Source organism: Streptomyces sp. NPDC051578, from assembly GCF_044454045.1.
In the GTDB taxonomy this organism is placed as follows: domain Bacteria; phylum Actinomycetota; class Actinomycetes; order Streptomycetales; family Streptomycetaceae; genus Streptomyces.
This window is the reverse complement of the sequence record NZ_JBITDH010000001.1, coordinates 2097614-2154244: the sequence shown is the minus strand read 5'-3', so window position 1 is coordinate 2154244 and position 56631 is coordinate 2097614. Positions and strand designations below refer to the sequence as shown.

Genomic DNA, 56631 nt, shown 5'->3' with positions numbered 1-56631 from the left:
GGCTCTCCCTCTCGATCTTCATGTACTGGGGCTGGGACACCTGCCTCACCGCCAACGAGGAGACGATCGGCTCGGCCAAGACCCCCGGCCGCGCCTCGCTGATCGCCATGGTCGTCCTCGTCGGCTCCTACCTGGCCACCGGCATCGCCGCCCAGATGGCCGTCGGCTCCGGCACCTCCGGCCTCGGCCTCGGCAACCCGGAGACCTCCGGCAACGTGTTCGCCGCCCTCGCCGGACCCGTGATGGGGCCGCTGCTGGGCATCCTGCTCTTCGTCGCCGTGCTCGCCTCCGCCGCCGCCTCCCTCCAGACCACCTTCATCCCGGTGGCCCGCACGGTCCTGGCCATGGCGACGTACGAGGCGCTGCCCGCCTCCTACGCCAAGGTCCACCCGCGCTTCAAGACCCCGGGCCGCGCCACCGTCACGGCGGGCGTCGCGACCGGCGTCTTCTACACCGTGATGTCGCTGGTCAGCGAGAACGTCCTGACCGACACGATCTTCGCTCTCGGTCTGATGATCTGCTTCTACTACTCGCTGACCGCGTTCGCCTGCGCCTGGTACTTCCGGCGCGAGCTGCGCGACTCCGTCCGCGACCTGTTCTTCAAGGGCGTCTTCCCGGTCCTGGGCGGCCTGCTGCTGGCCTGCGTCTTCTGCAAGACCCTGACCGACATGTGGAACCCGTCCTACGGATCCGGTTCCACCGTCTTCGGGGTCGGCAGCGTCTTCGTCATCGGCGTCGGCCTGCTCGCCCTCGGCCTGGTCGTCATGCTGGTCACCGAACGCCGCAGCCCCGCCTTCTTCCGGGGCGAGGTCCTGACGAAGTCGACGCCGGCGCTGGTGGTCGAGGACTGAGGGGACCGGGGACCCCGGAAGCCCCGGAAGCCCCGGAGGCCCCGGAAACCTCGGGTACCTCGGGGACCGCGGCGACGCAGGGAAGGCGGCTCGGTCCGCCCGGGGGTGACCACGGGCGCGGTGGGGTCGTTGGGCCGGGCATGAATCCCATCAAGCGCAGCCTCGCCACCCTCATCCTCACCGGCGGTGCGGCCCTCGCCCTCACCCCCGCCCTCGCCCACGCCGACGAGCCCGCCGTCCAGGGGCCCCCGATCACCGAGCGCGTCGGCGACATCGTGGACCACCCCGCGCACGCCGTGCAGGACACGAAGACGGCGGTGGGCATCACCGCCTCGGCGGCCGGCAGCGCGGCCAAGGCGGCCGACGGATCCGTCAAGAGCACCGGCGCGGCACTGTCGGGCGGGCTGCCGAAGGCGCCCAAGGTCGGCTGAGGCGCACGGACGGCGGTCCTGCCCGCGGCGGCCGTCGCCGCGGGTGGCCGCACTCGTTGGGCCGGGCATGATCCTCTGGTTACTCAACAACCTCAGCACGTTCACCCTGGGCGTCCTCCTGGTCGGCGGCCTCACGGCCCTCGCGGTGGCCGGCAGCCTCGCCGCACGCCGCCGCTTCCCTCACCTGGCGGCCGGTGAACACAACGAGATGGTCGGGGTCGCCCTCGGCATGTTCGGCGCGATCTACGGGATCATCCTCGCGTTCGTGGTCGTCACGCTCTGGACGCAGTTGGAGAACACCCAGAACGTCGTCGCCAACGAGGCCACCGACCTCGCCCTGGTCGTCCGCAGCGCGGACGCGTTCCCCCCGGCCGCCCGCGCCGGCATCGACCGGGCGGTGGGCTCGTACGTCCACGCCGTGGTCGAGGTCCAGTGGCCGCTGATGCACGAGGGCAGGCCCAGCTTCGACGCGACCGCCGAACAGACGCGCGCCCTCTACGCGGCGCTCCAGGCGTACGAACCCCAGGGGCCGCGCAGCGAGACCTTCTACGAGGAGGCCGCGAACCGCCTCAACGACGTCGCGGCGCAGCGCCGGGCGCGGGTCACGATGGCGGAGACCTCACTGCCGACTCTGCTCCAGGTACTCGTGTACGGGGGAGCGCTGGTGATCCTGCCGCTCACGTTCCTGTTCGGGCTGCGGAGCTTGAAGATGCAGCTGCTGTTCGTGTCGGCGGTGGCGGCGCTCATCGGATTCAGCCTGCTGCTGGTGCTCGTCCTGGACCGCCCGTTCGCGGGGGAACTGAGCGTCAGCCCGGCCCCGTACAAGGAGGCGGCGCTGGCGCAGTTCTGGCCGGCGGGTGGCTAGCGCTGGGCCGGGGGCGGGAAAAGCAGGTGCGGCCCGCATGGCGGCCGCCTAGCTTGAGGCCGTGAGCAGCGACTATCCATTCGCCGATGGGCACAACCTCGTCTGGGACCTGACCGGGTTCGGCGCCGACGAGGAGATGGTCGAGTCCGTCACCCTGACCCGGGAGCAGTTCCTGGCGATACGGCACCTGTTCGGGCTGGGGGACGATCCCTGGATGGTGGCCGGTGAGTACCGCGTCGTGCCGGGCATCTGGGGCCACCTGCGTCAGGCCGTCCCGGGGCTCGGCTTCCACCGTGACGCGGACTACTACCTCGGCGCCCGTCAGGCCTTGCCTGACGGGCGCTTTTGGCGTCCGGCGGTGGGGGTGAGGGCCCCGGGGCCGATCCCGCCGCCCTGAGAGCCGTGGCGGGATGTGACAGAACCGCGTCATTGCGGCCGCCCCGGAGCGGGGACGACGATGGGCGCATGTCCGCCACCCGCCGTGTCGTCATCGCGGTCTTCCCCGATGTCGACCTCCTCGACGTCACCGGCCCGGCCGAGGTGTTCGCGCTCGCCAACCGGGAGACCGGGGGCCGGGCCGGGTACCGGGTGGAACTCGCCGGCCCGACGGCGGGTGCGGTGACCACGTCGGCGGGGGTGCGCCTGGTCGCGGACCTCGCGTTCGGCGACGTGGACGGGGTGCTGGACACGCTCCTGGTGCCCGGCGCCGTGGACCCGCACCCGGACGGGCCGGTCGCCCGGATCGACCGGGACGTGGTGGCGTGGCTGGAGAGGGTCGCGCCCCTGGCCCGGCGGGTGGCCTCGGTGTGCGTGGGCGCGCACCTCCTGGCCGCGGCCGGTCTGCTGGACGGGAAGACGGCCACCACCCACTGGTCGACCGCGGCCCAGCTGGCGGCCGACCACCCGGCGGTGACGGTCGACCCGGACCCCATCTTCGTACGGTGCGGGAACGTCTGGACCGGCGCCGGGATCAGCGCCTGCATGGATCTCGCGCTGGCGCTGGTGGCCGACGACCTGGGGGAGGAGGTGGCGCTGGCGGTGGCGCGGCAGCTGGTCATGTACCTCAAGCGGCAGGGCGGCCAGAGCCAGTTCTCCGTCCCGTTGAGCCGCCCGCCCGCCTCCCGCCGCGACATCGACGAGCTGCGGATGCACATCGCCGACCACCTGGACGGCGACCTGTCCGCCGCGGCCCTCGCGGCGCGGATGTGTCTGAGCGAGCGGCACTTCGCGCGGGTGTTCCGCCAGGAGACCGGCACGACCGCCGCCGCGTACGTCGAGGCCGCCCGGGTGGAGGCGGCGCGTCGTCTGCTGGAGAGCACCGACCGGCCGCTGGAGCAGATCGCCGCCGCCTGCGGGCTGGGCTCGGTGGAGACGCTCCACCGGGCGCTGCGCAAGCAGATCGGCACCACCCCGGCGGCCTACCGCCGTCGCTTCCGTACGACTCTCTGAATCCATTCCATCGACTGTTCGAGGAGCTTTGCCATGCCTTCTTCCACGAGCCTGCGCGACGTGATCGGTCTCGACAACGGGTTGCCGCGCCTCGCCGACACCACCCTCGTGATGATCGACTACCAGAACACCTACCGCAGCGGCGTCATGGCCCTCGAAGGTGCCGAGCGGGCCGTCACGGCCGGGGCCCGGCTGCTGTCGGCGGCGCGCGAGGCCGGGATTCCGGTGATTCACGTCGTCAACGACGGCGGCGAGGGCACCCCGTACGACATCCGCGCCGAGACCGGTGCGATCAGCGCGGAAGTCGCCCCGGTCGCCGGTGAGCCGGTGGTGGTCAAGCAGTTCCCCAACGCCTTCCACGAGACCGGACTGGAGAAGGTGCTGCACGAGGCCGGCGCGGGCAAGGAGCTGGTGCTGGCGGGGTTCATGACCCACATGTGCGTCACCTTCACCGCCGAGGGCGCCTTCCACCGCGGCTTCCGTCCCACGGTCGTCGCCGAGGCGACCGCCACGCGTGCGCTGACCGCCCCCGACGGCACCGTCCTGCCGGCCGCCGCGCTGCAGACGGCCGCACTGACGACGATCGCGGACCTGTTCGGCGTCGTCGCGCCCACGGTCGGGGACCTCACGGAGTAGCGGTGCCGTCCTGCTGCTTGCGGGCCCGCCGGGAGCGGAGCACCTCGATGGCGAGGGGCAGCAGGGACACGGCGACGACCAGGGCGACGATCGGCAAGAGGTACCGGTCCACGTTCGGGATCGAGGAGCCGAGCGCGTACCCCGCGAGGACCAGGCCGACCGTCCAGACGAGGCCGCCGATGACCTGCCACAGGGTGAAGACGCGGGCCGGGACGTTCAGGGCCCCGGCCAGCGGGTTGAGGACCGTACGGACGATGGGGACGAAGCGGGCCAGCACGATCGCCTTGGCGTGTCCGTACTTCGCGAGGAACTCCTCGGCACGTTCGGCGCCTTCGTGCAGCTTCCTGGACCGGCTGCGTTCCAGGAGGGCGCCGCCCGCGCGCCGCCCGATGAGGTAGCCGGTCTGGGCGCCCACCAGTGCGCCGGCCGCGGAGGCGGCCAGTACCAGCGGGAGCGAGAGCCTCGCGTCCCCGCCCGCGGTCCCGGCCGCGCACAGCAGGCCGGCGGTGAACAGCAGGGAGTCACCGGGCAGGAAGAACCCGACCAGCAGGCCGGTCTCCGCGAACATCACCACCGCGATGCCCGCGACACCGAAGGCGGCGAGGAGTGAATGCGCGTCGAGCAGGTTGACCGCGAGGTCGCTCGCGACGGGGACGCTCATGGGGGGACCTCTCGATGCGCGCGGCCGGCGGACCCGGCCGTTGGGGGACATCCGGTCGACTGCCATCCCGTAGACGGTGCACCGCACTGTAGGGGATCGCCACGGACGGCCGCCCGGGTTCGGCACGGGTGTCGGTCAGAGGTACCGGGCGAAGTCGTCCAGTACGCGCAGCACGTCCGGCTCCGCCGCGGGCGGCAGTTGCAGGACGACCTCCTCGATGCCGAGGTCCGCGTAGTGCGACAGCTTGCCCGGGGTGGGGCGGACCGCGTACGGGACCACCTGGAGGGCCTTCGGGTCGCGGCCCGCGTCCTCCCAGGCCCGGCGCAGCACCGGCAGGGACTCGGTGAGACCGCCGCCGCCGATGGGGAGCCAGCCGTCGGCGTGGTCGGCGACGGCCGCGAAGAGCTTCGGGCCGGCGGCGCCCCCGATGAGGGTGCGGGGGCCGTGCAGCGGGACGCCGGGGCGCAGTTCGCGGGAGGGGCGGGCCGGCTTGGGGTGGGCCTGGCTGGCCCGGACGGAGCCGAAGGCGCCCTCGTAGGGGGTGGGTTCGGGTGCCCACAGGGCGCGCATCAGGGCCAGGCGGTCCCGGACCAGTTCGCGCCGGGTGCGCCACTCGACGCCGTGGTCGGCGGCCTCCTCGACGTTCCAACCGTAGCCGACACCGAGGGTGAGGCGGCCGCCGGAGAGGTGGTCCAGCGTGGCGGCCTGCTTCGCGAGGACGATCGGGTCGTGCTGGGCGACCAGGGTGATGCCGGTACCGAGGGCGAGCCGCTCGGTGACGGCGGCGGCCTGGCCGAGCGCGACGAACGGGTCGAGGGTGCGGCCGTACTCCTCGGGGAGTTCGCCGCCCATGGGCGCGGCCGTGTCGCGGGTGACGGGGATGTGGGTGTGCTCGGGGAGGTAGAGGCCGAAGAAGCCGCGCTCCTCCAGGATGGGGGCGAGGCGGGTGGGGGTGATGGTGCGGTCGGTGAGGAAGATGGTCGTGGCGATCCGCATGGGTGATGGCACCTCCGAGACGTCGAACGCCCAACGTACGGCCCCCACGCCCCCGGGCGACACCCCGTCGGCGTCAGCCGCGCGGGTAGCGCGACAGCCAGCCCGGCGCGGAGGCGGAGGGGCCGTGCAGGGCCGGGCCCTGCGTCATCTCCAGCGCGAAGTCGTCGGCCAGCTCCAGGATCGTGGCGCGGCCCTCCAGGTCGGCCAGCCAGGCGGCCGGCAGGGCCGTCTCCCCGTGCAGGGCCCCGAGCAGCGCCCCGCACATGGCACCGGTGACCGTGGAGTCGCCGCCGTGGTTGACGGCGAGCCGCAGCCCGTGCGGGACGTCCTCGGCGACCAGGGCGCAGTACACGGCGACGGCCAGCGCGTCCTCGGCGTCGCGGCCGTCCCCCGGGGACAGCGATTCGACCGCCTTCGGGCTCGGTTCCCCCTGCGCGGCGGCCGACAGAGCGCGCTGGAGGGCGTCGGTGACCGGCTGGTGCGAGGCGCGCGCGCCGAGCAGGCCGAGGGCGCGCTGGACGGAGCCGTCCAGGGAGTCACCCCGGGTCAGGCCGTGGACGATGACGGCGAAGGCCCCCGCGGAGAGGAAGGCGGTGGGGTGCCCGTGGCTCTGCGTGGCGCACTCGACGGCGAGTTGCAGGACGAGGGCCGGTTCCCAGCCGACCAGCAGGCCGAAGGGCGCCGAGCGGACGGTCGCGGCGGCGTCCCGCGCGGTGGGGTTCTTCGGCTGGTCCGGGGTGCCGAGCATGTCGTCGGCGAAGCCGGTCATGCAGGCGCGGTCCGGGCCGCGGCGGGCGTAGAGCCACTCCTGCTGCGCGAGCCAGCCGTTGTCCTTGCGGCGCTCGTCGGGCCCCCAGTCGCGCTGGGTCGCGGCCCAGCGCAGGTAGGCCCGGTGGAGGTCGGTCGGCGGGTGCCAGCCGCCCGTGTCCCGGCGCACGTGGGCCCGGATCAGCCCGTCGACGGTGAAGAGCACGAGCTGCGTGGAGGCGGTGACGCTGCCCCGGCGTCCGTAGGCGGGGGCCGGCCCGGTCAGGCCGGCCAGGCCGTGGGTCTCGCGGATGCCGTCGAGGGACAGGCCGGCGACGGGTGCGCCGAGGGCGTCCCCGATCGCGGAGCCGAGCAGGGTGCCGCGGACCCGGCTGCGGAAGTCCTGCTGCTCGGCCCGGCCCCAGAGCGCGGTGGAGGTGGCGCCCGATGTGACGGCGGGTGCGGCCGGGCGTGCGCCGGTGCCCGCGGGAGCCGCCGCGTCCGGAAGGGCCGTAGGCGTCGCCGTGCTCGTGTCCATGCTGTTTCCCCCCAGGCTTTGGCGCGCACTGTAGTGGACAGGTTCGGTCGAACCCGGAGGGTATGAGTCACGTCGGGCAGAAGTGGTCGGAGAACGGCCGGAATCCGAACAGTTCAGGCCGTCCTTGCCCCCCGACCGGTCGACGACCGGTCGAGGGGCGTCCGTGTGCCGGAGTGCGGTGCGGCACGGGCGAGCGGCGTCAGCAGGCGAAGTCGACCCGGCGGAACGAGGCGTAGTGGTCCGCCGTGTAGTAGTCCTCGGCGGTCTGCTGCCCGGTGATGATGCGCCGGGCGCCACGGGTCGGGGAGCCCGGGGTGATGACCGTGTACTCGTGGTAGTACCCGGTGGTGCGGCCGGGCAGCAGGCCCTCGCGGTTCTGGAAGACGACGCCGTCCTGGGAGTACGGGAACGGGCCGCCCTGGTCGATGAGGTCGAGGGTGTCGTCCGCCTGCGAGGGCAGCGCGGAGTAACAGATCCGGCCGACCGAGGCGACGGAGGCGGACACGGAGGTGACGGAGGTGACGGGGGCGATGGGCGCGGCGGATGCGGCCGGGCCAGCGAGGAGGGCGGCGGCGAAGGCGGTGGCCGCGCCGAGGGCTGCGATGCGTGGGGAGATCCTCATGCCGGCCATGCTGACGCGCGTAGACCGGCGGCCGGAATGCCAACCGGCGTGTGTTCCCCACCTGTTCACCCACCTCGTGGCCGGCGGAACCGGGCCGCCGCCCGGCCGTAAGCCGTCGGCAACCCGGCGCCGCCCGCAGTCCCCCGGGGGAGCCCTCAGTCCACCAGCGGCAGCAGCTCCGGCAGGTGCCCGTCCGAGGCCTGCGCCGCGAGCCGGCGCTCCTGCGGCACCTCGCCGTACAGGGTCGTACGGGGCTTCGCCGGCCGCCCGGCGGCCGCCGCGACCGCGACCAGGTCCCGGACGGACTTGTACGAGCCGTAGGAGGAGCCCGCCATCCGCGAGATGGTCTCCTCCATCAGCGTGCCGCCCAGGTCGTTGGCGCCCGAGCGGAGCATCTCCGCCGCGCCCTCCGCGCCCAGCTTCACCCAGCTCGTCTGGATGTTGGTGATGTGCGGGTGCAGCAGGATCCGGGCCATCGCCGTCACCGCCCGGTTGTCGCGCACCGTCGGCCCGGGCCGGGCGATGCCCGCCAGGTACACGGGCGCGTTGGTGTGGATGAACGGCAGCGTCACGAACTCCGTGAAGCCGCCGGTCCGCTGCTGGATCCGGGCCAGTGTGCGCAGGTGCCCGAGCCAGTGGCGGGGCTGGTCCACGTGCCCGTACATCATCGTGGACGACGAGCGGATGCCCAGCTCGTGCGCCGTCGTGATCACGTCGATCCAGTCGGCCGTCGGCAGCTTCCCCTTGGTCAGCACCCAGCGGACCTCGTCGTCCAGGATCTCCGCCGCCGTACCCGGTATCGAGTCCAGCCCGGCCTCCTTGGCGGCCGTCAGCCACTCCCGTACGGACATCCCCGTCCGCGTGGCGCCGTTGACCACCTCCATCGGCGAGAACGCGTGGACGTGCATGCCCGGCACCCGCTCCTTCACCGCCCGCGCGATGTCGAAGTACGCCGTCCCGGGCAGGTCGGGGTGGATGCCGCCCTGCATGCACACCTCGACCGCGCCGACGTCCCACGCCTGCGCTGCCCTGTCCGCGACCTGGCCCAGCGAGAGCGTGTACGCGTCCGCGTCGGTGCGGCGCTGCGCGAACGCGCAGAACCGACAGCCGGTGTAGCAGACGTTGGTGAAGTTGATGTTCCGCGTGACGATGTACGTGACGTCGTCGCCCACCACCGACCTGCGCAGGTCGTCCGCGATCCGGCACAGCGCGTCCAGCGCGGGCCCGTCGGCGTGCAGCAGTGCCAGCGCCTGCCCGTCGGTCAGCTTCGTCGGGTCGTCGGCCGCCTGCGCGAGCGCCGCCCGCACGTCCGTGTCGATCCGCTCGGGCACCATGCCGGGCGCGGCGGCCTCGCGCAGGGCCTCCCAGTCGCCGTAGACGAGGTCGAAGTCCTCGCGCCGGTCGCCCGTACGCCCCTCGGTGTCGATGGTGGCGTGCAGGTCGGTGCGCCCGTAGGAGGCGAAGCTCTCGTCCGGTTCCTGCCACGGGTGGCCCGTCACCTCGGCGGCTTCGTCCGCGAGCCCGGTCCGGGGATCGGCGAGCGCCCGTACGTGCGGCAGCAGGCGCGGGTCCAGCCACGGCTCGCCGCGCTGCACGAACTCCGGGTACACGCACAGCCGTTCGCGGAGCTCGAAGCCTGCGGCCGCCGACTGCTCGGCCAGCAGGTCGATCTGGGGCCAGGGCCGCTCGGGGTTGACGTGGTCGGGCGTCAGCGGCGAGACGCCGCCCCAGTCGTCGATGCCGGCGCCGATCAGCCGCGCGTACTCCCCGTCGACCAGGTTGGGCGGAGCCTGGAGGCAGGCCGAGGGGCCCATGATGTGCCGGGCGACGGCGACCGTCGCCACGAGGTCGTCCAGCTCCGCATCCGGCATGCCGCGCATCGCCGTGTCCGGCTTGGCGCGGAAGTTCTGGATGATCAGTTCCTGGATGCCGTGGTAGGCGCGCGAGACGCGGCGCAGCGCGAACAGCGACTCCGCGCGCTCCTCGTACGTCTCGCCGATGCCGATGAGCAGGCCGGAGGTGAAGGGGACGGAGGAGCGCCCGGCGTCCTCCAGGACGCGCAGCCGGACCGCCGGCTCCTTGTCGGGCGAACCGTGGTGCGGGCCGCCCGGCTCGGACCACAGGCGGGTGGCGGTGGTCTCCAGCATCATCCCCATCGACGGGGCGACCGGCTTGAGGCGCTGGAAGTCGGCCCAGGACATGACGCCCGGGTTGAGGTGGGGGAGGAGACCCGTCTCCTCCAGGATGCGGATCGAGATGGCCCGTACGTAAGAGATGGTGTCGTCGTAGCCGTGCGCCTCCAGCCACTCGCGCGCCTCGGGCCAGCGGTCCTCGGGCTTGTCGCCGAGGGTGATGAGCGCTTCCTTGCAGCCGAGCGCGGCGCCGCGGCGGGCGATGTCGAGGACCTCGTCCGGCGACATGTACATCCCGTGACCGGCCCGGCGGAGCTTGCCGGGGACCGTCGCGAAGGTGCAGTAGTGGCACTTGTCGCGGCACAGGCGGGTGAGGGGGATGAACACGCTCTTCGAGTAGGTGATCACGCCCGGCCGGCCGGCCGCGGCGAGACCGGCGTCGCGGACCCGGGCGGCGGAGGCGGCGAGGTCCGCCAGGGCCTCACCGCGTGCCTGGAGGAGCACGGCCGCCTCGGTCGCGTCGAGCGCGACGCCGTCCCGGGCCCGCCGGAGCGCGCGGCGCATCGCGTTGTCGGTCGGGGCGTCACTCGCAGTGGTCATGCGCCGAGCATACGATCCGGTCGGCCGGGCCGGGGGAGCGTCATCGCATCAGCTCCCCGGCGTTGACCAGCAGCGACTGGCCGGTTATGGCCCGCGCGCGGTCGGAGGCGAAGAAGACGGCGGCGTCCGCGACGTCCCGGTCCGTGGCGAGGTCCGGCAGCGCCATGCGGTCGGTGAGCCGGGCCCGAACGTCGGCCTCCGGCACGCCCTCGGAGTGCGCGGTGAACGTCACGAAGGCCTGCACGGGCGGCCCCCACATCCACCCCGGCAGCACGGTGTTGACGCGGATCCGGTGGGGGCCGAGCTCCCGCGCCATGGAGTACATGGCGGAGGTCAGCGCCCCTTTGGACGCGGCATACGCGGCCTGTTGCACCTGGGTGGGGGAGGCCACGGCGGACTGGGTGCCGATGATGACGACGGACCCGCCGGCCCGCTTGAGCGCGGGCAGGCAGGCCCGGGTCATGCGCAGGGTGCCGAGGAGGTTGACGTCGATGACCTGCTGCCAGGTGCCGAAGTCGGCGTCTTCGAGGCCGCCGAAGTACGAGTCCCAGGCGGCGACGTGCACGACGGCGTCGATGCCGCCGAACCGCTCCACGGCGAGGGCGGCGAGGGCCTCGCACTGCGCCTCGTCGGTGATGTCGGTGGGGCGGTGGGCGGTGTGCGCGCCGTCGGGGTCGATCTCGGCGGCGGCCTTGACGAGGTTCGCCTCCGTCCGTGCCCCGAGCACGGCGTTGCCCCCGTCCCGCACGACGGCGGCCCCCACCTGATGCCCGAGCCCGGCCCCGACCCCGGAGACGACGACGGTCTTCCCGCGAAGCAGCATGACCCCTCCTCTGCCTATCTGACGGCTCGTCAGACTAGGCCTGCCGCCCCCGTATGGGAAGGCGCAGGCGTGGGCTTCCGGACGGAGCGCCGGAGCGCCGGTCAGGCCAGGAAGCGCTCGACGGCCTCGCGAGCCCGGGCGTTCGATGCCGCGGCCTCGGCCAGCGCCCGCGCGAGGGCGCCGATCCACTCCTCAAGGGTCACCGGCCGCCGCGACAGCACGACGCCCCGCACCTCGTGGCAGACCTCCCCCACCACTCGGCCCCGGTCCACCCGCAAGGACAGCCGCTGCTCCCCGAGCGCGACGTCCAGTTCGGCGACCGAACCCCCTCGCCCGGCCATCCGTTCCACGACGGAGCGCCTGCGCTTGACCCGTACGGCCCCGGCCGGCAACGAGTCCGCCAGGGTCGCCGACAGTACCTCGGCGTAGAGGTTCAGGTCCGCGCTGTCCCGCCGCAGCGCGGCGGCCAGCAGTTCCACGTCCATCTCAGGCATCGAGCCCCAGCACCATGGTCGGTCGCTCGATGACGTGGTCGTCGCGAAGCGGGCGCACCGCCGTGCCGATCGCGAAGAACTCCGTGGTGTGCGCGCCCCAGGTGTGCGAGTGCTGCCTCAACCGGACCGCCACGATCCCCTCGGCCTCCAGGGCCTGCCCTTCCGCTTGCATGCGGCTCATCGCCAGCTCGCGTGCGTCGTAGAGGGCCTGGGTGAACTGCTCGATCTCGACGTTGCGGCCCGTGGTGCTGAGCACCTGGGCGAAGCGCTGGTGCGCCACGTGGTAGACGCAGGACCCCATGACCATGTCCAGCGGCGCGTATCCGGCCCGTATCAGCGTCCAGAAATCCTGGCCGGACAGGTCCGACGTGAACGGCTTGCCCTTGTTGTTGAGCCAGGTCCCGCCCGGCCCCGGGTCCGCCCCGTCCGCCTTCACCGCCGTGCCGACCGCGATGAACTCGGCGATGTCCGAGCCGAACTCCTTGAACTGGATGTCCAGCCGCACCCCGACGACCCCGTCGGCGCCAAGCGCGCCCGCCTCCGCCTCCATCCGGCTCATCGCCAGGTCGCGCGCGTGGTACATGGCCTGTGACAGCTTGGTCAGTTCCTGGTTCTTCGACCACCGGCCGAGCTGGATCCCCACGTGGTAGACGGAGGAGCCGAGGACCAGGCCGAGCGGGCGGAATCCGGCCTCCCGTACCAGCAGGAACTCATTCACCGTCAGGTCCGAGGTGAAGAGCGAACCCTTCTTCCCCGGCCGGAGCTGCGCGAGCCGCCGCATCGCGTCCTCGGACACCGTTCGCTCGGTCATGTCAGCGCTCGCGCTCCAGTCTCATGATGGTCAGTGGTCCGGGACCGGCGGGCCGCTCCGAGCGGCCGAACCGGGCGATGGCGGTTCCGAGGAGGACGGCCTCGGCCGTGAGGTCGCGCGAGTACCCGTACGTGGGGCACTCGTTCTCGCTCACGCGCAACCGCACCTCGTCCGCCACCACCCCGTCGCCGCCGTGCTTGGCCGCCTCGACGGCCAGTTGGTCCCGGGCCTCCCGGCGGACTTGGTTGATCAGCAGGGTATGGCCGTCGACCTCCTGGTTGCCGGCGGTCCAGCGGACCCGGCGGGAAGTGCGCCAGTCGTCGTGCCGGGTGTCGAGGGCGATGCCGAAGGCGAGACCGGTGGGAACCCATCCGGCGTCCAGGAGCTTGGCGAAGTCCTGGCCGCTCAGGTGCGAGGTGAAGGGCTGGGGCGGCCGGACGCGGGAACGGGCGCGGACCGCGGTACCGAGCGCGGTGAACTCCACACTCTCCGCCTGGAACCCGGCGACGTGCAGCCGCACGCCGACGATCCCGTCGCCACCGAGGGCGCGGCACTCGGTCACCGCGCGGGCCAGCGCCAGCTTGCGGGCCGCGTACATCGCGCTCACCAGCGGCGATAAGGATGACGTCCACTTCGAGGCGGGCACCTTGGCGCCGCCGGTGACCGACCACGCGCCCGGGCAGCCCCAGAGACCGCTGTACCCGATGTTGTAGACGGCCGTGCCGAGCACCAGCCCGACCGGATCGAACCCGACGGCCTTGACCGCCGTGAACTCCTCCGCCGACAGCGCCGAGTCCCAGGTACCGCCGATCTGCTGTGTCATCGACCCCTCGGCTCGCCCTCGAACTGTCGTGCGGCAGCGTATGTCATCGCGGGGCTCGACGAAACGGAGATCAACCGACCTCGGGCGGAACGGGGGTCGCCTGGTGGTAGTACATGCGCCAGGTGTCGTCCTCGGCGTGCCGCCGCCAGAGCGAGCTCCGCCGGGCCCGCTGTCCATCGATCACGGTCGTGTAGGTGAGCTGCACCAGCCCGGGGGCCAGTACGGCACCGGCCATCTCCGACGGCTCGTAGCGCGGCCCGTCCTCGGCCGCCCCTTCCATCTCGGGCAGTGCCGCCAGCATCTCGTCATACGTCCAACGCCGCCCCGACGCGCCGACCTCCACGAACTCCGGGTCGAGGAGCCGGCGTACGAGCGCCCGGGACGTGCGCACCCCGGGTTCCATCAACCGCAACTCGCCCGCGATCGCCGCGCCCACCTCGTCTGAGTCATCCACCCCGCCATCTTCGTACAGCGGGCCGCCCTCGCCGTGGGCGGCTTCGCCCAGCCGACGGCGGCGCGTCGGACACCGGATGAGGCCAGCGGGCTCCGCCTCCACCCCGTCCCACTGCCTCCGCCCCTCCCCCGAGACCCCGGGGACGGTACCCACCCCCCAGGGGGTCAGAAGCCGGCCCGGCACCGGCAGGAGCCGTCCCCCACACACCCCCCAAAGCCCCCCAGCCGCCCCCACGCGGGCAACCCGCCCAAACCGCTCCCCGCGCCACCCCCCATGCCCCGCCCACCGTCGAACATCTGACGAAGGTGAGACGAATGGCGTGTCATATCTGCCAGGCCGACGGCGAGTCGCGGCCGAAGACCTGATAGACAGAATATTCACGGCTCGACCAGCCACACGTCCTGCCGGCCGCCTTGGGGGGATCGCCGCACTGTGAAGCCGCTTCACCGCCACGTAGTCAACACTTCGCGCAAAGTCCTGTGCACGGCCGCACTCGCGGCCAGCCTGACCACCGCCGCGGTGGTGACCAACACGCCCACCGCCGGGGCGGGGGAGTCCGAGCCCACGCCCGACAGCCCGCAGGCCACCGACCGCGGTGACGCCCGGCTGGATCTGCCCGGACTGGTCGCCGACCCGCCCGCGCCGCCCGGAGCCGTCGCGCCCGAGGGGGGCAGCGGCATACCCGGGACGGCGCTCGACGCCTACAAGCGGGCCGCGGTGTCGGTTGCCGCCGCGCTGCCGCACTGCAACCTGCCCTGGGAACTGGTCGCGGGCATAGGCAGGGTCGAGTCCGTGCACGCCTCCGGCTACGGGCTCAAGTCCGACGGTTCCACCGAGAAGCCGATCCGCGGCCCCCGCCTCGACGGCAACGGCTACGCGGAGATCAAGGACACCGACAAGGGCGAGTGGGACGCGGACACCGAGTACGACCGCGCCGTCGGGCCGCTCCAGTTCATCCCGTCCACCTGGAAGACGTGGGGCGCCGACGGCAACGGCGACGGCCGGCGCGACCCGAACAACATCTACGACGCGGCGCTGGGCGCCGGCCTCTACCTCTGCGCGGGCGACCGGGACCTCTCCGACCCGGCCAAGCTCGACCAGGCGATCCTCAGCTACAACAACTCCCGCGACTACGTGAATTCCGTACTCGGGTACATGCGCCAGTACAAGGAGGGCGGCGTGGCCGAGGTGCCGAACCCGCCCGCGGGCAACTACCCGACGCCCCCGGTCACTGCCCCCCTGCCCACCCCGCACCCCCCGGCGCCCCAGCCGTCCGCCCCCAAGCCCTCGTCGCCCAAGCCGCCGGCCCAGCCCGAGAAGCCGAAGCCGACGGCCCCCCGGCTGGCCAAGTTCGAGCTGGTCGGCGATCCGGAGCTCAAGGCCGAGACCGGGGCCGCGTTGACCCCGGGCGCCAAGTTCAAGGCGGTGCTCTCCGACGGCAAGCCGGCCGTCGGGCAGAAGGTCGTGTTCGCCGTCGAGGCGGACACCACCGGCGGCACGGTCTTCCAGGCGGACAAGAAGGACAACGCCGTCGTCCTCACCGACGCCCAGGGCTTCGCCGCCGTGCCCGGGCTCACCGCCGGGCCGAAGGACGGCACCTTCTCCTTCCGCGCCTCGGCCTACGACGCCGACAACTTCACGGTGGTGCTCAAGGGCACCGTCACCGCGAAGCCGGTCGCGGACCTGCTGGTGCGGGCCGACCACGGTACGAAGCCGCTGGAGGCCGTCGTCGGCACCGGCGTCAAGGACTTCCAGCTGGTCGCCTCGTACCAGGGCCTGCCGGTCGCCGGTACGAAGACCAGCGCGGGCCTGGTCGTGAAGGACGCCGCCGGCGTGTGGGTCCCGGTGGACCCGGCCAAGGCGACCGGTCCGTACTTCAAGGGCCAGGACGGCAAGAAGCTGTTCACCCTGGACCTCGCCCCGAGCGGCGCCGACGGCAAGATCACCCTGCCGGAGCTGTTCACCACCGACGTGGAACCGGGTACGTACGTCCTCCGGGTCGTCACGCCGGAGAAGGTCGAGCTGCTCCTGGAGCTCAAGATCACCGCTCCGGCGACGCCCGACCCCACCCCGACGCCCACCGCCCCCACGGCCCCCACCCCCACCGCCCCGACCCCCACCGCCACGGCCACCAAGCGGTAGGGGAACCCGCACCGGAACCCGTAGAGCCGTAGAGCAGAGCGACGCCCCCGGCACCGTACGCAGGTGCGGGGGGCGCTCCATGCGCCGCACCCGCCCAAGCTGCGCCGGAACCCGCACGAAAGGCAGGAGCCCCGCCACCTCCGCTCGCACGGAGGAGGCAGGGCTCCTTGGGTACTGCTATCAGCTAATCCAACCGCGATCCGGTCGGCCAGGCGACTAGGCCGGGGTGACGTTCTCCGCCTGCGGGCCCTTCGGACCCTGCGTGACGTCGAAGTTGACCTGCTGGTTCTCCTCCAGGGAGCGGAAGCCAGAGGCGTTGATCGCGGAGTAGTGGACGAAGACATCCGGGCCGCCGCCGTCCTGGGCGATGAAGCCGAAGCCCTTTTCAGCGTTGAACCACTTCACGGTTCCGGTAGCCATGAGCCCTCCTATGGGCCAAAGGGTCGCCCTGCTCCAGAACCTGCTAAGAAGTCTGAAAACTACAAAAGCCTGCGGGTCACATTCTCCGCAGGCCTCGTACTGCAAGGGAAACCAAACTGCAACTTGCGTCGAGCCTAGCACGCACCCTGCGGCCGAGACCAGAGGGAAAGATCACGTCACTCGGACGTTTGAGACCCGCCCGAAGGCTGACGGGACCCCGGGGGCTAGTCTCGCGATGTGGACGTCTATCGCAGCCGGCCCCGAGTCGGCCACATCCAGTTCCTGAACTGCCTTCCCCTCTACTGGGGGCTGGCCAGAACCGGCACGCTGCTGGACCTGGAGCTGACGAAGGACACCCCGGAGAAGCTGAGCGAACGGCTCGTCCAGGGGGACCTGGACATCGCGCCGATCACCCTCGTGGAGTTCCTGCGCAACGCCGACCAGCTCGTCGCCTTCCCCGACCTCGCCGTCGGCTGCGACGGCCCCGTCATGTCCTGCGTGATCGTCTCGCAGGTCCCCCTGGACCAGCTCGACGGCGCCCGGGTGGCCCTCGGATCGACCTCCCGGACCTCCGTCCGCCTCGCCCAGCTGCTCCTCGCCGAGCAGTACGGAGTCCGGCCCGACTACTACACCTGCCCCCCTGACCTGGGGCTGATGATGCAGGAGGCCGAGGCGGCGGTCCTGATCGGGGACGCCGCGCTGCGCGCTTCGCTGCACGACGCCCCCCGGCTCGGCCTGGCCGTGCACGACCTGGGGCTGATGTGGAAGGAGTGGACCGGGCTGCCGTTCGTCTTCGCCGTCTGGGCCGCTCGCAAGGACTACCTCGCCCGCGAGCCCGTCGTCGTGCGCAAGGTCCACGAGGCCTTCCTCGCCTCCCGGGACGTCTCCCTGGAGGAGGTCACCAAGGTGGCCGAGCAGGCGGCGCGCTGGGAGGCCTTCGACGCCGAGCTCCTGGAGCGGTACTTCACCACCCTCGACTTCCGCTTCGGCCCGGACCAGCTGGCCGGCGTGCGTGAATTCGCCCGCCGGACCGGCTCCGCCTCGGGGTACGCGGCGGACGTGGCGGTGGAACTGCTGGCCGCGGCCGCGCCGGGGCATTAGCGGGGCTTATATCCGCGACCCGAACCGGAGGGGCGGGGGAACGCGTGAGCGATCCCTTTCCGTATCGCGGAACGGGGAATGGCGAATGGCCCGTTTCCCGGGAATTCGTTCCCCTTTCACTTTCGGGGGCCGGCGGACGAAGGGCGGCAATCGACGGCAGGGGCCAAGATCGCCGACGTCCCGCCCCCCTCCGGGATACCGGATGGCGGATACCGCCGCCGCTCCCGGCCGCCCCGCCCTAAGGTGCTCAGTGGCCACGTCACAGGGGATCACGGGGACGGACGGGGGAGGGACGCGATGCAGCCGCTCGAAGCCGACGACCCGCGGACCATCGGCGCGTACCGGCTGCTCGGCCGGCTCGGCGCGGGCGGCATGGGACGGGTGTACCTCGGGCGGAACGCGGGGGGCCGGACCGTCGCCGTGAAGGTCGTGCACCCGCAGTTCGCCGCCGACCCGGAGTTCCGCGCCAGGTTCCGCCGGGAGGTCGCGGCCGCCCGGCGGGTCGGCGGGGAGTGGACGGCGCCCGTGCTGGACGCCGACCCGGAAGCGGCGGTGCCGTGGGTGGCGGCCGGGTACGTGGCGGGCCCCTCCCTGGACCGGGCGGTCGCCGCGTACGGCGCGCTGCCCGAGGCCTCCGTACGGGCCGTCGGCGAGGGGCTGGCCCGCGCCCTGGTGGCGGTGCACGCGCTGGGCCTCGTACACCGGGACGTGAAGCCGTCGAACGTGATGCTGACGCTGGACGTCCCCGGGCCCCGGCTGATCGACTTCGGGATCGCCCGGGCCACCGCGGGCACCGCCTCCCTCACCTCCACCGGGGTCTCCGTCGGCTCGCCGGGCTATATGGCGCCCGAGCAGATCATCGGCGGTGGCGTCACGGGCGCGGCGGACGTGTTCTCGCTCGGGGCGGTGCTCGCCTTCGCGGCGAGCGGGCGGCCGCCCTTCACCGGGGACCACTCGGCGGCGCTGCTCTACAAGGTGGTGCACGAGCCGCCGGAGCTCGACGGGGTCCCGCCCGGGGAGTTGCGCGAGCTCGTCGAAGCCTGCCTGGCCAAGGCCCCCGCCGACCGCCCGGCTCCGGCGGCGATCTCGGCGGCGCTGGACGGCGCCCTGCGCACGCCGGGGTGGCTGCCCGCGCCCCTGGTGGAGGAGGCGAGCCGCGCGGCGGTGGCGCTGCTGAACCTCGACTCCGAGGTGGGCGGGGGCCCGGACCCGTACGGCCACGGCCCCTACGGGCCGCCCGACAGCGGGGGTTCGCCGAGTCGGCCCCGTTCGCCGAGTGTTCCGAGTTCCCCGAGTTCCCCCAACCACGCAGATTCCCTGGGCCACGCCGACACCCGGACGGGCGGCGGGGGTGCGCCGCGGCCCCCTGAGGGATCCGAGGGCGACCGCCGCGGCCGGCGCCGCGTCAGCTGCACGGTGGTCGTCACGGTGGCCGTGGTGCTGGCGGCGCTGTCGGGCGGCCTGTACGGGCTGGATCTGCTGCCCGGGCAGGGCGCGGCGGGCCGACGGCCGCCGGCCGGCAGCAAGCCGTCGACCTCGGCCGGCCCCTCCACCGGCAGCCCCACTCCTACGCCGTCGACCACCCCCGGGGGCACCCGGGACACCGTCCCGAAGGCGCTGATCGGCACATGGAAGGGGACGACCACCACCAACCTCGGGGCGCCCGGGCAGTTCGAGATCACCATCAAGGGCGGCAGGACCGGCGAGGTGGTGGCCCGCGACAAGTCGGTCGTCCCGCTCTTCGACACCGACTGCAGCGGCGACTGGAAGCTGGCCTCCGCCACCGACCGCTCCCTCGTCCTCGACAGCGCCGGCGGCCCCAACCCGGCCCCCGGCATCTGCTCCGGTGGCTCGGCCGACGAGCGCTTCACCCTCAACCCGAACGGAACCCTCCACTACAAGTCCGGCGACCGGGCGGCCGGAAACCCGGAGGGCGACCTCACCCGCAGTCCCTGAGCCCGCAGTCCGCGACGCTGCCCGTGAGTCCGCGAGCCCGTGAGCCCGCGACCCCTGAGCCCACGACCCGTACGCCCGTACTCCGCACCCCGTGAGCCGTGAGCCCCGCGCCGGACCCCGGCCCCCCGGACCCTGGAACGGCCGTCCGAGCCCCCTGGCGTAGGCTGGATCGGTCCGGACCTTGACACACCGCCGAAAGGTGAAGCACCGGTGACCGACCAGGCCGCTCTCCAGTCTGTCCTCGACCGTGCCGCCGCAGGGGGCCGGATCACCAAAGAAGAGGCGCTCGACCTCTACCGGCACGCCCCACTGCACGCGCTCGGCCAGGCCGCCGACGCGGCCCGCCGGCGGCGCTACGCGGGTACCGAGCACATCGCGACGTACATCATCGAGCGCAACATCAACTACACCAACGTGTGCGTGACGGCCTGCAAGTTCTGCGCCTTCTACGCCGCTCCCAAGGACACGAAGAAGGGCTGGTCCCGGGACCTCGACGACATCCTGCGCCGCTGCGCGGAGACCGTGGAGCTGGGCGGCACGCAGATCATGTTCCAGGGCGGCCACCACCCGGACTACGGCGTCGAGTACTACGAGCACCACTTCTCCGCCATCAAGAAGGCGTTCCCGCAGCTGGTCATCCACTCCCTCGGCGCGTCCGAGGTCGACCACATGGCGCGGATCTCCGGCGTGAGCGCCGAGGAGGCCATCCGTCGCATCCACGCCGCCGGTCTCGACTCCTTCGCGGGCGCCGGCGCCGAGCTGCTGCCGGAGCGGCCGCGCAAGGCGATCGCCCCGCTCAAGGAGTCCGGAGAGCGCTGGCTGGAGATCATGGAGATCGCCCACAAGCTGGGCGTGGAGTCCACCTCCACCATGCTGATGGGCACCGGTGAGACCAACGCCGAGCGGATCGAGCACATCGCGATGATCCGTGACACGCAGGACCGTACGGGCGGCTTCCGCGCGTTCATCCCGTACACGTACCAGCCCGAGAACAACCACCTCAAGGGCCGGACGCAGGCGACGGTCTTCGAGTACCTGCGGATGATCGCGATCGCCCGTCTGTTCCTCGACAACATCGCGCACATCCAGGGGTCCTGGCTGACCGTCGGCAAGGAGGCGGGCCAGCTGTCCCTGCACTACGGTGCGGACGACCTCGGCTCGATCATGCTGGAGGAGAACGTCGTCTCCTCGGCCGGTGCCAAGCACCGCTCGAACCGCCAGGAGATCATCGACCTGATCCGCAAGGCGGACCGGGTCCCGGCGCAGCGCGCGACGACGTACGAGCACCTCCTCGTGCACGACGACCCGGCGAACGACCCGGTCGACGACCGCGTGGTCTCGCACATCTCCTCCACCGCCATCGAGGGCGGTACGGCGCACCCCGAGCTGAAGCTCATCTCCTCGAATTGACCGACTGACCGACTGACCGGCTGACCGACTGACCGACTGACCGGCTCACCGACTGACGGACTGACTCGCCCGTGCTGACGCTCCACGCCGCCGAACTCCTCGTCCCCGGGCCGGGCCGCGCCGCGCTGCCCGGCGGGGCGGTCCTCGTCGAGGGCGACCGGATCGCCCGGGTGGGACCGTACGAGGAGCTCGGCGCGGCCTTCGCGCGGGCGCGGGTCCGCCGCTGGCCCGGGGTGCTGACCCCGGGTCTGCTGGTGCGCGGGGCGGACGAGCTGCTGGAGCGGACCTACTACCCGGAGGACACCGAGGGCACCGAGGGCGCCGGCGGCCCGGACCGGATCAGCGGTGCCGACGCGCTCGCCGGCCTGGAGCTGACCGAGTCCCGCTGGGGCAACAGCGCCCGCCGGGCCACGCAGAAGCTGCTGGCGCGCGGGGTGGTCGCGGTGGCCGGGCGGCTGACGGTGCCGGCGGTGCGGACGGCCGTGGTGCGGTCGGGCCTGACGCTCATCGCGCCGCTGCCGTACGGCGCTCCGCCGTCCCTGGACCCGCTGGCCGGGCTGACCGCGGCCGAGGAGGCGTTCCACGGGGTGCTGGAGGCCGGCGCCCCCGCCCGTTTCGCGGCGTTCGCGGCGGCGGACGAGCGGGACCTGCTGGAGCAGGGCGCGACGAGCTGTGTCGCCACCGTCATCGCCGGCCGGCTGCTGCACCGCCGGCGCTGAGCCGCTCGTGGCGACCGGCGGGCCGCCTGCGAGAATGGCCCGGTATCGACCGACCCGAGCCACACCGCACCGAGGGGCCTACGCCAGTGACCCGCGCTTCCCTGGACAAGCAGCCGCACGAAGTCGCCTCCATGTTCGACGGTGTCGCGGCGAACTACGACCTCACCAACGACGTCCTCTCCCTCGGCCAGGCCCGGCTGTGGCGCAAGGAGGTCGCCAAGGCGGTGGGCGCGCGCCCCGGGCACAAGGTCCTGGACCTGGCCGCCGGGACGGCGACGTCCTCGCTCCCCTTCGCCGCGACCGGCGCGTACGTCGTCCCCTGCGACTTCTCCCTCGGGATGCTGCGCGAGGGCAAGAAGCGTCACGCCTGGCTGCCGCTGACCGCCGGTGACGCGACGAAGCTGCCGTTCAAGGACGACGTCTTCGACACCGTGACGATCTCCTTCGGCCTGCGCAACGTCCAGGACACCGACGCGGCGCTGCGCGAGCTGTACCGGGTGACGAAGCCGGGTGGCCAGGTGGTCATCTGCGAGTTCTCCCAGCCGACGTGGGCGCCGCTGCGCACGCTCTACACCGAGTACCTGATGCGTGCCCTGCCGCCGGTGGCCCGCGCGGTGTCGTCCAACCCCGACGCGTACGTGTACCTCGCCGAGTCGATCCGGGAATGGCCCAACCAGCCCGCGCTCGCGGCGCTGCTCCAGAAGGCCGGCTGGTCGAAGGTCGCCTGGCGGAACCTGAGCGGTGGCATCGTCGCGCTGCACCGCGGCGTCAAGGCGTAGCGGCGTACGCAGGAGACGGGCCCGTGGACGCCGCGCCGCCGCAGACCTCCCGGTACGACACCGCGCCTTTCGACTACCAGGCCGTGCTGGAGCAGATCGCGCGGGACGTCGCCCCGCTGGTCGGGACCGGCACGCCCGCCGAGTACATCCCGGCGCTCGCCGCGGTGGACCCGGCGCAGTTCGGGATGGCGCTCGTCACGATGGGCGGCAAGGTGTTCGGGGTCGGGGACTGGCAGGTTCCCTTCTCCATCCAGTCGATCACCAAGGTGTTCACGCTCGCCCTGGCGCTGGCGGCGGAGGGCGGCGACAGCCTGTGGGAGCGGGTGGGGCGCGAGCCGTCCGGCAACCCGTTCAACTCGCTCGTGCAGCTGGAGTACGAGAACGGCATCCCGCGCAATCCGTTCATCAACGCGGGCGCGCTCGTGGTCACCGACCGGCTCCAGACGCTGACGGGTGACGCGAGCAGCGAACTGCTCAAGTTCCTGCGGGAGGAGAGCGGCAACCCGGACGTGGCCTTCGACGCCGAGGTGGCGGCCTCCGAGCACGAGCACGGCGACCGCAACGCGGCGCTGGCCCATTTCATGGCTTCCTACGGGAACATCGACAACCCGGTGCCGACGCTGCTGGACCACTACTTCTGGCAGTGCTCCATCGAGATGAGCTGCGCCGACCTGGCGCGTGCCGCCCGGGTCCTGGCCCGGCACGGGCTGCGCGCGGACGGCTCGCGGCTGCTGACGCGCAGCGGGGCGAAGCAGATCAACGCGGTGATGCTGACCTGCGGGACGTACGACGCGGCAGGCGAGTTCGCCTACCGCGTCGGCCTGCCCGGCAAGAGCGGTGTCGGGGGCGGCATCGTCGCCGTCGTGCCGGGCCGGTGCGCGCTGGCGGTGTGGAGCCCGGGGCTGGACGCGCACGGCAATTCGGTGGCGGGCGTGGCGGCGCTGGACCGCTTCACGACCTTGACCGGCATGTCCGTTTTCTGACGCCCCCCCCGCACCGGCCGGGGCGCTCAGGCGAGCGTCAGCTCGTAGCGGCGGGCCGGGTTGCCGCCCGGGGTGGTGAACTCCTCGGCCAGGTCCATGCCGAGCCGTTCCGCCACCGCCACCGAGCGGGTGTTGTGGGCGTGGATCATCGCGACCACCCGCGGCACCCCCGCCTCCCGGAGCCGGTCGAGGGTGGCCAGGGCGGCGGCGTACGCGTACCCCTTCCCCCACGCGGAGCGACCCAGCCGCCAACCGATCTCGATCTCCCCGACGGGCCCCCAGTCCTCACGGGGCCAGGGCTGCGCGCCGGTGAAGCCGATCACCGCCCCCTCCGCGTCCAGCAGCGTCCACAGGCAGTAGCCGAGCCGGGCGTCGTGCATGCGCTGCCGTGCGGTGAACTCCTCGTACAGCGACAGCTCGGCGGGGCCGCCGAGGAACTCCATGACGTCGGTGTCGTCGAAGACGGCGTGCCAGGCGTGCGCGTCCTCGTCAGTGGGCACGCGGAGCTGGACAGCCGGGAGCGGCGGCCGGGTCGGCGAGGTGGTCACAGGGGCAGCCCTTCGGATCGCGATCTCTTCCGCTGCATAGACTGCGACATGTCCCGTGCCGTTGGGCACCCTTTATCGAGCCTTCGGGAGAGCCCGCAGTGACCGAGGCAGTGACCGAGCCCCTCTCCGAACACTCCGCTGATGTGATCGTCGTCGGGGCCGGACCCGCCGGCTCCACCACCGCCTACTACCTCGCCAAGGCGGGACTGGACGTCCTGCTGCTGGAGAAGACGGCCTTTCCGCGCGAGAAGGTGTGCGGCGACGGGCTGACCCCGCGTGCCACCAAGCAGCTGGTCTCCATGGGCATCGACATCTCCGAAGAGGCCGGCTGGCTGCGCAACAAGGGCCTGCGGATCATCGGCGGCGGGCAGCGGCTCCAGCTGGACTGGCCGGAACTCGCCTCCTATCCGGACTACGGGCTCGTCCGCAAGCGCGACGACTTCGACGAGACCCTGGCCCGTCAGGCGCAGAAGGCCGGCGCGCGGCTGTACGAGCGCTGCAACGTCGGCGAGCCCGTCCGGGACCCGCGCACGGGGCACATCACGGGTGTCCAGGCGAAGCTGGGCGAGGAGAAGACCCCGGTCACCTTCAAGGCGCCACTGGTCGTCGCCGCCGACGGCAACTCCTCCCGCCTCTCCCTGGCGATGGGCCTGCACCGGCGCGAGGACCGCCCCATGGGCGTGGCGGTGCGCACGTACTTCACCTCGCCGCGGCACGACGACGACTACCTGGAGTCCTGGCTGGAGCTGTGGGACCGGCGCGGTCCGCAGGACCGGCTGCTGCCGGGCTACGGCTGGATCTTCGGCATGGGCGACGGTACGTCGAACGTCGGCCTCGGCATCCTCAATTCCTCCTCCGCTTTCAAGGAGCTGGACTGGCGCGAGGTCCTCAAGGCCTGGTGCGCGTCCATGCCGCAGGACTGGGGCTACACCCCCGAGAACATGACGCAGCCGATCCGCGGTGCGGCCCTGCCGATGGCCTTCAACCGGCAGCCGCACTACACCAAGGGCCTGCTGCTGGTCGGTGACGCGGGCGGGCTCGTCAACCCGTTCAACGGCGAGGGCATCGCCTATGCGATGGAGTCCGGGCAGATCGCGGCGGACGTCATCGTCCAGGCCCACGCCCGCGCCACCCCGGCGCAGCGCGAACTCGCCCTGCACAACTACCCGAAGGTGCTCAAGGAGACGTACGGCGGCTACTACACGCTGGGCCGCGCGTTCGTGAAGCTGATCGGCAACCCGAAGGTGATGAAGGTCGCCACCCAGCGCGGCCTGAGCCACCCGGTCCTGATGCGGTTCACCCTCAAGATGCTGGCCAACCTCACCGACCCGACGGGCGGCGACGCGATGGACCGCATCATCAACGGCCTCTCGAAGGTGGCCCCGAAGGCCTGACCCCCGGGAGCCGGACGCGCGGGCACCCCCGCGCGCCCGGCTCCCGCCGGGGCGGGGCGGCGGCGGGGGTGGTTCCGGTCTAGGCGTCTTCGGCGTCGGGGCCGTGGACCGTGCGGACGGAGCGGACCAGCAGGAGCAGGCCGTACAGGAGCATCGTCACGCTGGCCGCCCAACCGAGGCCCAGGGTGAGCGGATGTCCCGGTTTGTGCCAGGGCCGGGCCGTGTTGAGGAGCCAGCCGCCGACGGCGAGCAGGAAGAGACCGACGGCGGCCGGTACGGCGGTGGGGTCACTGGCGGGGTTACCGGTGGCGTTCGCGGAGTCCGCTGTGTGCGCGTCGAAAACAGCGTCTTCGGGGGCGTTCTCGCTCCACACGGCCACCACCTCCTCAGGTGAAATCGGGGCGGGCGGACACTGCGCCTCCGCTATCTTCGCAGGGCTTCGGCCGGTTCCACACGGGCTGCCCGCCAGGCGGGGTGGACGCCGGCCAGCAGTCCGGTGACGAGCCCGGCGAGCGGGGCGGCGGCCACCGTCACCGGGTGTATCACCGGTGTCCAGTCCCGTACGAGGGACACCCCGACCACCGTCAGTTCGCCGAAGGACGTCCCGACCAGGCCGCCGAGTGCACCCAAGGCGGCGGATTCGGCGAGGAACTGCGCCGCCACGTGTCGCCCGCGGGCACCCAGCGCACGGTGCAGCCCGATCTCCCCGGTCCGTTCCAGGACGGCGACGAGCGTCGTGTTGGCGATCCCCACCGCGCCGATGACCAGACAGATCCCGGCCAACAGCAGGAACAGGGCGCTGAGGTCGGAGGTCACCCCGGACCGCAGCAGCCGGGGATCGGGCGGCGGCACGGCCTTGAGGTACTCGGGGTGGTCGGGCCGCAGCGCGAGCGGGGCGAGACCGGCGACCTGCCGGGCGGCGCCGAGTTCGGTGGCGATCAGCATGCTCGCCCCGCCGGGCGCGGGCGGCCCCCACAGCTCCTGGGCGGTGGCCCGGGGCACCAGGACGGACAGCAGGTTCTCCGGCTTGCGTTCGACGTCGCCGATGATGCCCGCCACGGTGAAGGATTCCTGCCCGATGTAGAGCGCGGGGCGGGTCGCCAGGGTGGTGATGCCCAGACGTTCCGCGACGCCCCAGCCGATGAGCACCACGCGCTGGCGGTTCCGCTCGGCGAACTCGTCGTAGAGGCGGCCCTCCTGGAGGGTGGGCACGAGGGCGGCGACGGCCCCCGGGGACGCGGCGACGACGGGCACGGAGGCGCCGGGGCCGGTGGTGCCGACGCCGGAGGGCAGGGCGCCGATGGTGGTGCCCGAGTCCAGCCGTACGGTCCACAGCAGTCCGGCGCTGCGGATTCCCGCGACCTCGCGCAGCCGCTGCTCGGCGTCGGCGGGGAAGCCGGACCCGGCGAACTCGTCCTGTCGGGCGGCGACGTCCTCGACGGTCACCTCGGTGGCCGTGAGGACGTTGAACCGGCCGTCGATCTGCGAGGAGATGGTGGCGGTCAGGCCCAGTACGGCGACGAAACTGCCGACGCCGAGGACGGTGCCGAGCGCGGTGAGCACGGCGCGGCCGGGGCGGCGCAGCATGCCGGCGACGGCTTCGGACAGGGCGTCCCGGACGGTCAAGCGGGTCGGTTCGACCTCTGCTGCGGTGCCCGTGCGCCGCCCTCTCACGAGGTCACCTGCTCGCTCAACGCGCCGTCGCGTACGGCGACCGTCCGCCGGCCCCGCGCGGCCACCTCGCTGTCGTGCGTGATCACCATGACGGTCATCCCCGCCGTATGCAGTCGGTCCAGCAGGGACAGTACGGAGCCGGCGTTGGCCGAGTCCAGGTTGCCGGTCGGCTCGTCGCACAGCAGCAGCGAGGGCCGCCCGACGAGGGCGCGGGCGATGGCGACCCGCTGGCGCTCGCCGCCGGACAGCCGGCCCGGCAGCGCGTCGGCCCGGTGCCCCAGACCGACCTGCCGCAAGGCCTCCCGGGCCCGGGTGAGGCGCTCCGCGCGGGGGACGGAGGTGTAGAGCATGGCCAGGGTGACGTTCTCCAGGGCGCTGCGGTGGGGCAGCAGGTGGAACGCCTGGAAGACGAAGCCGATGCGGCGCCCGCGCAGGGCGGTACGGGCGTGGTCGGGCAGCCGGCCGGTGTCGATCCCGTCGAGGAGGTAGCGGCCGGAGGTAGGGGTGTCGAGGAGTCCCGCGACGTTGAGGAAGGTGGACTTCCCCGATCCGGAGGGGCCGACCATGGTGAGGAACTCGCCGCGCCGTACGGTCAGGTCGCAGGGCCGGAGGGCCTCTACGGGCGGCGGCCCGGGATAGGTGAGCCCGACCCCGCGGAACTCGATGACGGGGGTGTCGGCGTCGGGGGCGGCGTGGACCGGACGGCGGGCGAGTGGGAGCCTCACCTGGCGGTCCTCTCCCGGCTCTTGGCGGCGGCGCCGATGACGACCCTGGTACCGGCGGCGAGTGCGTCGGCCCGTACCGGGGTGACGGCGACGTAGCCGTCGCCGCTGGTGCCCGCCCGCACCTCGATGCGGCGCTGCGTGCCGTCGGCGGCCACGGCGGTGACGACCGTACGACCGTCCGCGCCGGCGGACACCGCGGTGACGGGGACCACGAGGGCCGCCCCCTCGGTCGACGCGGACTCGATGGTCAGCCGTACGTCCTTCCCGGTGAAACCGGCGGGCAGCGGTTGGTCGGCGCGGACCGTCATCCGGTAGCCGAGGTCGCCGCCTCCGTTCTTGCCACCCGCTCCCCCCTGAGTCCCGCCCTGGCTGCCCGGGTCCGCCTGCTGTCCCGCCGGTTGGCCCGTCGACCGCTCCGTCGCGACGAGCGCCACCCTGCCCGGGACATCGGTGCCGGCGGTCTCGGAGGAGATCACCACGGTCATGCCGGCGCGCAGCAGTTGCTTCCTGTCGTCGTTGAGATAGGCCTCGACGATGAGCTCCCCGGCGGAGAGGGTGAGCACCGGTCCGGACACGGGCGATCCGATCCGGACCCCGACGGCGCTGACGCGGGCCGGGAAGGTACTCAGGAACACGGTCTCGGAGGCGGGCAGCATCGGTCCGTCGGCCGCTTCCGCCGCGGCCAGCCGGGTCCGCGCGTCGGTGAGGGCCTGGCGGGCGCGAGCGAGGGCCCGGCCGGCGTCGCCGCCCGCGCCGGGGGCCGCAGTGGCGGAGGGCGCTGCCTTGCCGCCCGCTCCCGCGACCGGAGACTGGGCGGCGTCTTCCACGGCCCACTCGGCGGACCGTACGGCCTCCCGCGCGCTCTTGAGTCCTTCCCCGCGGTCGGCCACGGCGGGGAGCGGGTCGTAGCCGATGGCCCGGTAGCGGGCGGCGAGCGCGGCCTTCGTACCGGCGCCGAAGACGCCTTTCGCGTCGGAGCCGGTGCCGTGACCGAGCTCGCGCAGCGCCTGCTGCAACTGGGCGACGTCGTCACCGGTGGCGCCCGGCTTGAGGTCGCGGTAGACGGGCAGGGTCCCTTTGAGGGCGAACACCGGCCGCCCGGACACCTCCGCCAGCAACTGCCCGGCGCCGACCGCGTCCCCGGGCTTGAGCGGCAGCTTCGTCACGACGGGCGTGCCGACGCCCTCGCCGGAACGGGGCTGGGGGGCCACGTCGACGCTCTGGTCGGCGACGACGGACCCCCGCATCACCACCGTCTGCGCGAGCACCCGCCGTTCGACCTCCGCCGTCAGCGGTCCCTGCGCGGGCGGCCCGGTCTCCGCGGCGACCTGCGCGGGGGACTTCACCAGTACGGTGGCCAGCAGCCCTCCGACCGCCATCAGCGCCGCCCCGCCGACGACCCCGAGCACGAGCCGCCGCCCGCGCGCGAGTCCGCCGGGGTCGGGTGCGTCCTCCCCGGCCGGGGTCGCGTCGCCCCGGTCGCCTGCGATCACGTCCACCACGACCTCCTGCAGCTCGCTCACCCGCCGAGCACGCCGTCGCCGCCGGAACCCTTGTGGCGCCTGCACTTGCCGACCGCGTCGGAGTACTTGGTCCGCAGCTCGGCCGCCTGCTCCGGGGTCACTGCCCGGTCGTCGTACGTGCCCGTCACCGGATTCGGGTCCGGGTACCAGGAAATGCCCTCGGCGCGCAGGCATCTGGCCTCCTCCCGCGCGGCGGCGAGCGCTTCGGCGCTGACGGGCGGGGCCGGAGCCCTGGGCGGGATTTTTTCCTCGCAGGCCTTCTCGGCGGCGGGGAGGTTGTCGTGCGGCATGGTCTTGTCCACTCGCGGTGCACCGGAGTCGGTGCGGACGATCTCCACGCCGTGGTCCTTGAGGCAGTCGTAATACGCGACCTCCTCTTTGGTCGGCGGGGGGCTGTCGCTCGCCGAGGGTTCTTTCTCACCGGAGCAGGCACTGAGTGCGAGAGCCAGGGTGAGGACTATGACGGGCACGTGCTTGCGCATGAAGGGCGCTTCCCTCGGGATGGGGACGTGGAAAAGGCGCCGCAGACCGAAACGGCGTGCGAACGCGATTTCGTGATCCTAGGGAGCGTTCCGTCAGCGAACAAGTGGCGTCTCAGAAAAGGAAGGTGACTGTCCATCGGCTGGAATCGGGCTTGTGGCCGACAGTTGCCTGCACTTAACTCTCGCTGGTCCACGGGGCCGTTTTCGCCCGAGTGTTGTCTCTTCCTACGGTGAGGAACGTACGAATGACTGAATACCGGAGAGTATTGCGCTTCGCGGCCGCACCCGCCGTGCTCGCGGGCGCCCTGCTGGTCGCGACGGCCTCACCCGCCTCGGCGTGGGTGCACGACGGATACCTGGAGCAGTTCGAGTTCGGGCTGTACTGGGACGCGGGCAGCCGGGGATGTGTCTTCGACAGCAACAACGACGACGCCAGCCTCACCAACGACTACTTCACCGGTCCGTCGGGCTGTGGTGGCCGAGGCCAGAAGGTGAACGACAACACGTACTCCTACAAAAACCTGGACATCAACGGATTCCACGTCTACACGGACATCAACTACAGCGGAATTATGGGTTCCATTCCGGCCGGCTATACCGGTGACGCGTCCCAGAACTTCAAGAACTCGATCAGCTCCCTCAGCTGGTACTGAGCCGCTCGTTCCCGGAGGAATGGCTGATGTCTCCCGTGACGCCGATGTCTCCCGTGGCGCGCCGCACAGCGCAAGCCGTCGCCGTCCTGACGTCCGCGATCGCACTCTTGGGAGGGTGCACGGGCGGCGGCGGGGGCAAGGGAAATGACGGCGAACCCGCTCTGGGCCCGGTCGCCGCGAACCCCGCCACTTCCTCGATCTCCCTTCCGCTGGACGCCTACACCGACTCGATCTCGGAGACCGGCCGGATGGACGGCGTGCAGGACCGGCTGACCGCGCAGTGCATGGCCCGGTACGGCTTCGCTTACGAGCCGGCGCCGAGACCGGCGGCAGCAGCCGGAGCGGAGGCGGACCAGGACCGGCATCGGACCCTCTTCGGTGTGGCGGACCCGGCCCAGGCGGCGGCCCACGGCTATGACGGCGCCTCGGGAGCACCACGCCCGGCGAAGCCGGCTCCGCCGCAGCTCAGCGAGAGCGGAACCGCCGTGTTCTTCGGAACCCGGCCGGGCGGGAAGGCCCCGGTCGGCCCTGACCCGAAGAGCCAGGAGGAGGCCGACCACGCAGAGAGCGGGATCACGGTCGGCGGGCAGCGGGTCCCGGCAGGCGGCTGCCTGCGCGAGGGGTACCGCAAGCTGTACGCACCGACCAAGGACAGCGTCGACCTGCTCTTCCCCTTCGGGCTGGCCTCCGAGGCGCACACCCGGTCGCAGAAGGACGCCCGGGTGGTCGCCGCGCTCAAGGGCTGGTCCGACTGCATGGGCAAGGCCGGGTACGGCGCAGTCGCAACCCCGTACGAGGTGGTCGGCACACTCGGCCTGGAGGGCGACACGGCGGGACCCAGGGCGGTCGCAGTAGCCGGGGTGGACGTCGCCTGCAAGCGCGAGGTGAATCTCGTGGGGATCTGGTACGCCGTCGAGAAGGCCTACCAGCAGCGGCTCGTCGAGGAGAACGCGGAGACGCTCGCCCTCTACAAGCGCCAGCGCGACGCCCGCTTCAAGCTGGCGGCCTCGGTCGGCTGAACCGGGGTGCGGCCAGGGGCCGGTACTCCACCGAAAGCGGGGCGCAGGGCCCGTACCTCACCGGATCGGCGCACGGCGAAGGGCCGGTACTCCGCCCCCGAGCGGGGGAGTACCGGCCCTTGCGTCGGGCGCGGGGAGGCCGTGAGGGCCCGCCAGGGCTCCTGAGAGCGGCTCAGGAGGCCCGTGGGGCCCTTGGGGAGGCCCGTGGGGCCTCGGCGGCGTCAGAGGATGCGGACGGCGCCCGTCGGCATGTCGTAGCTGAGGGGGCGCTCGACGATGCCCGTGCTGGAGTTCTGCGCGCCGACGAACTTGCCGCCGCCGACGTACAGGGCGACGTGGTAGGCGTTGCCGCGGGAGCCCCAGTACAGGACGTCGCCCGGCTGCAGGTTGCTCAGCGACACCGAGGTGCCCTCGGCGGACTGGTCCTGCGACATGCGCGGCAGGGAGATGCCCGCCTGGCGGTACGCGGCCTGCACGAGACCGGAGCAGTCGTACGAGGACGGGCCGGTGCCGCCCATGACGTACGCCTTGCCGACCTGGTTGCGGGCGAAGTTGATGATGGCGGAGGCCGAGCCGGTGGCCGGGGCGGTGACCGTGCCCTCGCCGTCGTCGGAGGCGCCGGCGGACGCGGAGGCGGTCTGGAGGGTGGTGCGGCCGGCGCTGCGGGTGGCGCGCTCGGCCTCGGCCTTGCGGTCCGCCTCCTCCTTCGCCTGCTTCTCGGCCTTCTGCTGGGCCTCTTCCTTGGCCTGCTTGGCCTCGGCGGCGGCGCCGCTGCGGGCGCTCTCCTCCTGGGCGTTCAGCTCGCCGGTGACGGCCGCCTCGACGGCCGCGACGCGGGTGTTCTCTGCTGCGGTGGTGACCGCGGAGGCGACGTCGGCGGTCAGGTCCAGGCTCAGGACCGGCATTTCGAGCGTCGTCTCGGCCACGGGCTCGGCGGACGGGGACGCGCTCGCGGTGCCGGCCATGGCGAGGGTGCTGAGGACGCCACCGGCAACTCCGGCGCGGACCGCGAGCTTCGAGGTGCTGCGGCGGGGCTTCCGGTGGCTGGGTATGTGAGCGGTGTGGGACATGGGACAACCGCTATCAGGGCACAGCGGTCGGCTTCAAGAAACGTGGTGTGCGCCACAGTTGCGCGCGAAGCGCCCTAACCGGGCGCGTCGCGCGGGATATTGACGCCGTAACGGGCGAAACGGACAGGCCCTCATAAGCCTGTGATCAAGGGGTTTCTCTAATAAGTCCGAATTGAACCGCGCCTACCATCCCGCCCGACAGTTGGCCAAGCCCCCTTTCGGCGGCCTCGATTCCATGTGGCGCAGGTCACAGTTGCCTACCGCTGTGCGGGCGCTGTGACCGGTCCGTGATCATGCTGTGGGCTTCCCGTGGGGTTCGTGAACGGATGCACAGCTTCCGAGGCAGGTGATCTTGCGGATTCCCGGGGCCACCTCCGGGCGTCACCCCCCGGCCGTCCCCCCGGACGTCACCCCCCCGGCCGGCCCCGGACCTCGCCCCGCGTCCACCCGCCTCCACCCGCGTCCACTCCCGTCCGCGGCCGCTCCCCCTGTCGGGCGACGCGGATTCCCTTACCACCAGGTCCCCACGGTCGCCAATTTGCCTGCAATGGCCATCATTTGATAGTGCAACCCCGCTCCCACCTGGGGTGACGGGTGCGGATGTCACCTTTGGTAACCATGTGGATGCCTTGCGTATGAAGATCACCGCTCAATGGACTTCATGATCGTTCGTCGGGTGGTGGAGATCACAAACTCGTTGTTGTAACCCGTGTCGCAGATCACAGATCCGCAGGCATAAGATGCGCAGCAGTCCGGCTTGTGAACTGCCTCACATGTGCAAGATCTTCGCGGGGCGGGGCGCTCGGCGCCGGCACAGCGGTCCAACGGTCAAGGACGACTGGAAGGAGCGAGGAGCGTGAATGCGTACGCGCCCATCCTCGTGCTCGGCGCCCTCGGCGCAGGGTTTGCGATCTTCTCCGTGGTCATGGCCACGCTGATCGGCCCAAAACGGTACAACCGGGCGAAGCTCGAAGCATACGAGTGCGGCATCGAGCCCACTCCGATGCCGGCCGGCGGCGGCCGCTTCCCGATCAAGTACTACCTGACGGCGATGCTCTTCATCGTCTTCGACATCGAGATCGTCTTCCTCTACCCCTGGGCCGTCACCTTCGACTCCCTGGGGATCTTCGGGCTCGTCGAGATGCTGCTCTTCGTGCTCACCGTCTTCGTCGCCTACGCCTACGTGTGGCGCCGCGGCGGCCTGGAATGGGACTGAGGGGCTGAATTTTCCATGGGACTGGAAGAGAAGCTGCCGAGCGGCTTCCTGCTGACCACCGTCGAACAGGCCGCGGGCTGGGTGCGCAAGTCATCCGTCTTCCCGGCCACCTTCGGCCTGGCCTGCTGCGCCATCGAGATGATGACCACCGGCGCGGGCCGCTACGACCTCGCCCGCTTCGGCATGGAGGTCTTCCGCGGCTCCCCGCGCCAGGCCGACCTGATGATCGTGGCCGGCCGGGTCAGCCAGAAGATGGCGCCGGTGCTGCGGCAGGTCTACGACCAGATGCCCGCCCCGAAGTGGGTGATCTCCATGGGCGTCTGCGCCTCCTCGGGCGGCATGTTCAACAACTACGCGATCGTCCAGGGCGTCGACCACATCGTGCCCGTGGACATCTACCTGCCCGGGTGCCCGCCCCGCCCCGAGATGCTGATGGACGCGATCCTCAAGCTCCACCAGAAGATCCAGGGCTCCAAGCTCGGCGTGAACCGGGAAGAGGCGGCGCGCGAGGCGGAGGAGGCGGCCCTCAAGGCCCTCCCCACCATCGAGATGAAGGGGCTCCTGCGGTGAGCGACGACCCCGCCGTGGACAACGGCAACAACGTGCCCGCACCCCGGGGCTCGGCCGGCCCCGAGGTGATCGGCGTCCGCAAGGGCATGTTCGGCGCGAACAACGGCGGCGACACCACCGGCTACGGCGGTCTGGTGCGCACCGTGGCGCTGCCCGGCGCGACGAGCCGCCCCTACGGTTCTTACTTCGACGAGATCGCCGACGAACTCGAAGGCGCCCTGGAGGAACAGGACCTGGTCCCCGAGAACGCCATCGAGAAGACGGTGGTCAACCGGGGCGAGCTCACCTTCCACATCGCCCGCGAGCACCTCGTCCGGGTCGCCTCCACCCTGCGCGACGACCCGGCGCTGCGCTTCGAGCTGTGCACCGGCGTCAGCGGCGTGCACTTCCCGCACGACAAGGGACGCGAGCTGCACGCGGTCTACCACCTGCGCTCGATCACCCACGGCCGGGTCCTGCGCCTGGAGGTCTCGGTCCCCGACAGCGACCCGCACGTCCCCTCGCTCGTCTCCGTCTACCCGACCAACGACTGGCACGAGCGCGAGACGTACGACTTCTTCGGCCTGGTCTTCGACGGGCACCCCGCCCTCACGCGGATCATGATGCCGGACGACTGGCAGGGCTTCCCGCAGCGCAAGGACTACCCGCTCGGCGGGATCCCCGTCGAGTACAAGGGCGCCCAGATCCCGGCTCCCGACCAGCGGAGGTCGTACAGCTGATGAACACGCCGAACACATCGCAGCACGCGTCCGCCCGCGAGACGACCGAGGGCACCGTCTACACCGTCACCGGCGGCGACTGGGACGAGGTCGTGCAGTCGGCGGCCCGCGCGGACGACGAGCGGATCGTCGTCAACATGGGTCCGCAGCACCCGTCGACCCACGGCGTGCTCCGGCTGATCCTGGAGATCGACGGCGAGACGGTCACCGAGGCCCGCTGCGGCATCGGGTACCTGCACACCGGTATCGAGAAGAACCTCGAATTCCGGAACTGGACGCAGGGCACCACCTTCGTGACGCGCATGGACTACCTGACGCCGTTCTTCAACGAGACGGCGTACTGCCTGGGCGTCGAGAAGCTGCTCGGGATCACCGACCAGGTCCCGGACCGCGCCACCGTCATCCGCGTCCTGCTGATGGAGCTCAACCGGCTCTCCTCCCACCTGGTGTGCATCGCCACCGGCGGCATGGAGCTGGGCGCGACCACGATCATGATCTACGGCTTCCGCGACCGCGAGCTGATCCTGGACGTCTTCGAGCTGATCACCGGCCTGCGCATGAACCACGCGTTCATCCGCCCCGGCGGCCTCGCCCAGGACCTGCCCCCGGGCGCCGTCGACCAGCTGCGCGACTTCGTGAAGACCATGAAGAAGAACCTGCCGGAGTACGACAAGCTCGCCACCGGCAACCCCATCTTCAAGGCCCGCATGCAGGACGTCGGCTACCTCGACCTGACCGGCTGCATGGCCCTGGGCGCCACCGGCCCCATCCTGCGCTCCGCCGGCCTGCCGCACGACCTGCGCAAGTCGGACCCGTACTGCGGTTACGAGGACTACGAGTTCGACGTGCCGACCGCGGAGAGCTGCGACTCCTACGGGCGGTTCCTGATCCGCCTGGAGGAGATGCGCCAGTCGCTGCGGATCGTCGAACAGTGCCTGGAGCGGCTGGAGCCGGGCCCGGTGATGGTCGCGGACAAGAAGATCGCCTGGCCGGCGCAGCTCGCGATGGGCCCCGACGGACTCGGCAACTCCCTCGACCACATCCGCACCATCATGGGCACCTCCATGGAGGCCCTCATCCACCACTTCAAGCTGGTGACCGAGGGCTTCCGGGTCCCGGCCGGGCAGGCGTACGCGGCCGTCGAGTCACCCAAGGGCGAGCTCGGCGTCCACGTCGTCTCCGACGGCGGCACCCGCCCCTACCGGGTCCACTTCCGCGACCCGTCCTTCACCAACCTCCAGGCCATGGCGGCGATGTGCGAGGGCGGCCAGGTCGCCGACGTCATCGTCGCCGTCGCCTCCATCGACCCCGTGATGGGAGGCGTCGACCGATGACAGACGTGTCGTTGGGCATGCCCCAGCTCCCGGCCCCCGACTACCCGGCGGAGGTCCGCGAGAGGCTGGCGGCCGACGCCGCCCAGATCATCGCCCGCTACCCCGACAGCCGCTCCGCGCTGCTGCCGCTGCTGCACCTGGTGCAGGCGGAGGAGGGCTACGTCACCCGCACCGGCATGCGGTTCTGCGCCGAGACGCTCGGCCTGACCACCGCCGAGGTGACGGCCGTCGCCACCTTCTACACGATGTACCGGCGCAAGCCGTCCGGCGAGTACCAGGTGGGCGTCTGTACGAACACCCTGTGCGCAGTGATGGGCGGCGACGCCATCTTCGACGAGCTCAAGGAGCACCTGGGCGTCGGGAACAACGAGACCACCCCCGACGGCAAGGTCACCCTCGAACACATCGAGTGCAACGCGGCCTGCGACTACGCGCCCGTGGTGATGGTCAACTGGGAGTTCTTCGACAACCAGACCCCCGAGTCCGCGAAGGCGATGGTGGACGACCTGCTGGCCGGCCGGCAGGTCGTGCCGACGCGGGGCGCGCCGCTGTGCACGTACAAGGAGACGGCCCGGATCCTCGCCGGGTTCCCGGACGAGCGCGAGGGCGCGGTGGAGGCGGGCGGCGGCGCGGGCCCCGCCTCGCTGATCGGTCTGCGCATCGCCCGCGGCGAGTCCCCGCACACCCCGATCGTGCACCCGCGCGGTGAGGCGCGTGGCGGGGCCGGCACCGAGGGAGGGGAGTGATGTCGGTGTCTTCCGAACTGAGCAACGAGGGCGCCCCCCGGCCGCAGGCCGGGGGAGGGAGCCCGGAGAAGCTCCTGGCGCCCGTCCTGTCGGCGTTCTGGGACGAGCCCGAGTCGTGGACGCTGGAGACCTACCAGCGGCACGAGGGCTACGAGGGCCTGCGCAAGGCCCTCGCGATGACCCCGGACGACCTCATCGCCTACGTGAAGGACTCGGGTCTGCGCGGGCGCGGCGGCGCCGGCTTCCCCACCGGCATGAAGTGGCAGTTCATCCCGCAGGGCGACGGGAAGCCGCACTACCTCGTCGTGAACGCGGACGAGTCGGAACCGGGAACCTGCAAGGACATCCCCCTCCTCTTCGCCAATCCGCACTCCCTCATCGAGGGAATGGTCATCGCCTGCTACGCGATCCGGTCGGAGCACGCCTTCATCTACCTGCGCGGCGAGGTCGTGCCGGTCCTGCGGCGCCTGCACGAGGCGGTTCGCGAGGCGTACGAGGCCGGATACCTCGGGGAGAACATCCTCGGGAGCGGGCTGAAGCTCGACATCACGGTGCACGCGGGGGCGGGCGCGTACATCTGCGGTGAGGAGACGGCGCTGCTCGACTCCCTCGAAGGCCGGCGCGGTCAGCCCCGGCTGCGTCCTCCCTTCCCCGCGGTGGAGGGCCTCTACGCGTGCCCCACTGTCGTCAACAACGTCGAGTCCATCGCCTCGGTTCCCGCGATCCTGAACAAGGGCAAGGACTGGTTCAAGGCGATGGGGACCGAGAAGTCCCCCGGCTTCACGCTGTATTCGCTCTCCGGGCACGTCGCCGGACCCGGCCAGTACGAGGCCCCGCTCGGCATCACCCTGCGCCAGCTCCTGGACATGAGCGGCGGGATGCGCCCCGGGCACCGGCTGAAGTTCTGGACCCCCGGCGGCTCCTCCACCCCGATGTTCACCGACGAGCACCTCGACGTCCCGCTCGACTACGAGGGCGTCGGCGCGGCCGGCTCGATGCTCGGCACCAAGGCCCTCCAGTGCTTCGACGAGACCACCTGCGTGGTCCGCGCGGTGACCCGGTGGACCGAGTTCTACGCCCACGAGTCCTGCGGCAAGTGCACGCCGTGCCGGGAGGGCACGTACTGGCTGGTGCAGCTGCTGCGGGACATCGAGGCCGGCAAGGGCGTGATGAGCGACCTCGACAAGCTGGGCGACATCGCCGACAACATCAACGGCAAGTCGTTCTGCGCCCTCGGTGACGGCGCCGCCAGCCCGATCTTCTCCTCGCTCAAGTACTTCCGCGAGGAGTACGAGCAGCACATCACGGGCAAGGGCTGCCCCTTCGACCCCAAGAAGTCGACCCTCTGGGCTGACACGGAGGTGAACGCATGACCGTCACCACTAACGCCCCGGCGGGCGGCGGCGGGGCGGCGGTTCCGCCCGAGGACCTGGTTTCGCTGACCATCGACGGCATCGAACTGTCCGTCCCCAAGGGGACGCTGGTCATCCGGGCCGCCGAACAGCTCGGCATCGAGATCCCCCGGTTCTGCGACCACCCGCTCCTCGACCCGGCCGGCGCCTGCCGCCAGTGCATCGTCGAGGTGGAGGGCCAGCGCAAGCCGATGGCCTCCTGCACGATCACCTGCACCGACGGCATGGTCGTCAAGACGCAGCTGACGTCGCAGGCCGCCGACAAGGCCCAGCGCGGGGTGATGGAGCTGCTGCTCATCAACCACCCGCTGGACTGCCCGGTGTGCGACAAGGGCGGCGAGTGCCCGCTCCAGAACCAGGCCCTCTCGCACGGCAACGCCGAATCGCGTTTCGAGGGCAAGAAGCGGACGTACGAGAAGCCGGTCGCGATCTCCACGCAGGTGCTGCTGGACCGCGAGCGGTGCGTGCTGTGCGCGCGCTGCACCCGCTTCTCCACGCAGGTGGCGGGCGACCCGATGATCGAGCTGCTGGAGCGCGGAGCCCTCCAGCAGGTCGGCACCGGCGAGGGCGACCCGTTCGAGTCGTACTTCTCCGGCAACACCATCCAGATCTGCCCGGTCGGCGCCCTCACCTCGGCCGAGTACCGCTTCCGCGCCCGTCCCTTCGACCTCGTCTCCTCCCCGAGCGTGTGCGAGCACTGCGCGGGCGGCTGCGCGACGCGCACCGACCACCGGCGCGGGAAGGTGCTGCGCCGGCTGGCCGCCGAGGACCCCGAGGTCAACGAGGAGTGGATCTGCGACAAGGGCCGCTTCGCGTTCCGCTACGCGCAGCGCCCCGACCGCCTCACCACGCCGCTGGTGCGCGGCTCCGACGGGGTGCTCGCCCCGGCGAGCTGGCCCGAGGCGCTGGAGGCCGCCGCGGAGGGGCTGGCCTCCGCGCGCGGCCGGGCGGGGGTGCTGACGGGCGGCCGGCTCACTGCCGAGGACGCCTACGCGTACGCCAAGTTCGCCCGCGTGGTGCTGGACACCAACGACATCGACTTCCGGGCGCGGGTGCACAGCGCCGAGGAGGCCGACTTCCTGGCCGCGACCGTGGCCGGCACCAGCAAGGACCTGGCGGGCGGCGGGGTGACGTACTCCTCCCTGGAGGCGGCGCCCGCGGTGCTGCTGGCCGGCATCGAGTCCGAGGAGGAGGCCCCCGGTGTCTTCCTGAGGCTGCGCAAGGCCCACCGCAAGCACAAGCAGCGGACCTTCGGCCTCGCACCGTTCGCCACCCGGGGCCTGGAGAAGACGGGCGGCACCCTGCTGGCCGCCGCCCCCGGGACCGAACCCGACTGGCTGGACGCGCTCGCCTCGCGGACCGGCCTGGAGCAGGGCGGCCACGCCGCCGCCGAAGCGCTGCGCGAGCCCGGCGCCGTCATCGTCGTCGGGGAGCGCCTGGCCGGGGTGCCGGGCGCGCTGACCGCCGCGGTACGGGCGGCGGCCGCGACCGGCGCGAAGCTGGTGTGGATCCCGCGCCGGGCCGGGGAGCGGGCCGCCGTGGAGGCGGGCGCGCTGCCGTCGCTGCTGCCCGGCGCCCGCCCGGCCACCGACCCGCGGGCCCGCGAGGAGGTCGCGGCCGTCTGGGGGCTGGACGAACTCCCGCACCGCTACGGCCGCGACACCGGCCAGATCGTCGAGGCGGCCGCCGGGCGGGAGCTGTCCGCGCTGCTCGTCGCAGGCGTCGAGGTGGCCGACCTGCCCGACCCGGTCCGTGCCCGTCTCGCGCTGCGGGAGGCGTTCGTGGTCTCGCTGGAGCTGCGGCCCAGCGAGGTCACCGACCACGCCGACGTGGTGTTCCCCGTCGCCGCGGTGGCCGAGAAGGCGGGGGCGTTCATCAACTGGGAGGGCCGGGTGCGGCCGTTCGAGGCGGCGCTCAAGCCGGACCAGATGACCCGCCGGCTCGCACCCGCCGACCACCGTGTGCTGCACATGCTGGCCGACGCGGCGGACCGGCCGATCGCGCTGCCCGACGTACAGGCCGTACGGCGGGAACTGGAGAGGCTCGGCCCGTGGGCCGGGGAGCGCGCCGCCGAGCAGGGCGCGGACACCGAGCCGCTGCCCCGGCCCGGCGCCGGCGAAGCGGTCCTGGCGGGCCACCGGCTGCTGCTGGACCAGGGCCGGCTCCAGGACGGGGACGCCGCCCTGGCCGGTACCCGGCACGAGGCGAGCGCCCGCCTGTCGGCGGCCACGGCCGCCGAGACGGGCGTCAAGGACGGCGACGTCCTCGCGGTGACCGGCCCGGCGGGGACCGTGGAACTGCCGCTGCGGGTCACGCGGATGCCCGACCGGGTGGTCTGGCTGCCGCTGAACTCCACCGGCTCCGGCGTCCTCGCCGACACCGGCGCCCGCCCGGGCGCCCTCGTACGCATCGGCCCGGCGGTCCCGTCCGGCGCGGGCGACAGCACTGCGGAGGTGGAGGCGTGAACCCGGTACAGCTCGCCGCGGAGGACCTGTCCCTCTTCGGCAAGGACGTCTGGTGGCTCGTCGTCGTCAAGGCGGTGTTCTGCTTCGCCTTCCTGATGGTGACCGTGCTCTTCTCCATCGTCTGGGAGCGCAAGGTCGTCGCCTGGATGCAGCTGCGCATCGGTCCCAACCGGCACGGCCCCTGGGGCATGCTCCAGTCGCTCGCCGACGGCGTGAAGCTGATGCTCAAGGAAGACGTCATCGTCAAGCGGGCGGACAAGGTGGTGTACGTCCTCGCGCCGGTCATCGCGGCGATCCCGGCGTTCATGGCCATCGCGGTGATCCCGTTCGGGCCCTCCGGCAACGAGGTCTCGATCTTCGGGCAGCGGACCACGATGCAGCTGACGGACCTGCCCATCGCGATGCTGTACGTCCTCGCGGTGGCTTCGGTCGGCATCTACGGCATCGTCCTCGCCGGCTGGTCCTCGGGCTCCACGTACCCGCTGCTCGGGGGCTTGCGCTCCTGCGCGCAGATGATCTCGTACGAGATCGCGATGGGTGCGGCGTTCGCGTCGGTGTTCCTCTACTCCGGGTCGATGTCGACCTCGAAGATCGTGGAGGCGCAGGCGGACCGCTGGTACATCATCCTGCTGCCGGTCTCCTTCATCATCTACATCGTCACGATGGTCGGGGAGACGAACCGCGCCCCCTTCGACATGCCGGAGTCCGAGGGCGACCTGGTCGGCGGCTTCAACACCGAGTACTCCTCCATCAAGTTCGCGCTGTTCATGCTGGCCGAGTACGTCAACATGGTCACCGTCTCGGCGGTCTCGGTCACCCTCTTCCTCGGCGGCTGGCGGGCCCCCGCGCCGATCTCCACGTACTGGGAGGGCGCGAACCACGGCTGGTGGCCGATGCTCTGGTTCGTCATCAAGGTGCAGCTGCTGCTGTTCTTCTTCATCTGGCTGCGCGGCACCCTGCCGCGCGTGCGCTACGACCAGCTGATGAAGCTCGGCTGGAAGGTCCTCATCCCCGTCTCCGTGGTCTGGCTGATGCTGGTCGCGACCGTGCGGGCGATGCGGAACGAGCACTACGACTTCCAGCAGATCGTGCTGTACGTCGGCGGCGCGGTGATCGCCGTTCTGCTGCTGTCCTTCGTGGCCGACCTGTTCCGCGGCAAGCGGGACGGCCAGGCGAAGGACGCGGCGGGCGCGGCCGCGCCGGACGAGCCCTTCGACCCGATGGCGGGCGGATTCCCCGTACCCCCCAAGCCCGGTCAGCAGCCGGCGCCCGTGCCGCGCAGGCGGCCCCGGGGGCAGCGGGAGCTGATTGTCAGTGGCGGGGCGAATACTGACAGTGACCGAGAGGAGGGTGGTGAGAATGTCTGACGCCGAGAACGAGAAGTGGCAGAACCCGGTGGCCGGCTTCGGCGTGACCTTCAAGGCCATGTTCAAGAAGCGCCTCACCGAGCAGTACCCGGAGCAGCGCAAGACCACCGCGCCCCGCTTCCACGGGCGGCACCAGCTCAACCGCCATCCCGACGGTCTGGAGAAGTGCATCGGGTGCGAGCTGTGCGCCTGGGCCTGTCCGGCCGACGCGATCTACGTGGAGGGCGCGGACAACACGGCGGAGGAGCGCTACTCCCCGGGTGAGCGGTACGGCGCGGTCTACCAGATCAACTACGCCCGCTGCATCCTGTGCGGGCTGTGCGTCGAGGCGTGCCCCACCCGGGCCCTGACGATGACGAACGAGTTCGAACTGGCAGACTCCAGCCGCGAATCGCTGATCTACACCAAGGAACAGCTGCTGGTGGGCCTGACCGAGGGCATGGTCGAGGCGCCGCACGAGATGTACCCGGGCACCGACGACCAGGACTACTACCGCGGTCTGGTGACGGGCGCGGCCCCCGGGACGGTCCGGCAGGTCGCGCGTTCCAAGGGCGAGGTCGCCGAAGGCGCCGGGCAGGACGCCGCCGAACCCGAGGGGGTGGAGGCATGAGCGCCCTCGCCGCCGCGGCTTCGACCACCTCCACGGGCGAGGCCGTGCAGTTCTGGGTCCTCGGCACGGTCGCCGTGATCGGCGCGCTGTGCACGATCTTGATGAAGAAGGCCGTGCACAGCGCGCTGTGCCTGGCCGGGACGATGATCATCCTGGCGGTCTTCTACCTCGCCAACGGGGCGTACTTCCTGGGCGTCGTCCAGGTCGTCGTCTACACCGGCGCCATCATGATGCTGTTCCTCTTCGTGGTGATGCTCGTCGGTGTCACCGCCGCGGACTCGCTCACCGAGACCCTCAAGGGGCAGCGCTGGCTGGCCGCCCTGTGCGGCCTCGGCTTCGGCATCCTGCTGATCGCCGGCATCGCCAACGCCAAGCTCACCCACTTCAACGGCCTGGGCCGGGTCAACTCCACCGGGCACGTCGAGGGGCTCGCCGAGCTGATCTTCACCCGGTACATTTTCGCCTTCGAGATCACCGGCGCCCTGCTGATCACGGCTGCCGTCGGCGCGATGGTGCTCACCCACCGCGAGCGCACCGAGCGGGCCGCCACCCAGCGCGAACTCGCCGAGCGGCGCGTGCGCGAGGGCGTCCAGCTCCCGCCGCTGCCCGCCCCCGGCGTCTACGCCCGGCACAACGCGGTCGACATCGCCGGTCTGCTGCCGGACGGCACCCCGTCCGAGCTCACCGTCAACAAGACGCTGCGGGCCCGCGGCCAGATCCGTGACGTGTCGAGCGAGGCACTGGAGGACCTGAAAGCGCTGGAGCAGAAGTCGGCGGAGCGCCTCGGCCGAGAGGAGGCCTCGAAGTGAACCCGGTCAACTACCTGTACCTGGCCGCCCTGCTGTTCACCATCGGTGCGGCCGGCGTACTCATCCGCAAGAACGCGATCGTGCTGTTCATGTGCGTGGAGCTGATGCTCAACGCCTGCAACCTCGCCTTCGTCGCGTTCTCCCGGATGCACGGCAACCTCGACGGTCAGATCATCGCGTTCTTCACGATGGTCGTCGCCGCCGCGGAGGTCGTGGTGGGCCTCGCGATCATCGTGTCGCTGTTCCGTACCCGCCACTCGGCCTCGGTCGACGACGCCAGCCTGATGAAGCTGTAAGGGGCCTTCACAGTGGAGAATCTGATTGCGCTGCTGGTGGCGGCGCCCCTGCTCGGAGCGGCGGTGCTGCTGTGCGGCGGCCGCCGCCTCGACAAGGCCGGCCACTGGCTCGGCACCTTCTTCGCCGCCGCCTCCTTCGGCATCGGCGTGGCCCTGTTCACCGACATGCTGGGGCGCGGCGCCGACGACCGCACCGTCCACCAGAAGCTGTTCAGCTGGATCCCGGTCGAGGGCTTCCAGGCGGACGTCGCCTTCCAGCTCGACCAGCTGTCGATGACCTTCGTCCTGCTGATCACCGGCGTCGGCACCCTCATCCACATCTACTCCATCGGGTACATGGAGCACGACGAGCGGCGCCGCCGCTTCTTCGGCTACCTGAACCTGTTCCTCGCGGCGATGCTGCTCCTGGTCCTCGCCGACAACTACCTGCTGCTGTACGTCGGGTGGGAGGGCGTGGGCCTGGCCTCGTACCTGCTCATCGGCTTCTGGCAGCACAAGCCCAGCGCGGCGACCGCCGCGAAGAAGGCCTTCCTGGTCAACCGGGTCGGCGACATGGGCCTGTCGATCGCCATCATGATCATGTTCACCACGTTCGGGACGTTCGCGTTCGGGCCGGTGTTCGGGGCGGTGGACGGTACGTCCGAGGGCAGGCTGACGGCGATCGCCCTGATGCTGCTGCTGGCCGCCTGCGGCAAGTCCGCGCAGGTGCCGCTCCAGTCCTGGCTCGGTGACGCGATGGAGGGCCCGACCCCGGTCTCGGCCCTGATCCACGCGGCGACCATGGTCACCGCCGGCGTGTACCTGATCACCCGCTCCGGCGCGGTCTTCAACGCCGCTCCGGACGCGCAGACCGCGGTCGTCGTGGTCGGCGCGGTGACACTGCTCTTCGGTGCGATCGTCGGTTGCGCGAAGGACGACATCAAGAAGGCCCTCGCCGGCTCCACGATGTCCCAGATCGGGTACATGGTCCTCGCGGCCGGCCTCGGACCCATCGGCTACGTCTTCGCGATCATGCACCTGGTGACGCACGGCTTCTTCAAGGCCGGCCTCTTCCTCGGCGCCGGTTCCGTGATGCACGGGATGAACGACGAGGTGGACATGCGCAAGTACGGCGGCCTGCGGAAGTACATGCCGATCACCTTCGTCACCTTCGGCCTCGGCTACCTCGCCATCATCGGTTTCCCGGGCCTTTCGGGCTTCTGGTCCAAGGACAAGATCATCGAAGCGGCCTTCGCCAAGGGCGGCACCGAGGGCTGGATCCTCGGCGGAGTGGCTCTGCTGGGCGCCGCCATCACCGCCTTCTACATGACCCGCGTGATGCTGCTGACCTTCTTCGGCGAGAAGCGCTGGCAGCCGGCGCCTGACGCCGACGCCGCGCCCAGCGCCGAACCCGCCGCCGAACACCGGCCCGGGGAGCTGCCGCACCCCCACGAGTCGCCGAAGACCATGACCCTGCCGATGATCGTGCTCGCCCTCGGTTCCGTCTTCGCCGGTGGCCTGTTCAGCATCAACGAGGCGTTCGTGAAGTGGCTGGAGCCCGTGACCTCCTTCGAGCACGGGAACCCGCCGCTGGGCGCCGGGGCCATCACCGCCGCCACGATCGTGGTCCTGCTGATCGGCGTGGGTCTCGCCTACGTGCAGTACGGGCGGGGGCCCGTCCCCGTGGTCGCCCCCCGGGGCAGCTGGCTCACCAGGGCGGCCCGGCGCGACCTGCTCCAGGACGACTTCAACCACGTCGTGCTGGTGCGCGGCGGGGAGCACCTGACCCGCTCCCTCGTGTACGTCGACCACAGCCTGGTCGACGGGGTGGTCAACGGGACGGCCGCCTCGGTCGGCGGGCTGTCCGGCCGGCTGCGCAAGTTGCAGAACGGCTACGCCCGCAGCTACGCGGTCTCGATGTTCGGGGGCACGGCGATCCTCGTCGCCGCGACCCTGCTGATGAGGGCGGTGTGAGATGAGTTTCCCGCTTCTGACGGTGACGGCGGCCGTGCCCGCGGCCGGCGCCGTCCTGACGGCGGCCGTCCCGGCCGCGCGCCGGGGCGCCGCCAAGTGGCTCGCGCTGCTCGTCTCCCTGGTGACACTGGCACTGGCCGTGCTCATCGCGGTCCGTTTCGAGCCCGGTGGCGCCCGCTACCAGCTCACCGAATCCCACGGGTGGATCTCCGACTTCGGGGTCCGCTACGAGCTGGGCGTCGACGGCATCGGGGTGGCGCTGATCGCGCTGACCGCCCTGCTGATGCCGTTCATCATCCTGGCCGGCTGGCACGACGCCGACCCGCTGGAGACCCGGTCGTCCCGCTGGCGGCCGACGCAGGGGTTCTTCGCCCTGATCCTGCTGGTCGAGGCGATGGTGGTGATCTCCTTCGAGGCCACCGACGTCTTCGTCTTCTACATCTTCTTCGAAGCCATGCTCATCCCGATGTACTTCCTCATCGGCGGCTTCGGGGACCGGGCGCACGCCGGGACCGATGAGAACGCCGCCGCGCAGCGCTCGTACGCGGCGGTCAAGTTCCTCCTCTACAACCTCGCCGGCGGCCTGATCATGCTGGCCGCGGTCATCGGGCTCTACGTGGTCGCCGGGAACTTCTCCCTCCAGGAGATCACCGCCGCCCGCGCCGCGGGCACGCTCGACATGGCGACCAGCACCGAACGGCTGCTGTTCCTCGGGTTCTTCTTCGCCTTCGCGGTGAAGGCCCCGCTGTGGCCGCTGCACACCTGGCTGCCCAACGCCATGGGCGAGGCCACCGCCCCCGTCGCCGTACTGATCACGGCGGTCGTCGACAAGGTGGGCACCTTCGCGATGCTCCGCTTCTGCCTCGGGCTCTTCCCCGAGGCCAGCAAGTGGGCGACGCCCGTGATCCTCGTCCTGGCCCTGATCAGCATCGTCTACGGGGCGCTGCTCGCCGTCGGCCAGCGGGACATCAAGCGGCTGGTGGCCTACGCCTCCATCTCGCACTTCGGCTTCATCATCATGGGCATCTTCGCGATGACCTCCCAGGGCCAGTCGGGCGCGACGCTGTACATGGTCAACCACGGGATCTCCACGGCGGCGCTGATGCTGGTCGCCGGCTTCCTGATCTCGCGGCGCGGCTCGCGGCTCATCGCCGACTACGGCGGCGTGCAGAAGGTGGCCCCGGTCCTGGCCGGGACCTTCCTCATCGGCGGTCTCGCGACACTGTCCCTGCCGGGTCTCGCACCGTTCGTCAGCGAGTTCCTGGTCCTGGTCGGCACGTTCACCCGGTACCCGGTCGTCGGCGTCATCGCGACCATCGGCATCGTGCTGGCCGCGCTGTACACGCTGGTGCTCTACCAGCGCACGATGACCGGCCCGGTGAAGGAGGAGGTCCGCGCGATGCCGGACCTGCGCCTGCGGGAAGTGCTGGTGGTGGCCCCGCTGATCGCGCTGCTGATCGGGCTGGGCGTGTACCCGAAGCCGCTGACCGAGATCGTCAACCCGGCGGTGAAGCACACCATGTCGGACGTGAAGCGGACGGACCCCAAGCCCGAGGTGGCCGTCGAAGCCAAGAACGGGGAGGCGGCGAAGTGAGCACGCTGACTGCTGCCCAGGGCCTGCTGACCGTGGCGGCCGCGGACCCGGCCACCAGGATCCCGGCCCCGCACATCGAATACGCGCAGCTCGCGCCCACGCTGATCGTGGTGGGCGCGGCGGTCCTCGGCGTCCTGGTCGAGGCCTTCGTACCGCGCAAGCACCGGTACTACGTCCAGGTGTTCCTCGCCGTCGCCGCGCTGGCCGCGGCCTTCGCGGCGGTCGTCGGCCTTGCCGCCGGCGGGTACGGGAACTCCAAGGCGCGCATCGCGGCCATGGGCGCGATCGCCGTGGACGGGCCGGCGCTGTTCCTGCAAGGCACCATCCTGCTGGCCTCGATCGTGGCCGTGTTCACCTTCGCGGAGCGGCGCCTGGACCCGGCGGCCCACGGCAAGCGGGTGGACTCCTTCGCCGCGCAAGCCGCGTCGGTCCCCGGCAGCGACAGCGAGAAGGCGGCCGTCAAGGCCGGTTTCACGACCACCGAGGTCTTCCCGCTGGCCCTGTTCGCGATCTCCGGGATGCTGATCTTCCCGGCGGCCGACGACCTGCTGACGCTGTTCATCGCGCTGGAGGTCTTCTCCCTCCCGCTGTACCTGCTCTGCGCCCTCGCCCGCCGCCAGCGGCTGATGTCGCAGGAGGCGGCGGTCAAGTACTTCCTGCTGGGCGCGTTCTCCTCGGCGTTCCTGCTGTTCGGCATCGCACTGCTCTACGGCTACGCCGGCTCCGTCTCCTACGCGGTGATCGCCGACGTGGTGGACGGCACGATCTCGAAGATCGACCCGGCGCTGGCCTCCACCATGGGCAACGACGCGCTGCTGCTCATCGGCGGCGCGCTGATCCTGATGGGTCTGCTGTTCAAGGTCGGCGCCGTCCCCTTCCACATGTGGACGCCGGACGTCTACCAGGGCGCCCCGACCCCGGTCACCGGGTTCATGGCGGCGGCGACGAAGGTCGCGGCCTTCGGCGCGCTCCTGCGCCTGCTGTACGTGGTGCTCCCGGGTCTGCGCTGGGACTGGCGGCCGGTGATGTGGGGCGTCGCGATCGTCACGATGCTGGCGGGCGCGGTGATCGCCGTGACCCAGACCGACGTCAAGAGGCTCCTGGCGTACTCCTCGATCGCGCACGCCGGTTTCATCCTGGCCGGTGTGATCGCCACTTCCGCCGAGGGCGTCAAGTCCGTCCTCTTCTACCTGGGCGCCTACTCCTTCGTGACGATCGGCGCGTTCGCCGTGGTCACGCTGGTGCGGGACGCGGGCGGCGAGGCCACCCACCTGTCCAAGTGGGCGGGTCTGGGCCGTCGTTCTCCGCTGACGGCGGCGGTGTTCGCGGTGTTCCTGCTGGCCTTCGCGGGCATCCCGCTGACGTCCGGCTTCGCCGGGAAGTTCGCCGTGTTCAAGGCGGCGGCGGAGGGCGGCGCCGGGGTGCTGGTCGTGGTCGGTGTGATCTCGTCCGCGATCGCCGCGTTCTTCTACATTCGGGTGATCGTGCTGATGTTCTTCAGCGAGCCGAAGGCCGACGGCCCGACGGTGGCGGTGCCTTCGCCGCTGACGATGACCACGATCGCGGTGGGTGTGGCGGTGACGCTGGTCCTGGGTGTGGCGCCGCAGTACTTCCTGGACCTCGCCGGCCACGCGAGCACGTTCGTGCGGTAGCGCGCGGGCGGACGTACCGAGGGCCCGGCTCCCCGCAGGAAGGGGGGCCGGGCCCTCGGGCCGACCGGGACGTCCGTCGCCCCGCCGGGGTCAGCGGGAGGCGGTGATGCGGCCGGTCACCTCGCCGAGGCCGACGCGGCTGCCGTCGGGGCCGGGCGCCCAGGCGGTGAGCGTGACGGTGTCGCCGTCCTCCAGGAAGGTGCGCTTGCCGTCGGCGAGCTCGATGGCGTCGCGGCCGTTCCAGGTCAGCTCCAGCAGGGAACCGCGCTGGTCGGTCTCGGGGCCGCTGACGGTGCCGGAGCCGTAGACATCACCGGTGCGCAGGGAGGCGCCGTTGACCGTCATGTGGGCCAGCTGCTGGGCGGCGGTCCAGTACATGGAGGCGAAGGGCGGCCGGGCCACCTCCTGCCCGTTGATGGAGACGGTGATGTGCAGGTCGAATCCGCCGGGGCGGTCGGCGTCGGCGTCGTCCAGGTAGGGCAGCAGCGGGAAGTCCCGGGCGGGCGGGGTGACGCGGGCGGCGTCCAGGGCCTCCAGGGGGGTCACCCAGGCGGAGACGGAGGTGGCGAAGGACTTGCCGAGGAACGGGCCGAGGGGCACGTACTCCCAGGCCTGGATGTCCCGCGCGGACCAGTCGTTGAGGAGGAACAGGCCGAAGACGTGGTCCTCGAACTCGCCGAGCGCCACCGGGCGGCCGAGTTCCGAGGGGGTGCCGACGACGAAGCCGACCTCGGCCTCGATGTCGAGCTTGACGCTCGGGCCGAAGACGGGAGCCGGGTCGGTGGGCGCCTTGCGCTGCCCGCTGGGGCGTACGACGTCGGTGCCGGAGACCACGATGGTGCCGGAGCGGCCGTGGTAACCGATCGGCAGGTGCTTCCAGTTGGGGGTGAGTGCGTCACCGTCCGGGCGGAAGATCTTCCCGACGTTCGTGGCGTGGTGCTCACTCGCGTAGAAGTCGACGTAGTCGGCGACCTCGTACGGCAGGTGCAGGGTGACGGCGTCGAGCGGCGTCAGGTGCGGCTCGACCGCGCCGCGGTGGCCGGGGTCGGTCACCCAGGCGGTCAGCGCGCGCCGTACGTCGCGCCAGGCGGTGCGGCCGGCGGCGAGCAGCGGGTTGAGGGAGGGCCGGCCGAGCAGGCCCGCGTAGGGGGAACCGAGTGCGAGCGCGGCCGCTCCGGCGTCCAGGACGTACCCGCCGATCCGCACACCGACCCGGCGCCGGGGGTCCTCGGCCGTGGAGAACACGCCGTAGGGCAGGTTGTGCGGTCCGAACGGGTCGCCCTCGGGGACATCGAGGGGGCTCTGCTGGGGCATGGGTTGCTGCCTCGCTTTCGACGCGGTCCGGGGGTGTCCCGGGGGCTTGTTGACACGTTACGTTGCTGGTGGGGCGGGCGGGAGGCCGGATTAGGGCGCTATTTGTAGGACTTGTCCAAAGGGGTCCGTATCCTTGCGCCGTGACTTCCGCCCCGCTTCCGGCCCTTCCCTTCGCCTTGATCGCAACCGACCTGGACGGGACTCTGCTGCGCGCCGGGGACACCGTCTCGGCCCGTTCCCACACCGCCCTCGCGCGTGCCCGCGCCGCCGGCGCCGAACACATCATCGTGACCGGCCGCCCGGTCCCGCAGGTACGCCACGTCCTGGACGGCCTCGGCTACACGGGGCTCGCGGTGTGCGGGCAGGGCGCGCAGGTGTACGACGCGGCGCGCGGGCGACTGTTGCACTCCGTGTGCATGGACCGGGGCCTGGCGGAGGTCGCCCTCGGCAAGATCGAGGCGGAGATCGGCGAGGTGTACGTGGCGGTCGACCAGGAGGGGGTGGACGCGGAGATGCTGATAGGGCCGGGCTACCGGATGCCGCATCCGCACCTGCCGACGGTCCGGGTACGGCGCCGCGCGGACCTGTGGTCGGCGCCGATCAACAAGGTGCTGCTCCAGCACCCGGAGTTGGACGACGACGAGCTGACGCGCCTCGCGCGGGGTGTGGTCGGGGACCTGGTCAACGTGACGATGGCGGGGGAGCACACGGTGGAGCTCCAGCCGCCGGGCATCGACAAGGCGAGCGGACTCTCGCGCGCGGCGGACGTCCTGGGCCTGGCCGCCTCGGCCACGATCGCCTTCGGCGACATGCCCAACGACGTCCCGATGTTCGGGTGGGCGGCGTACGGGGTGGCGATGGCCAACGCCCACCGCGAACTGGTTGCGGTGGCCGACGAGGTGACCCTCTCGAACGAGGACGACGGCATCGCGGTGGTCCTGGAGCGGCTGTTCCGCTGACGCGGGCGGCCGTTCGGCCGACGCGCTCCCCACCGGCGGGCGGTCGGCCCCCGGCGGGCGGCCCCCCGGCGGCCGGTCAGCCCGCCGTGCGCGGGAGGCGGCGTTCCCACGTGCGGTGGAAGACCGCCTCGCCGCCCTCCCGGCACACCACCTCGTTCGACGTGAGGAACCCGCCCGCGTCGCAGGAGATCTCCGAGCGGGTCTCCACGGTGACCTCCCAGCCCGGGTCCGGCCTGTGCAGCCGGATCCGCCAGCGCGAGCGGGCCCGGGCGGACAGGGCGTCGTCCGACCGGATCTCGTACTCCTCCACCGCGTCCTCCGCGGACTCCAGCCCGTCCGGGTACACCAGCGTTCCCCCGTACCGTGGGTCGACCTCCAGCCGCCACGTCCCGCGCGCGACGTCCCGTACGACGACCCGCTCCGGGCGCGGCTCGTCGAGCGTCGCCGGGTGGACCACCCCCAGCGGCTCCGCCTGCTCCGGCGCCTCGAAGACGATGCCGCCGTCCAGCGGGCCCGCCGTGCGCAGCGGCAGCTCCAGCGTGCTGCCCGCCGGGTCGAGGGTCCAGCCCGCCTCCGAGCCGGCCCGGGGCCAGATCCACGGCCAGTACGCAGAGGAGAGCGCCAGCCGGATCCGGTGGCCCGGCGGGAAGGCGTGCCCGATGCCGTTCAGCTCGAAGGCGACCTCCTCGTACGAGCCCACCGGCCAGGGCGCGGCCCGCTCCCGCCCGCCCCGCGCCGACAGGTTCAGCGCGCCGCGCGTGACCAGCGTCGAGGCCCCGTCGGGGGCGACGTCGCAGAGACGGGCGATCACCTGCCCGTACGGGACGTCCATCCGCAGCCGCAGCGTCACCCGGGGCCGGCCGAGGATCTCCACCGGCTCGCCCGGCGCGAGAGGGAACTCGAAGCACGCCGACTTCGCGTCCTCCTCCCGCTGGTCCGGCGGGAGGTCCGCGTCGTTGCCGAGGGGGAGGAACCGGCCCGCGTCCAGCCCGGTGTGCTGTGGCGAGGCGACCTTCACCGGCGCGCCCTGGAGCCCGTAGGACACCGGTACGACCGAGGGCGAGGGCCAGGCGGCGTCGGCGACCCAGCGGCCCTGCATCCGTTCGTAGACGGTGGCCGGCGGGTGCGACTCGCTGATCCAGGAGCGCAGCAGCGGCTCGTCCATGACGCCGTTGTCCTCGCCCTTGAGCCAGTGGTCCCACCAGCGCAGGGTCTCCTGGAGGAAGCCGATCGCCGGGCCGGGCGGCAGCCCCCGGTCGGGGTACTGGTGCGACCAGGGGCCGATGAGCCCGCGGACCCGGTTACGGGGCAGGTGCTCGACCAGGCGCAGCACGGTGTCCCGGTGCGGGTCGTGCCAGCCGCCGACCGCGAGGACCGCCGCGCGGATGCTCCCGTGGTCCTCGCGGACGCTGCCGTGCTCCCAGTAGGCGTCTCGGGTCTGGTGGGCGAGCCAGGTGTGGACCAGCGGTTCCAGGGCCTCCAGGCGGGTGAGCCACTGCTCCCGCCAGCCGTCACCGGCGTACCGGGGGTCCGGCGGGCGTGCGGCGAAGGCCAGCATCGCCGCCGACCACGCGTGCATGTCGACGGCGAGGACGGAGCCGCCCATGTAGCGCCCGTCGTTGTCGTACCGGTCGTCGGTGGAGCAGACCGTGACGACCGCCTTGAGCGCCCCGGGGGCGAGGGCCGCGATCCGGAGGCTGTTGGAGCCGCCCCAGGCGATCCCGAACATGCCCACCGCGCCCGTGCACCACGGCTGCGCCGCGAGCCACTCCACCACCGCGACCGCGTCGGCGAGCTCTTGCGCGTCGTACTCGTCGCCGGGGACGCCGCCGCTGCAGCCGTGGCCGCGCACGTCCACCCGTACGGAGGCGTAGCCGTGGCCCGCGTACCAGGGGTGGCGCTGCCGGTCGCGCGGCGCGGTCCGGTCGGTGAGGCGGTACGGGAGGTACTCCAGCAGCGCAGGGACCGGCTCGTCGGTGACCGGGCGCCAGATCCGGGCGTACAGCTCGACCCCCGCCCCGGAGCCTTCGGCCCGTGAGGTGCCGCCGGGCATCGGGATCCGGACATCCTCGCGGGTGGTCTCGTAGGGGAAGTCGGTACGGATGATCATGCGGACCGCCTCGGTGAACGGGATGCGCCGTGCGCCTCGGCCGGGGCGCGGGTGCGATGACGGCCGAGCGGCCCGTCGTCAGCCATCCGAGGGCCGCCAGAAGGGTGGCGAGGGAGGACGCGGCGGCGGGGGCCCGGGCGGGGGCCGGTCCGCCTCCGGATCCGCCGGCTCGTCCGCGCCGGTGACAGTTCTGGACAAAACGCGATCTCCGGTCGTTTCGGCTCGTGACGAACATACCGGTGCACACCGGACAGTGCGCGCGTGACGACGGGGCAGGCGCTCTGGGTGATCGAAAACAGACCGGATACGCTGGCTTGAGTGATGGCAGCGACACATCGACAATCCATGTGATCGTCAAGGTGATCGTCAGCAGACAGGAGTACCCCTCGTGACCGTCGTCGGGCCGTTCGGACTGAGCGTGCGGGACCAGGCTCTTGAGACCGATGTCCAGGCCGGACTGGCCGCTGTCGAGGCGGGTCTGCTGGAGGCCACCAAGAGCGAAGTCCCCTTCATCACCGAGGCCGCGCAGCACCTGGTGCGGGCCGGAGGCAAGCGGTTCCGCCCGCTGCTGGTGCTGCTCGCGTCCCGTTTCGGGGATCCGTACGCCCCCGGGATCGTGCCGTCCGCGGTGGTCGTGGAGCTCACCCACCTGGCCACGCTGTACCACGACGACGTCATGGACGAGGCGGAGGTGCGCCGTGGGGTGGAGAGCGCCAACACCCGCTGGGGCAACTCGGTCGCCGTCCTGACGGGTGACTTCCTCTTCGCCCGCGCCTCGCACATCCTGGCGGACCTCGGCCCCGAGGCCGTGCGCATCCAGGCGGAGGCCTTCGAGCGGCTGGTGACCGGCCAGATCCTGGAGACGGCCGGCCCGCGCGACGGCCGCGACCCCGTCGCCCACTACCTCGACGTCATGGCCGGCAAGACCGGCTCACTGATCGCCGTCTCCGGCCGGTTCGGCGCGCTGATGGCCGGCGCCGACGAGTCCGTGGTCGACATCCTGACCCAGTACGGCGAACGGCTCGGCATCGCCTTCCAGCTCGCCGACGACGTCCTCGACATCGCCTCCGACTCCCACGAGTCCGGCAAGACGCCCGGCACCGACCTGCGGGAGGGCATCCCCACCCTGCCCGTCCTGCGCCTGCGCGAGATGGCGGAGCGGGACCGCAACCCCGACGACCTGGACCTCGTACGGCTCCTGGACGGCGACCTGAGCGACGACGCCCGGCACGCCGAGGCCCTGTCCCGGCTGCGGGTGCACCCCGCGCTGGAGCAGGCCCGCCGCGACACCGTCCGCTACGCGCAGGACGCGCGGGCCACGCTGGCCCCGCTCCCCGAGTGCTTCGCGAAGTCGGCGCTCGAAGAGCTGTGCGACGCGGTGGTCCACCGCGCCGGCTAGTCCTCGTGGCTCCTCATCGCTCGCTCAACGGGCCCGGCATCCCCTACGGGTAGGGGGTGCCGGGCCCGTGTCGTGTCATCCCTGGGTTGTACGCCCGGTTGAGTCCGGGGAGTGACGCCTTCGGCCCCTCCCCTTTGGTCAGATAGAGGCACATCCCCACCAGATCGGGTGAGAGTGACGGCCGGGGGTGGACGCGACGCATCTACGGAGGCAGGCAGAGAAGATGGCAACGAACACGAAGACCCGCAAGGCCGCTCGGTACGCCGTACCGGTCGCGGTGTTCGGCGTGGCGGCCGCGACCATCGCGATGGTCCCGGCCTTCGCCAACGCCGGGAACCCGGACCTGCCGAAGGTGACCGCCCAGCAGCTCATCGAGAAGATCGCGGCCTCGGACGTCCAGCAGCTCTCCGGCAGTGCCAAGATCAGCACCGACCTGGGTCTGCCCACTCTCGCGGGCGGTCTGCTGGGCCGGGTCGGCGGCGGGGGCGGGGTCACCGGCGGCTCTGCCGACCCGCAGGACAAGCTGGCGCAGCTGGCGAACGGGACGCACACCTTCCGCATCGCGGCCGACGGCCCGGACCGCCAGAAGCTCACCTTCCTCGACGGGAAGGACGAGTACAGCCTCACCCACAACGGCAAGGACGTGTGGGGGTACGACAGCAAGTCCAACCAGGTCTTCCACGAGAAGGACGTCCGCTCCGGCCCGGGCGTCGAGCCCAAGGCGGGCGAGCGGCTGCCCGCCTCGCCGCAGGAGATGGCGCAGGAGGCCCTCAAGGCCGCCGGTCCCACGACGGACGTCAGCGTGGGCGACACGGCCCAGGTGGCCGGGCGCGACGCCTACCAGCTGGTGCTCAAGCCCAAGCAGGCCGGCTCCACGGTCGGCTCGGTGCAGATCGCCGTGGACGCCAAGAACGGTGTGCCGCTGCGCGTGCAGGTGCTGTCCAGCCAGGGCGGCAAGCCGATCGTGGACGCGGGCTTCACCAAGGTGGACTTCGCCAAGCCGGCCGCCGACACCTTCGCCTTCACCCCGCCCAAGGGCGCGAAGCTGACCGAGGGTACGGACGGACACGGCAAGGACGGCGTCCACGGCAAGGAGTGGAAGGGCCTGGAGTCCCTCCCCGGCTTCCAGGGCCTGACCGGCGGTGCCGCCGGCCCCGGCAAGGGCGAGGTGAAGGTGCTCGGCGAGGGCTGGGCCTCGGTCGCGCAGATCTCCGTACCCGGGGGCAAGGGCCTCAAGGACGCTGAGAAGGCGGCCAACGGCAAGGACGCCCCGAAGGAGGCCAAGCAGTTCCTCGACTCCCTCGGGGACAAGGTCACCGGCTCGTTCGGCTCGGGCCGGATCTTCTCGACCCGCCTGGTCAACGCCCTGATCACGGACGACGGCAAGGTCTACGTCGGCGCGGTCACCAAGGACGCGCTCGTGAAGACGGCCAACTCGGCCAAGTAACCGCACGGCGGTCGGGGGGGGGGCGGGGGGGGGGGGCGGGGCCCCCCCCCCCCCCGGCCCGCCCGGGGGGGGCGGGGGCGCGGGTACGGTGTTTGGGTTGGGGGCACCCGCACCAACCCCCCGGGGGA

General features: G+C 71.9%; 53 protein-coding genes (1 of these 53 running past the window's edge). 33 read left to right on the top strand and 20 right to left on the bottom strand.

Annotated elements, in window-relative coordinates; translation table 11 throughout:
• From ACIA6C_RS09755 to ACIA6C_RS09730, 6 genes are all read left to right on the top strand, one after another.
• On the top strand, positions 1-851 hold the 3' portion of the coding sequence (locus ACIA6C_RS09755; RefSeq protein WP_399274079.1) for an APC family permease. The gene continues 739 nt to the left of window position 1, outside the view; 851 of the gene's 1590 nt are visible here — the last part of the coding sequence; the start codon falls outside the window, past its left edge; it ends in the stop codon at positions 849-851.
• A 140-nt stretch (positions 852-991) separates the two neighbouring features.
• Positions 992-1282, top strand: a complete 291-nt coding sequence (locus ACIA6C_RS09750) for a hypothetical protein (protein ID WP_399274077.1) — start codon at positions 992-994, stop codon at positions 1280-1282.
• Between the two features lie 67 nt (positions 1283-1349).
• A complete protein-coding gene (locus ACIA6C_RS09745) occupies positions 1350-2147 on the top strand; it encodes a DUF4239 domain-containing protein (protein WP_399274076.1) in 798 nt (265 codons plus the stop codon).
• 61 nt (positions 2148-2208) lie between these two features.
• A complete protein-coding gene (locus ACIA6C_RS09740) occupies positions 2209-2544 on the top strand; it encodes a hypothetical protein (RefSeq protein WP_399274074.1) in 336 nt (111 codons plus the stop codon).
• Positions 2545-2612: 68 nt separating this feature from the next.
• Positions 2613-3596 carry a GlxA family transcriptional regulator gene (locus ACIA6C_RS09735; RefSeq protein ID WP_399274072.1) on the top strand — a complete coding sequence of 328 codons (984 nt, stop codon included), beginning with the start codon at positions 2613-2615 and terminating at the stop codon, positions 3594-3596.
• A 33-nt stretch (positions 3597-3629) separates the two neighbouring features.
• Entirely contained in the window at positions 3630-4232 is a 603-nt protein-coding gene (locus ACIA6C_RS09730) for a cysteine hydrolase family protein (RefSeq protein WP_399274070.1), read from the top strand.
• Here the strand turns inward: ACIA6C_RS09730 and ACIA6C_RS09725 are convergent.
• From ACIA6C_RS09725 to ACIA6C_RS09680, 10 genes are all read right to left on the bottom strand, one after another.
• On the bottom strand, positions 4222-4893 hold the full coding sequence (locus ACIA6C_RS09725; protein WP_399274068.1) for a DedA family protein: 672 nt from the start codon (positions 4891-4893) through the stop codon (positions 4222-4224). The two genes, ACIA6C_RS09730 and ACIA6C_RS09725, sit on opposite strands and share 11 nt — an antisense overlap.
• Positions 4894-5028: 135 nt before the next feature.
• Positions 5029-5889: a TIGR03619 family F420-dependent LLM class oxidoreductase gene (locus ACIA6C_RS09720; RefSeq protein WP_399274066.1), complete on the bottom strand. Its 861-nt coding sequence runs from the start codon at positions 5887-5889 to the stop codon at positions 5029-5031.
• Positions 5890-5962: 73 nt separating this feature from the next.
• Complete coding sequence (locus ACIA6C_RS09715; protein ID WP_399274064.1) at positions 5963-7174, bottom strand: ADP-ribosylglycohydrolase family protein; 1212 nt, start codon at positions 7172-7174, stop codon at positions 5963-5965.
• A gap of 199 nt (positions 7175-7373) precedes the next feature.
• Positions 7374-7796, bottom strand: coding sequence for a ribonuclease domain-containing protein (locus ACIA6C_RS09710; RefSeq protein WP_399274062.1), 423 nt, complete (start codon positions 7794-7796; stop codon positions 7374-7376).
• A gap of 155 nt (positions 7797-7951) precedes the next feature.
• Complete coding sequence (locus ACIA6C_RS09705) at positions 7952-10528, bottom strand: bifunctional FO biosynthesis protein CofGH (protein WP_399274060.1); 2577 nt, start codon at positions 10526-10528, stop codon at positions 7952-7954.
• A 40-nt stretch (positions 10529-10568) separates the two neighbouring features.
• The gene (locus ACIA6C_RS09700) at positions 10569-11351 is read right to left on the bottom strand and encodes an SDR family oxidoreductase (RefSeq protein WP_399274058.1); all 783 of its coding nucleotides are present in this window, start codon (positions 11349-11351) and stop codon (positions 10569-10571) included.
• A 101-nt stretch (positions 11352-11452) separates the two neighbouring features.
• Positions 11453-11845 (bottom strand): hypothetical protein, encoded by a 393-nt coding sequence (locus tag ACIA6C_RS09695; RefSeq protein WP_399274056.1) that lies wholly within the window; start codon positions 11843-11845, stop codon positions 11453-11455.
• Complete coding sequence (locus tag ACIA6C_RS09690; protein WP_399274054.1) at positions 11838-12656, bottom strand: heavy metal-binding domain-containing protein; 819 nt, start codon at positions 12654-12656, stop codon at positions 11838-11840. Before ACIA6C_RS09690 ends, ACIA6C_RS09695 begins: the two co-directional genes overlap by 8 nt.
• Position 12657: 1 nt before the next feature.
• Positions 12658-13479 carry a heavy metal-binding domain-containing protein gene (locus ACIA6C_RS09685; RefSeq protein ID WP_399274052.1) on the bottom strand — a complete coding sequence of 274 codons (822 nt, stop codon included), beginning with the start codon at positions 13477-13479 and terminating at the stop codon, positions 12658-12660.
• A gap of 70 nt (positions 13480-13549) precedes the next feature.
• Positions 13550-13882 carry a DUF4440 domain-containing protein gene (locus tag ACIA6C_RS09680; protein WP_399274552.1) on the bottom strand — a complete coding sequence of 111 codons (333 nt, stop codon included), beginning with the start codon at positions 13880-13882 and terminating at the stop codon, positions 13550-13552.
• 483 nt (positions 13883-14365) lie between these two features.
• Here ACIA6C_RS09680 and ACIA6C_RS09675 point away from each other — a divergent pair, with 483 nt between their 5' ends.
• Positions 14366-16075 (top strand): lytic murein transglycosylase, encoded by a 1710-nt coding sequence (locus tag ACIA6C_RS09675; protein WP_399274050.1) that lies wholly within the window; start codon positions 14366-14368, stop codon positions 16073-16075.
• 216 nt (positions 16076-16291) lie between these two features.
• Here ACIA6C_RS09675 and ACIA6C_RS09670 read toward each other — a convergent pair whose 3' ends face one another.
• Positions 16292-16495 (bottom strand): cold-shock protein, encoded by a 204-nt coding sequence (locus tag ACIA6C_RS09670; protein ID WP_007265804.1) that lies wholly within the window; start codon positions 16493-16495, stop codon positions 16292-16294.
• 237 nt (positions 16496-16732) lie between these two features.
• Between ACIA6C_RS09670 and ACIA6C_RS09665 the strand changes: the two genes are divergently transcribed.
• From ACIA6C_RS09665 to ACIA6C_RS09640, 6 genes are all read left to right on the top strand, one after another.
• On the top strand, positions 16733-17596 hold the full coding sequence (locus ACIA6C_RS09665) for a menaquinone biosynthetic enzyme MqnA/MqnD family protein (RefSeq protein WP_399274048.1): 864 nt from the start codon (positions 16733-16735) through the stop codon (positions 17594-17596).
• 297 nt (positions 17597-17893) lie between these two features.
• A complete protein-coding gene (locus tag ACIA6C_RS09660; protein ID WP_399274046.1) occupies positions 17894-19552 on the top strand; it encodes a serine/threonine-protein kinase in 1659 nt (552 codons plus the stop codon).
• Between the two features lie 210 nt (positions 19553-19762).
• Complete coding sequence (gene mqnC / locus ACIA6C_RS09655) at positions 19763-20962, top strand: cyclic dehypoxanthinyl futalosine synthase (protein ID WP_361134160.1); 1200 nt, start codon at positions 19763-19765, stop codon at positions 20960-20962.
• A gap of 71 nt (positions 20963-21033) precedes the next feature.
• A complete protein-coding gene (locus ACIA6C_RS09650) occupies positions 21034-21681 on the top strand; it encodes an imidazolonepropionase-like domain-containing protein (RefSeq protein ID WP_399274044.1) in 648 nt (215 codons plus the stop codon).
• An 86-nt stretch (positions 21682-21767) separates the two neighbouring features.
• The gene (locus tag ACIA6C_RS09645; protein ID WP_399274042.1) at positions 21768-22460 is read left to right on the top strand and encodes a demethylmenaquinone methyltransferase; all 693 of its coding nucleotides are present in this window, start codon (positions 21768-21770) and stop codon (positions 22458-22460) included.
• 23 nt (positions 22461-22483) lie between these two features.
• Positions 22484-23443, top strand: a complete 960-nt coding sequence (locus ACIA6C_RS09640) for a glutaminase (RefSeq protein WP_361134151.1) — start codon at positions 22484-22486, stop codon at positions 23441-23443.
• A gap of 26 nt (positions 23444-23469) precedes the next feature.
• Here the strand turns inward: ACIA6C_RS09640 and ACIA6C_RS09635 are convergent, their stop codons facing one another.
• Positions 23470-23991, bottom strand: coding sequence for a GNAT family N-acetyltransferase (locus tag ACIA6C_RS09635; RefSeq protein ID WP_399274040.1), 522 nt, complete (start codon positions 23989-23991; stop codon positions 23470-23472).
• Between the two features lie 110 nt (positions 23992-24101).
• Here ACIA6C_RS09635 and ACIA6C_RS09630 point away from each other — a divergent pair, with 110 nt between their 5' ends.
• The gene (locus tag ACIA6C_RS09630) at positions 24102-25385 is read left to right on the top strand and encodes a geranylgeranyl reductase family protein (RefSeq protein ID WP_361134635.1); all 1284 of its coding nucleotides are present in this window, start codon (positions 24102-24104) and stop codon (positions 25383-25385) included.
• A 79-nt stretch (positions 25386-25464) separates the two neighbouring features.
• Here ACIA6C_RS09630 and ACIA6C_RS09625 read toward each other — a convergent pair whose 3' ends face one another.
• The 5 genes from ACIA6C_RS09625 to ACIA6C_RS09605 are packed head-to-tail and all read right to left on the bottom strand — an operon-like array spanning position 25465 to position 29789.
• Positions 25465-25758 carry a hypothetical protein gene (locus ACIA6C_RS09625; protein ID WP_366079951.1) on the bottom strand — a complete coding sequence of 98 codons (294 nt, stop codon included), beginning with the start codon at positions 25756-25758 and terminating at the stop codon, positions 25465-25467.
• A gap of 50 nt (positions 25759-25808) precedes the next feature.
• Positions 25809-27059 (bottom strand): ABC transporter permease, encoded by a 1251-nt coding sequence (locus tag ACIA6C_RS09620; protein WP_399274038.1) that lies wholly within the window; start codon positions 27057-27059, stop codon positions 25809-25811.
• Entirely contained in the window at positions 27056-27784 is a 729-nt protein-coding gene (locus ACIA6C_RS09615) for an ABC transporter ATP-binding protein (RefSeq protein ID WP_399274036.1), read from the bottom strand. Before ACIA6C_RS09615 ends, ACIA6C_RS09620 begins: the two co-directional genes overlap by 4 nt.
• Positions 27781-29307, bottom strand: a complete 1527-nt coding sequence (locus tag ACIA6C_RS09610; protein ID WP_399274034.1) for a peptidoglycan-binding protein — start codon at positions 29305-29307, stop codon at positions 27781-27783. The genes ACIA6C_RS09615 and ACIA6C_RS09610 overlap by 4 nt, the downstream gene beginning before the upstream one ends.
• Positions 29304-29789, bottom strand: coding sequence for a hypothetical protein (locus tag ACIA6C_RS09605; protein WP_399274032.1), 486 nt, complete (start codon positions 29787-29789; stop codon positions 29304-29306). Before ACIA6C_RS09605 ends, ACIA6C_RS09610 begins: the two co-directional genes overlap by 4 nt.
• Positions 29790-30034: 245 nt before the next feature.
• On the opposite strand from ACIA6C_RS09605, the gene ACIA6C_RS09600 reads away from it, so the two are divergent.
• Together ACIA6C_RS09600 and ACIA6C_RS09595 are read left to right on the top strand one after the other, a co-directional pair.
• Positions 30035-30442 carry a peptidase inhibitor family I36 protein gene (locus ACIA6C_RS09600; protein ID WP_399274031.1) on the top strand — a complete coding sequence of 136 codons (408 nt, stop codon included), beginning with the start codon at positions 30035-30037 and terminating at the stop codon, positions 30440-30442.
• Between the two features lie 26 nt (positions 30443-30468).
• A complete protein-coding gene (locus tag ACIA6C_RS09595) occupies positions 30469-31461 on the top strand; it encodes a hypothetical protein (RefSeq protein ID WP_399274029.1) in 993 nt (330 codons plus the stop codon).
• A gap of 221 nt (positions 31462-31682) precedes the next feature.
• On the opposite strand, the gene ACIA6C_RS09590 is transcribed toward ACIA6C_RS09595, so the two are convergent.
• Positions 31683-32531 carry a C40 family peptidase gene (locus ACIA6C_RS09590; protein ID WP_399274027.1) on the bottom strand — a complete coding sequence of 283 codons (849 nt, stop codon included), beginning with the start codon at positions 32529-32531 and terminating at the stop codon, positions 31683-31685.
• 856 nt (positions 32532-33387) lie between these two features.
• Between ACIA6C_RS09590 and ACIA6C_RS09585 the strand changes: the two genes are divergently transcribed.
• The 14 genes from ACIA6C_RS09585 to nuoN are packed head-to-tail and all read left to right on the top strand — an operon-like array spanning position 33388 to position 49274.
• Positions 33388-33747, top strand: a complete 360-nt coding sequence (locus ACIA6C_RS09585; RefSeq protein WP_190182942.1) for an NADH-quinone oxidoreductase subunit A — start codon at positions 33388-33390, stop codon at positions 33745-33747.
• Positions 33748-33762: 15 nt separating this feature from the next.
• Positions 33763-34317, top strand: a complete 555-nt coding sequence (locus ACIA6C_RS09580; protein ID WP_007265818.1) for an NADH-quinone oxidoreductase subunit B family protein — start codon at positions 33763-33765, stop codon at positions 34315-34317.
• Complete coding sequence (locus tag ACIA6C_RS09575) at positions 34314-35036, top strand: NADH-quinone oxidoreductase subunit C (RefSeq protein ID WP_399274025.1); 723 nt, start codon at positions 34314-34316, stop codon at positions 35034-35036. The genes ACIA6C_RS09580 and ACIA6C_RS09575 overlap by 4 nt, the downstream gene beginning before the upstream one ends.
• A complete protein-coding gene (locus ACIA6C_RS09570; RefSeq protein WP_190182944.1) occupies positions 35036-36370 on the top strand; it encodes an NADH-quinone oxidoreductase subunit D in 1335 nt (444 codons plus the stop codon). The genes ACIA6C_RS09575 and ACIA6C_RS09570 overlap by 1 nt, the downstream gene beginning before the upstream one ends.
• Positions 36367-37116, top strand: coding sequence for an NADH-quinone oxidoreductase subunit NuoE (gene nuoE / locus ACIA6C_RS09565; protein ID WP_366079959.1), 750 nt, complete (start codon positions 36367-36369; stop codon positions 37114-37116). Before ACIA6C_RS09570 ends, nuoE begins: the two co-directional genes overlap by 4 nt.
• Complete coding sequence (nuoF, locus tag ACIA6C_RS09560; protein WP_361134119.1) at positions 37116-38489, top strand: NADH-quinone oxidoreductase subunit NuoF; 1374 nt, start codon at positions 37116-37118, stop codon at positions 38487-38489. The genes nuoE and nuoF overlap by 1 nt, the downstream gene beginning before the upstream one ends.
• Positions 38486-40993 carry an NADH-quinone oxidoreductase subunit G gene (locus ACIA6C_RS09555; RefSeq protein WP_399274023.1) on the top strand — a complete coding sequence of 836 codons (2508 nt, stop codon included), beginning with the start codon at positions 38486-38488 and terminating at the stop codon, positions 40991-40993. The genes nuoF and ACIA6C_RS09555 overlap by 4 nt, the downstream gene beginning before the upstream one ends.
• Positions 40990-42360 carry an NADH-quinone oxidoreductase subunit NuoH gene (gene nuoH / locus ACIA6C_RS09550; RefSeq protein ID WP_399274021.1) on the top strand — a complete coding sequence of 457 codons (1371 nt, stop codon included), beginning with the start codon at positions 40990-40992 and terminating at the stop codon, positions 42358-42360. The genes ACIA6C_RS09555 and nuoH overlap by 4 nt, the downstream gene beginning before the upstream one ends.
• Positions 42353-42970, top strand: a complete 618-nt coding sequence (gene nuoI / locus ACIA6C_RS09545; RefSeq protein WP_361134110.1) for an NADH-quinone oxidoreductase subunit NuoI — start codon at positions 42353-42355, stop codon at positions 42968-42970. The genes nuoH and nuoI overlap by 8 nt, the downstream gene beginning before the upstream one ends.
• On the top strand, positions 42967-43779 hold the full coding sequence (locus ACIA6C_RS09540) for an NADH-quinone oxidoreductase subunit J (RefSeq protein ID WP_361134107.1): 813 nt from the start codon (positions 42967-42969) through the stop codon (positions 43777-43779). The genes nuoI and ACIA6C_RS09540 overlap by 4 nt, the downstream gene beginning before the upstream one ends.
• Entirely contained in the window at positions 43776-44075 is a 300-nt protein-coding gene (nuoK, locus tag ACIA6C_RS09535; protein WP_030864698.1) for an NADH-quinone oxidoreductase subunit NuoK, read from the top strand. Before ACIA6C_RS09540 ends, nuoK begins: the two co-directional genes overlap by 4 nt.
• 12 nt (positions 44076-44087) lie before the next feature.
• On the top strand, positions 44088-46028 hold the full coding sequence (nuoL, locus tag ACIA6C_RS09530) for an NADH-quinone oxidoreductase subunit L (RefSeq protein WP_399274018.1): 1941 nt from the start codon (positions 44088-44090) through the stop codon (positions 46026-46028).
• Position 46029: 1 nt separating this feature from the next.
• Entirely contained in the window at positions 46030-47622 is a 1593-nt protein-coding gene (locus ACIA6C_RS09525; RefSeq protein ID WP_399274016.1) for an NADH-quinone oxidoreductase subunit M, read from the top strand.
• Between the two features lie 5 nt (positions 47623-47627).
• The gene (nuoN, locus tag ACIA6C_RS09520) at positions 47628-49274 is read left to right on the top strand and encodes an NADH-quinone oxidoreductase subunit NuoN (protein ID WP_399274550.1); all 1647 of its coding nucleotides are present in this window, start codon (positions 47628-47630) and stop codon (positions 49272-49274) included.
• 90 nt (positions 49275-49364) lie between these two features.
• Here nuoN and fahA read toward each other — a convergent pair whose 3' ends face one another.
• Complete coding sequence (gene fahA, locus ACIA6C_RS09515) at positions 49365-50588, bottom strand: fumarylacetoacetase (RefSeq protein WP_399274014.1); 1224 nt, start codon at positions 50586-50588, stop codon at positions 49365-49367.
• Positions 50589-50728: 140 nt separating this feature from the next.
• Between fahA and ACIA6C_RS09510 the strand changes: the two genes are divergently transcribed.
• Complete coding sequence (locus ACIA6C_RS09510) at positions 50729-51547, top strand: HAD family hydrolase (protein WP_361134094.1); 819 nt, start codon at positions 50729-50731, stop codon at positions 51545-51547.
• A gap of 76 nt (positions 51548-51623) precedes the next feature.
• Here ACIA6C_RS09510 and ACIA6C_RS09505 read toward each other — a convergent pair whose 3' ends face one another.
• Positions 51624-53657 (bottom strand): CocE/NonD family hydrolase, encoded by a 2034-nt coding sequence (locus ACIA6C_RS09505; RefSeq protein WP_399274012.1) that lies wholly within the window; start codon positions 53655-53657, stop codon positions 51624-51626.
• A gap of 388 nt (positions 53658-54045) precedes the next feature.
• Between ACIA6C_RS09505 and ACIA6C_RS09500 the strand changes: the two genes are divergently transcribed.
• Together ACIA6C_RS09500 and ACIA6C_RS09495 are read left to right on the top strand one after the other, a co-directional pair.
• Positions 54046-55056: a polyprenyl synthetase family protein gene (locus tag ACIA6C_RS09500; protein ID WP_366079969.1), complete on the top strand. Its 1011-nt coding sequence runs from the start codon at positions 54046-54048 to the stop codon at positions 55054-55056.
• Between the two features lie 223 nt (positions 55057-55279).
• Complete coding sequence (locus ACIA6C_RS09495) at positions 55280-56503, top strand: outer membrane lipoprotein carrier protein LolA (protein ID WP_399274009.1); 1224 nt, start codon at positions 55280-55282, stop codon at positions 56501-56503.
• Positions 56504-56631: the final 128 nt, after the last annotated feature.

What these genes read in the sequence shown, in the direction of transcription:
- ACIA6C_RS09670 (WP_007265804.1), bottom strand. Translation starts at nt 16,495, where the DNA reads ATGGCTACCGGAACCGTGAAGTGGTTCAACGCTGAAAAGGGCTTCGGC.
- ACIA6C_RS09570 (WP_190182944.1), top strand. Translation starts at nt 35,036, where the DNA reads ATGAACACGCCGAACACATCGCAGCACGCGTCCGCCCGCGAGACGACC.
- ACIA6C_RS09540 (WP_361134107.1), top strand. Translation starts at nt 42,967, where the DNA reads ATGAGCGCCCTCGCCGCCGCGGCTTCGACCACCTCCACGGGCGAGGCC.
- ACIA6C_RS09525 (WP_399274016.1), top strand. Translation starts at nt 46,030, where the DNA reads ATGAGTTTCCCGCTTCTGACGGTGACGGCGGCCGTGCCCGCGGCCGGC.
- ACIA6C_RS09495 (WP_399274009.1), top strand. Translation starts at nt 55,280, where the DNA reads ATGGCAACGAACACGAAGACCCGCAAGGCCGCTCGGTACGCCGTACCG.
- ACIA6C_RS09590 (WP_399274027.1), bottom strand. Translation starts at nt 32,531, where the DNA reads ATGTCCCACACCGCTCACATACCCAGCCACCGGAAGCCCCGCCGCAGC.
- ACIA6C_RS09735 (WP_399274072.1), top strand. Translation starts at nt 2,613, where the DNA reads ATGTCCGCCACCCGCCGTGTCGTCATCGCGGTCTTCCCCGATGTCGAC.
- ACIA6C_RS09600 (WP_399274031.1), top strand. Translation starts at nt 30,035, where the DNA reads ATGACTGAATACCGGAGAGTATTGCGCTTCGCGGCCGCACCCGCCGTG.
- ACIA6C_RS09710 (WP_399274062.1), bottom strand. Translation starts at nt 7,796, where the DNA reads ATGAGGATCTCCCCACGCATCGCAGCCCTCGGCGCGGCCACCGCCTTC.
- ACIA6C_RS09715 (WP_399274064.1), bottom strand. Translation starts at nt 7,174, where the DNA reads ATGGACACGAGCACGGCGACGCCTACGGCCCTTCCGGACGCGGCGGCT.
- ACIA6C_RS09580 (WP_007265818.1), top strand. Translation starts at nt 33,763, where the DNA reads ATGGGACTGGAAGAGAAGCTGCCGAGCGGCTTCCTGCTGACCACCGTC.
- ACIA6C_RS09680 (WP_399274552.1), bottom strand. Translation starts at nt 13,882, where the DNA reads ATGGAACCCGGGGTGCGCACGTCCCGGGCGCTCGTACGCCGGCTCCTC.
- nuoE (WP_366079959.1), top strand. Translation starts at nt 36,367, where the DNA reads ATGACAGACGTGTCGTTGGGCATGCCCCAGCTCCCGGCCCCCGACTAC.
- fahA (WP_399274014.1), bottom strand. Translation starts at nt 50,588, where the DNA reads ATGCCCCAGCAGAGCCCCCTCGATGTCCCCGAGGGCGACCCGTTCGGA.
- ACIA6C_RS09690 (WP_399274054.1), bottom strand. Translation starts at nt 12,656, where the DNA reads ATGACCGAGCGAACGGTGTCCGAGGACGCGATGCGGCGGCTCGCGCAG.
- ACIA6C_RS09720 (WP_399274066.1), bottom strand. Translation starts at nt 5,889, where the DNA reads ATGCGGATCGCCACGACCATCTTCCTCACCGACCGCACCATCACCCCC.
- ACIA6C_RS09725 (WP_399274068.1), bottom strand. Translation starts at nt 4,893, where the DNA reads ATGAGCGTCCCCGTCGCGAGCGACCTCGCGGTCAACCTGCTCGACGCG.
- nuoF (WP_361134119.1), top strand. Translation starts at nt 37,116, where the DNA reads ATGTCGGTGTCTTCCGAACTGAGCAACGAGGGCGCCCCCCGGCCGCAG.
- ACIA6C_RS09505 (WP_399274012.1), bottom strand. Translation starts at nt 53,657, where the DNA reads ATGATCATCCGTACCGACTTCCCCTACGAGACCACCCGCGAGGATGTC.
- ACIA6C_RS09745 (WP_399274076.1), top strand. Translation starts at nt 1,350, where the DNA reads ATGATCCTCTGGTTACTCAACAACCTCAGCACGTTCACCCTGGGCGTC.
- ACIA6C_RS09750 (WP_399274077.1), top strand. Translation starts at nt 992, where the DNA reads ATGAATCCCATCAAGCGCAGCCTCGCCACCCTCATCCTCACCGGCGGT.
- ACIA6C_RS09660 (WP_399274046.1), top strand. Translation starts at nt 17,894, where the DNA reads ATGCAGCCGCTCGAAGCCGACGACCCGCGGACCATCGGCGCGTACCGG.
- ACIA6C_RS09700 (WP_399274058.1), bottom strand. Translation starts at nt 11,351, where the DNA reads ATGCTGCTTCGCGGGAAGACCGTCGTCGTCTCCGGGGTCGGGGCCGGG.
- ACIA6C_RS09730 (WP_399274070.1), top strand. Translation starts at nt 3,630, where the DNA reads ATGCCTTCTTCCACGAGCCTGCGCGACGTGATCGGTCTCGACAACGGG.
- ACIA6C_RS09685 (WP_399274052.1), bottom strand. Translation starts at nt 13,479, where the DNA reads ATGACACAGCAGATCGGCGGTACCTGGGACTCGGCGCTGTCGGCGGAG.
- ACIA6C_RS09605 (WP_399274032.1), bottom strand. Translation starts at nt 29,789, where the DNA reads ATGCGCAAGCACGTGCCCGTCATAGTCCTCACCCTGGCTCTCGCACTC.
- nuoI (WP_361134110.1), top strand. Translation starts at nt 42,353, where the DNA reads ATGTCTGACGCCGAGAACGAGAAGTGGCAGAACCCGGTGGCCGGCTTC.
- ACIA6C_RS09695 (WP_399274056.1), bottom strand. Translation starts at nt 11,845, where the DNA reads ATGCCTGAGATGGACGTGGAACTGCTGGCCGCCGCGCTGCGGCGGGAC.
- ACIA6C_RS09555 (WP_399274023.1), top strand. Translation starts at nt 38,486, where the DNA reads ATGACCGTCACCACTAACGCCCCGGCGGGCGGCGGCGGGGCGGCGGTT.
- ACIA6C_RS09705 (WP_399274060.1), bottom strand. Translation starts at nt 10,528, where the DNA reads ATGACCACTGCGAGTGACGCCCCGACCGACAACGCGATGCGCCGCGCG.
- ACIA6C_RS09595 (WP_399274029.1), top strand. Translation starts at nt 30,469, where the DNA reads ATGTCTCCCGTGACGCCGATGTCTCCCGTGGCGCGCCGCACAGCGCAA.